The organism is Flavobacterium kayseriense (genome assembly GCF_014305095.1).
Classification (GTDB): Bacteria; Bacteroidota; Bacteroidia; order Flavobacteriales; family Flavobacteriaceae; genus Flavobacterium; species Flavobacterium kayseriense.
The window spans coordinates 370539-419598 of the sequence record NZ_JACRUI010000001.1; the positions used below are offsets into that span (position 1 = coordinate 370539).

At 35.5% G+C, this 49060-nt stretch carries 43 protein-coding genes and 1 tRNA gene (1 of these 44 running past the window's edge); 19 read left to right on the forward strand and 25 right to left on the reverse strand.

Features of this window, described 5'->3' with window-relative positions; genetic code table 11:
* Positions 1-1812, forward strand: the 3' portion of a protein-coding gene (locus H8R22_RS01520; protein WP_187009281.1) for a CHAT domain-containing protein. Its footprint begins 795 nt before the window's first position; only the last 1812 of its 2607 coding nucleotides appear in the window; the start codon falls outside the window, past its left edge; its stop codon occupies positions 1810-1812.
* Positions 1809-2249, forward strand: coding sequence for a retropepsin-like aspartic protease (locus tag H8R22_RS01525; RefSeq protein ID WP_187009280.1), 441 nt, complete (start codon positions 1809-1811; stop codon positions 2247-2249). The genes H8R22_RS01520 and H8R22_RS01525 overlap by 4 nt, the downstream gene beginning before the upstream one ends.
* Before the next feature lie 50 nt (positions 2250-2299).
* On the opposite strand, the gene odhB is transcribed toward H8R22_RS01525, so the two are convergent.
* Together odhB and H8R22_RS01535 are read right to left on the reverse strand one after the other, a co-directional pair.
* Positions 2300-3526 (reverse strand): 2-oxoglutarate dehydrogenase complex dihydrolipoyllysine-residue succinyltransferase, encoded by a 1227-nt coding sequence (odhB, locus tag H8R22_RS01530; protein ID WP_187009279.1) that lies wholly within the window; start codon positions 3524-3526, stop codon positions 2300-2302.
* 163 nt (positions 3527-3689) lie between these two features.
* Positions 3690-6464 carry a 2-oxoglutarate dehydrogenase E1 component gene (locus tag H8R22_RS01535; RefSeq protein ID WP_187009278.1) on the reverse strand — a complete coding sequence of 925 codons (2775 nt, stop codon included), beginning with the start codon at positions 6462-6464 and terminating at the stop codon, positions 3690-3692.
* A gap of 117 nt (positions 6465-6581) precedes the next feature.
* Here H8R22_RS01535 and H8R22_RS01540 point away from each other — a divergent pair, with 117 nt between their 5' ends.
* Positions 6582-7127 carry a hypothetical protein gene (locus H8R22_RS01540; RefSeq protein WP_187009277.1) on the forward strand — a complete coding sequence of 182 codons (546 nt, stop codon included), beginning with the start codon at positions 6582-6584 and terminating at the stop codon, positions 7125-7127.
* A gap of 341 nt (positions 7128-7468) precedes the next feature.
* Positions 7469-8074 (forward strand): hypothetical protein, encoded by a 606-nt coding sequence (locus tag H8R22_RS01545; protein WP_187009276.1) that lies wholly within the window; start codon positions 7469-7471, stop codon positions 8072-8074.
* Positions 8075-8197: 123 nt separating this feature from the next.
* Here H8R22_RS01545 and H8R22_RS01550 read toward each other — a convergent pair whose 3' ends face one another.
* Both H8R22_RS01550 and H8R22_RS01555 read right to left on the reverse strand, forming a co-directional pair.
* Positions 8198-8551, reverse strand: coding sequence for a hypothetical protein (locus H8R22_RS01550; protein ID WP_187009275.1), 354 nt, complete (start codon positions 8549-8551; stop codon positions 8198-8200).
* Positions 8552-8584: 33 nt separating this feature from the next.
* On the reverse strand, positions 8585-9559 hold the full coding sequence (locus H8R22_RS01555) for a polyprenyl synthetase family protein (protein WP_187009274.1): 975 nt from the start codon (positions 9557-9559) through the stop codon (positions 8585-8587).
* Positions 9560-9765: 206 nt separating this feature from the next.
* Here H8R22_RS01555 and H8R22_RS01560 point away from each other — a divergent pair, with 206 nt between their 5' ends.
* From H8R22_RS01560 to H8R22_RS01585, 6 genes are all read left to right on the forward strand, one after another.
* On the forward strand, positions 9766-10287 hold the full coding sequence (locus H8R22_RS01560; protein ID WP_187009273.1) for a YceI family protein: 522 nt from the start codon (positions 9766-9768) through the stop codon (positions 10285-10287).
* A gap of 131 nt (positions 10288-10418) precedes the next feature.
* The gene (locus H8R22_RS01565) at positions 10419-11012 is read left to right on the forward strand and encodes a TetR/AcrR family transcriptional regulator (protein ID WP_187009272.1); all 594 of its coding nucleotides are present in this window, start codon (positions 10419-10421) and stop codon (positions 11010-11012) included.
* A gap of 1 nt (position 11013) precedes the next feature.
* Complete coding sequence (locus H8R22_RS01570; protein ID WP_187009271.1) at positions 11014-12354, forward strand: TolC family protein; 1341 nt, start codon at positions 11014-11016, stop codon at positions 12352-12354.
* Position 12355: 1 nt separating this feature from the next.
* The gene (locus tag H8R22_RS01575) at positions 12356-13423 is read left to right on the forward strand and encodes an efflux RND transporter periplasmic adaptor subunit (RefSeq protein WP_187009270.1); all 1068 of its coding nucleotides are present in this window, start codon (positions 12356-12358) and stop codon (positions 13421-13423) included.
* A 29-nt stretch (positions 13424-13452) separates the two neighbouring features.
* Positions 13453-16623, forward strand: a complete 3171-nt coding sequence (locus tag H8R22_RS01580; protein WP_187009269.1) for an efflux RND transporter permease subunit — start codon at positions 13453-13455, stop codon at positions 16621-16623.
* A gap of 571 nt (positions 16624-17194) precedes the next feature.
* Complete coding sequence (locus H8R22_RS01585; protein WP_187009268.1) at positions 17195-17863, forward strand: hypothetical protein; 669 nt, start codon at positions 17195-17197, stop codon at positions 17861-17863.
* A 217-nt stretch (positions 17864-18080) separates the two neighbouring features.
* On the opposite strand, the gene H8R22_RS01590 is transcribed toward H8R22_RS01585, so the two are convergent.
* From H8R22_RS01590 to aspS, 17 genes are all read right to left on the reverse strand, one after another.
* Positions 18081-18797, reverse strand: coding sequence for a DsbA family oxidoreductase (locus H8R22_RS01590; RefSeq protein ID WP_187009267.1), 717 nt, complete (start codon positions 18795-18797; stop codon positions 18081-18083).
* 252 nt (positions 18798-19049) lie between these two features.
* Positions 19050-20420: an NADH-quinone oxidoreductase subunit N gene (locus tag H8R22_RS01595; RefSeq protein WP_187009266.1), complete on the reverse strand. Its 1371-nt coding sequence runs from the start codon at positions 20418-20420 to the stop codon at positions 19050-19052.
* A 12-nt stretch (positions 20421-20432) separates the two neighbouring features.
* Positions 20433-21875 carry a complex I subunit 4 family protein gene (locus H8R22_RS01600; protein WP_187009265.1) on the reverse strand — a complete coding sequence of 481 codons (1443 nt, stop codon included), beginning with the start codon at positions 21873-21875 and terminating at the stop codon, positions 20433-20435.
* Between the two features lie 9 nt (positions 21876-21884).
* A complete protein-coding gene (gene nuoL / locus H8R22_RS01605; protein WP_187009264.1) occupies positions 21885-23768 on the reverse strand; it encodes an NADH-quinone oxidoreductase subunit L in 1884 nt (627 codons plus the stop codon).
* A 6-nt stretch (positions 23769-23774) separates the two neighbouring features.
* The gene (nuoK, locus tag H8R22_RS01610; protein WP_187009263.1) at positions 23775-24095 is read right to left on the reverse strand and encodes an NADH-quinone oxidoreductase subunit NuoK; all 321 of its coding nucleotides are present in this window, start codon (positions 24093-24095) and stop codon (positions 23775-23777) included.
* 1 nt (position 24096) lies between these two features.
* The gene (locus H8R22_RS01615; protein ID WP_187009262.1) at positions 24097-24609 is read right to left on the reverse strand and encodes an NADH-quinone oxidoreductase subunit J family protein; all 513 of its coding nucleotides are present in this window, start codon (positions 24607-24609) and stop codon (positions 24097-24099) included.
* A complete protein-coding gene (locus H8R22_RS01620; protein ID WP_187009261.1) occupies positions 24609-25154 on the reverse strand; it encodes a NuoI/complex I 23 kDa subunit family protein in 546 nt (181 codons plus the stop codon). Before H8R22_RS01620 ends, H8R22_RS01615 begins: the two co-directional genes overlap by 1 nt.
* A 135-nt stretch (positions 25155-25289) precedes the next feature.
* Positions 25290-26342, reverse strand: coding sequence for an NADH-quinone oxidoreductase subunit NuoH (gene nuoH / locus H8R22_RS01625; RefSeq protein ID WP_187009260.1), 1053 nt, complete (start codon positions 26340-26342; stop codon positions 25290-25292).
* A gap of 3 nt (positions 26343-26345) precedes the next feature.
* Positions 26346-27395: a 2Fe-2S iron-sulfur cluster-binding protein gene (locus tag H8R22_RS01630; protein ID WP_187009259.1), complete on the reverse strand. Its 1050-nt coding sequence runs from the start codon at positions 27393-27395 to the stop codon at positions 26346-26348.
* Positions 27396-27470: 75 nt separating this feature from the next.
* Positions 27471-28838, reverse strand: a complete 1368-nt coding sequence (nuoF, locus tag H8R22_RS01635) for an NADH-quinone oxidoreductase subunit NuoF (RefSeq protein WP_187009258.1) — start codon at positions 28836-28838, stop codon at positions 27471-27473.
* Between the two features lies 1 nt (position 28839).
* Positions 28840-29370, reverse strand: a complete 531-nt coding sequence (locus tag H8R22_RS01640) for a complex I 24 kDa subunit family protein (RefSeq protein WP_187009257.1) — start codon at positions 29368-29370, stop codon at positions 28840-28842.
* A gap of 28 nt (positions 29371-29398) precedes the next feature.
* Positions 29399-30637, reverse strand: a complete 1239-nt coding sequence (locus H8R22_RS01645; RefSeq protein ID WP_187009256.1) for an NADH-quinone oxidoreductase subunit D — start codon at positions 30635-30637, stop codon at positions 29399-29401.
* A gap of 34 nt (positions 30638-30671) precedes the next feature.
* On the reverse strand, positions 30672-31193 hold the full coding sequence (locus H8R22_RS01650; protein WP_187009255.1) for an NADH-quinone oxidoreductase subunit C: 522 nt from the start codon (positions 31191-31193) through the stop codon (positions 30672-30674).
* 1 nt (position 31194) lies between these two features.
* A complete protein-coding gene (locus tag H8R22_RS01655) occupies positions 31195-31743 on the reverse strand; it encodes an NADH-quinone oxidoreductase subunit B (protein WP_187009610.1) in 549 nt (182 codons plus the stop codon).
* Positions 31744-31832: 89 nt separating this feature from the next.
* Positions 31833-32198: an NADH-quinone oxidoreductase subunit A gene (locus H8R22_RS01660; RefSeq protein ID WP_187009254.1), complete on the reverse strand. Its 366-nt coding sequence runs from the start codon at positions 32196-32198 to the stop codon at positions 31833-31835.
* A gap of 230 nt (positions 32199-32428) precedes the next feature.
* Positions 32429-32623 (reverse strand): cold-shock protein, encoded by a 195-nt coding sequence (locus H8R22_RS01665; protein WP_007137066.1) that lies wholly within the window; start codon positions 32621-32623, stop codon positions 32429-32431.
* 108 nt (positions 32624-32731) lie between these two features.
* Positions 32732-34486: an aspartate--tRNA ligase gene (gene aspS / locus H8R22_RS01670; protein WP_187009253.1), complete on the reverse strand. Its 1755-nt coding sequence runs from the start codon at positions 34484-34486 to the stop codon at positions 32732-32734.
* A 190-nt stretch (positions 34487-34676) separates the two neighbouring features.
* On the opposite strand from aspS, the gene H8R22_RS01675 reads away from it, so the two are divergent.
* Positions 34677-35684: a TlpA family protein disulfide reductase gene (locus tag H8R22_RS01675; protein ID WP_187009252.1), complete on the forward strand. Its 1008-nt coding sequence runs from the start codon at positions 34677-34679 to the stop codon at positions 35682-35684.
* A gap of 189 nt (positions 35685-35873) precedes the next feature.
* Positions 35874-36221, forward strand: coding sequence for a toxin-antitoxin system YwqK family antitoxin (locus H8R22_RS01680; protein WP_187009251.1), 348 nt, complete (start codon positions 35874-35876; stop codon positions 36219-36221).
* Positions 36222-36290: 69 nt separating this feature from the next.
* Here H8R22_RS01680 and H8R22_RS01685 read toward each other — a convergent pair whose 3' ends face one another.
* Positions 36291-36881, reverse strand: coding sequence for a hypothetical protein (locus H8R22_RS01685; RefSeq protein WP_187009250.1), 591 nt, complete (start codon positions 36879-36881; stop codon positions 36291-36293).
* A gap of 146 nt (positions 36882-37027) precedes the next feature.
* Between H8R22_RS01685 and H8R22_RS01690 the strand changes: the two genes are divergently transcribed.
* Positions 37028-37939, forward strand: a complete 912-nt coding sequence (locus tag H8R22_RS01690) for an AraC family transcriptional regulator (RefSeq protein WP_225875985.1) — start codon at positions 37028-37030, stop codon at positions 37937-37939.
* A gap of 153 nt (positions 37940-38092) precedes the next feature.
* Here the strand turns inward: H8R22_RS01690 and H8R22_RS01695 are convergent.
* Positions 38093-38172 (reverse strand) — tRNA-Leu (locus H8R22_RS01695).
* Between the two features lie 288 nt (positions 38173-38460).
* Here H8R22_RS01695 and H8R22_RS01700 point away from each other — a divergent pair.
* The 3 genes from H8R22_RS01700 (at position 38461) to pth (ending at position 41228) form a co-directional block, all read left to right on the forward strand.
* Positions 38461-39402: a ribose-phosphate pyrophosphokinase gene (locus tag H8R22_RS01700; protein ID WP_187009249.1), complete on the forward strand. Its 942-nt coding sequence runs from the start codon at positions 38461-38463 to the stop codon at positions 39400-39402.
* Between the two features lie 183 nt (positions 39403-39585).
* The gene (locus H8R22_RS01705; protein WP_187009248.1) at positions 39586-40197 is read left to right on the forward strand and encodes a 50S ribosomal protein L25/general stress protein Ctc; all 612 of its coding nucleotides are present in this window, start codon (positions 39586-39588) and stop codon (positions 40195-40197) included.
* Between the two features lie 356 nt (positions 40198-40553).
* On the forward strand, positions 40554-41228 hold the full coding sequence (pth, locus tag H8R22_RS01710) for an aminoacyl-tRNA hydrolase (protein WP_187009247.1): 675 nt from the start codon (positions 40554-40556) through the stop codon (positions 41226-41228).
* Positions 41229-41286: 58 nt separating this feature from the next.
* Here the strand turns inward: pth and H8R22_RS01715 are convergent, their stop codons facing one another.
* Positions 41287-43980, reverse strand: coding sequence for a zinc-dependent metalloprotease (locus H8R22_RS01715; protein WP_187009246.1), 2694 nt, complete (start codon positions 43978-43980; stop codon positions 41287-41289).
* 215 nt (positions 43981-44195) lie between these two features.
* On the opposite strand from H8R22_RS01715, the gene H8R22_RS01720 reads away from it, so the two are divergent.
* The 3 genes from H8R22_RS01720 to bioB all read left to right on the forward strand — a co-directional run bounded on the left by H8R22_RS01720 (position 44196) and on the right by bioB (position 46852).
* Positions 44196-45125, forward strand: coding sequence for a bifunctional riboflavin kinase/FAD synthetase (locus H8R22_RS01720; protein ID WP_187009608.1), 930 nt, complete (start codon positions 44196-44198; stop codon positions 45123-45125).
* 101 nt (positions 45126-45226) lie between these two features.
* Positions 45227-45664 (forward strand): hypothetical protein, encoded by a 438-nt coding sequence (locus H8R22_RS01725; RefSeq protein ID WP_187009245.1) that lies wholly within the window; start codon positions 45227-45229, stop codon positions 45662-45664.
* A 102-nt stretch (positions 45665-45766) separates the two neighbouring features.
* Positions 45767-46852 (forward strand): biotin synthase BioB, encoded by a 1086-nt coding sequence (gene bioB, locus H8R22_RS01730; RefSeq protein WP_187009244.1) that lies wholly within the window; start codon positions 45767-45769, stop codon positions 46850-46852.
* A gap of 99 nt (positions 46853-46951) precedes the next feature.
* Here bioB and H8R22_RS01735 read toward each other — a convergent pair.
* Positions 46952-49060: T9SS sorting signal type C domain-containing protein (locus H8R22_RS01735; protein WP_187016526.1), on the reverse strand; the 2109-nt coding region annotated here is incomplete at its 5' end.

Below are 49060 nucleotides of genomic sequence, written 5' to 3' on the forward strand. Positions count from 1 at the left end.
ACTTTCGAAAAAATCAACAATCCTAATCCACGGAAAAAAGCACAATTGTATTGTGATGCAGCCAACATCTTTTTTAAACAAGGCAAAATAGCAGCAGCAAACGCGGCACTAAAAACAGTTTTCAAAATTTTAATTCCGTCCTATTCTGATGCAAATCAAAGCTTACCCAAAAAAACTTCGCTTTATGCCGAGACGATTCTCCTAGATGCATTAGACTTACAATCCGAATTGTTTTTGGCGCAAAGCCAGCCTAAAAAAGTATTAGAAAGTTACGCACTTGCCTTTCATATCGAAGATTTATTTCAATCGCTATTGGTCTATGAAAACTCCAAAATTATAATCCAAATGCGGAATCGAATACGAACCGAAAAGTGCATTGCTATTTACCAAACCCTATTCGAAAAAGAAAACAAGACATTGTACCTAGAAAGCGCTTTTGTACTAGCCGAAAAAACAAAATCGATCGTTCTCAAAAACAGTTTAACTAGCAAAGAATTGCAATCAGCAGAAGAGCAATCCATCGTAGAACAACTACAAAACTGCAATACAATAATCATAAAAGAACAACAAAAAGGAGCTACAGCAACTCTTGCTAAAATAAATGAAGCCGTAAAAAAACAAAATGAACTCATGTTGGTTTTAAAGGAAATCCAATCCAAAAGAGACAAGCAATCAACAGCGGATATTGACATAAAAAAATTATTTAGTAAGCTCGAAAACGACAAGGCCATTATGATCGAATATTTCTCTGGCTACCACAACACTTATTCGTTCACGCTTCAAGAACATCAGATCACGCTTCGCTTATTTAGCAACGACGCGCATACCGCGGTTAAAATTGTACAGTTTATAGACTATTTTAATGATGCCAACGCTATTTCTAATGATGTCTTGGGCTACAATCATTATGGTAATATAGCCTATCAATTATTACAACTTCCAGCAGGATCAACGTACAAAAACTTATTCATCATTCCCGATGGTGTTTTAAACTTTTTGCCATTTGAGGCTTTAATTACAAAGGAAACCGCAACGACTAATTTTGCCAAAATGCATTATTTAGTAAACGATTATGTCATTGGGTACAACAGTTCGGCTACTTTTTATTTGGAAGACCACAAGCCACAAAAGCACGATAAAAACATTTTGGGAGTCTTTCCTGTTTTTGCCAATAGCAATTATGAATTGAGCTTCTCCAAAAAAGAATTAGCGGCGATAAAAAAGAATTTTGAAGGGACTTACTTTGAAAACGCTGCTGCTACCTTTAACAACTTCAAGAAAAACGCAGCCAACTATTCCATTTTGCATTTATCCACTCACGCGTCCTCGGGTGATTTAGAAACTGCCGCGAGCATCAAGTTTAGCGATCAAGAAGTGTTGTATTCGGAATTATACAATATGAACATCAACCCAGATTTAGTGGTTTTGAGTGCTTGCGAAACAGGCATAGGCAAACTATTTAAAGCCGAAGGTGCCATGAGCGTCGCAAGAGGTTTTCAATTTGCAGGAGCTAAAAATTTGTTGTTTTCATTATGGCGCGTCAATGATTATACTACCGCTGCTTTTATGGAGCAATTTTACAACAATATAAAAAACGGACAGTCCTTTATGGAGGCCAACCATCAAGCAAAACTAGATTTCCTTACAGATACTACCATTCCAAATGCCAAAAAATCGCCTTACTACTGGAGTGCATTTGTGTACTATGGAAGTCTAGAAACGGATGCCAAATCAACAAATTACTGGTATTATGGTATTGGTTTTCTAATTCTAATTAGCTTATTTTTGATTTATATTCGAAAGAGAAAATGAAAAACCTACCTGATTTCCTTAAAAAGGAACTGTACACTAAAATAAAATTTAAGCTTTCAAAAACACAACATTTACTAATAAGCGCTAAGATTAATGGAGTAGTAGGTAATTTTATTCTTGACACAGGCGCTTCTAACAGCTGTGTTGGTTTCGAAAGCGTTTCTTTATTTCATCTAGATCCAAAAGAATCTATGACCAAAGCCTCAGGAGCAGGAGCAACAGGAATGCACACGCAAATTGCACCCAATACTGAACTGCAGTTAGGTCGATGGAAAAGCAGTATGATAGAGCTAGTCATTTTTGATTTAAGCCATGTAAACGAGGCCTTAGTTGCCCATAAGTCCAAAACAGTTCATGGCATCATAGGTGCAGATGTTTTACTAAAGGGGAAAGCCATTATAGATTACTACAATCATTACCTATACCTACAAAAATAAAAAAACCACCTATGGATTTAGGTGGTTTTTTTATTTATAACATGCGAATCTTACAATTCAAATGCTTTTTTAGGATTGTTGTCTAATAGCAATTCCATTGGGTTTTCTAAAGCTTCTTTAACAGCTACTAAGAAACCAACTGATTCACGACCATCAATGATACGGTGATCATAAGATAAAGCTACGTACATCATTGGGTGAATTTCTACTTTACCATTTACAGCAATAGGACGCTCGATAATGTTGTGCATTCCAAGGATTCCTGATTGTGGAGGATTGATAATTGGTGTAGACAACATAGAACCAAATACACCACCGTTAGTGATTGTAAACGTTCCACCAGTCATATCATCAACTGTAATTTGTCCATCACGTGCTCTAATAGCTAATCTTTTGATATCAGCTTCTACACCACGGAAAGTCAAATTCTCTGCATTACGAACAACAGGAACCATTAAACCTTTTGGTCCTGATACTGCGATAGAGATATCACAGAAATCGTAAGCGATTTTATAATCACCATCCATCATAGAGTTTACATCTGGATATAATTTTAATGCTCTTGTTACCGCTTTAGTAAAGAAAGACATGTATCCTAGACCTACACCACCGTGCTTCGCTTTGAACTCATCTTTATACTGATTACGGATAATGTTGATTGGCGTCATGTTTACTTCGTTAAAAGTAGTTAACATAGCCGTTTCGTTTTTGGCAGCTACTAAACGCTCTGCTACTTTACGACGCAACATTGATAATTTTGTACGCTCTTGCCCACGGCTTCCACCTGTAGGAGTTCCCATTGATGGTACTGCATTTACAGCATCATCTTTAGTAATTCTACCGTCTTTACCAGTTCCTGTTACAGCTGCTGGAGCGATATTTTTTTCGTCTAATATTTTTTTTGCTGCTGGAGACGGTGTTCCTGAAGCGTAAGTTGCTACTGGTGCCGCTGCTACTGGTGCTGGTGCTGCTTTTGGAGCTTCGGCAACTGGTGCTGCCGCAGGCGCTGCCGCTGCTGGAGCTGAACCTTCTGGTTTAGCTGCTGCTGTATCAATTAAACAAACCACTGCTCCTACTGCTACCGCATCTCCCTCTTCGGCTTTTAATGTGATTATTCCACTTGCTTCAGCAGGTAGTTCAAGAGTTGCTTTATCAGAATCAACCTCAGCGATCGCTTGGTCTTTTTCTACGTAATCTCCGTCTTTTACTAACCAAGTTGCAATTTCAACTTCTTTAATAGATTCCCCTGGTGATGGAACTTTCATTTCTAAAATCATGTCCTTATATTTTAAATTATGAATTTTAATTTTCTTTGTAATTATAAATCTTTATTCTGTGCCTATGGCCCTAGCCCTGATGGCAGCGGCATCCTTTTTTTCCTGAACTTTTTTCAGGATAAAAAAGATATAGCGAACAGCAGGAAATAGCTCCTAATTATTTTTATCTAAATAAATCTTTATCAAATACCATTTTAATAGCATCGGCATGACGGCGTTTTGCTCTTGTATAACTTCCTGATGCTGGTGCTGAATACGCTTTTAACGAAGCTAATCTCCATTTTACTAGATCGAAGTTCATTAACATAAAGCTGTATGCTCCCATATTTTTAGGCTCTTCCTGCGCCCAAACATAATCATCGGCATTTGGATACTGTGCAATAATAGCTTTTAACTGCTCTACTGGCAATGGAAATAATTGCTCGATTCGAACAACTGCTACATCTGTACGTCCATTGTTTTCGCGCTCTGCGGTGATATCATAATAGAATTTACCTGTAACGAAAACTAATGTTTTCACATCGGCTTTATTTACCGTGGTATCATCGATTGTTTCTTGGAAACTACCTGAAGTAAAATCTTCTATGGAAGACACACATCTAGGGTCACGCAATAAACTCTTAGGTGTAAATACAATTAAAGGCTTACGGAACGTAGTTTTCATTTGTCGTCTCAACAAGTGAAAAAAGTTAGCTGGAGTAGTGCAATCTGCTACATACATATTGTGTCTTGCACACAACTGTAAATAACGCTCCATACGTGCTGATGAGTGCTCTGCTCCTTGCCCTTCGTATCCGTGAGGTAGTAACATTACGATTCCGTTTTGATTGTTCCATTTGTCTTCTCCACAAGAGATGTATTGGTCAATCATAATTTGAGCTCCGTTTGAGAAATCTCCAAATTGTGCTTCCCAAATCGTTAGGGTATTTGGACTTGCTAACGCATATCCGTAATCAAAACCTAAAACACCATATTCTGATAGTAATGAATTGTAAATATTAAATTTACCTTTTGATCCTTCTAGACTATCAATCAAGGTTACTTCTTCCTCAGACTCTTCTACTTTCACTACAGCGTGACGGTGTGAAAAAGTCCCACGCTCTACGTCCTGCCCAGAAATACGTACATCGTATCCTTCTTGTAGTAAAGACCCATAAGCAAGGTGCTCACCCATGGCCCAGTCGAGTTTGTCTGTTTCAAAAAACATTGTTTTTCTGTCGTTGATCAGCTTTTGGATCTTGCTGATAAACTTTTTATCTTTTGGCAAATTACAAACCGCATTGGCTACTTGAGTCAATCCTTCTTTTGTATATGCTGTATCAACTTTTAGCAACATTTTATCGTTAGAAACTTGTTCAAAACCTTTCCATTCGTTTTGCATGAATGGAGTAATGATTGTCAAGTCTTTTTTACGAGAAGCCTCTAAATTTTGATCTAAATTATCTTTGTATTCTTTCTCTAATGACTTTACTAAACCTGCATCGATCACCCCTTCAGACAACAGCTTTTCAGCATAAATGTCTCTTGGGTTTTGATGTTTAGCAATAAGTTTATACAATACTGGCTGTGTAAAACGAGGCTCATCGCCTTCATTGTGTCCGTATTTTCTATATCCTAATAAATCGATGAATACGTCACGACCAAATTTCATTCTGAAATCTAAAGCAAATTGCATCGCATGAACCACAGATTCAGCATCATCAGCATTTACATGTAATACTGGAGACAAAGTTACTTTAGCAACATCCGTACAATAAGTAGAGGAACGAGCGTCTAGGTAGTTGGTTGTAAATCCTACTTGATTATTAATCACAATATGGATAGTACCGCCTGTTTTATAACCATCTAGTTGCGCCATTTGTACGATCTCGTACAAAATTCCTTGGCCTGCAATTGCTGCATCACCGTGAACTGCAATAGGCAATACCTTAGAGAAATCATCTCCAAAGTGCTTGTCTTGTTTTGCTCTTGTTATTCCTTCAATCACCGCTCCTACTGTCTCTAAGTGAGAGGGGTTAGGCGCTAAATTGATATTTATTTTTTTTCCTGTGCTTGTAATTTTATCAGCTGTAAGTCCTAAGTGGTATTTTACATCCCCATCAAAATATTCTTTGTCATAATCTTTACCATCAAACTCACCAAAAATATCTTGAGTAGACTTACCAAAAATATTAGCTAAAACGTTCAAACGGCCACGGTGTGCCATTCCCATCACAAATTGCTCTACTCCTTGCTCAGCAGCGCTTTCGATTAAAGTATGCAAAGCAGGTATGATCGATTCTCCACCTTCAAGAGAAAAACGTTTTTGACCCACATATTTAGTGTGCAAAAAGTTCTCAAAAGAAACTGCTTCGTTCAATTTTGAAAGAATCGTTTTTTTCTTCTCTACTGAAAAAGAAGGTTGGTTATCGTTAACTGTTAGTCTATCTTGAATCCATTGTACAATTTCAGGTTTTCTGATATACATGTATTCGATACCGATGTGTTGACAATAAATTGAATCTAAATGTTTAATTATATCTGATAGAGAACATGGTGCAATACCAATAACTCTAGCGGCATCAAATACAACCCCAAGATCTGCAGAAGAAAGTCCGAAATTTTCAATATCTAGCGTAGGAGAAAATCTTCTTCTATCTCTCACTGGATTTGTTTTTGTAAACAAATGTCCGCGAACGCGATATCCTTCAATTAATTTTAAAACATCAAATTCTTTCTGAAGTTTTTCTGAAACATTACTACTCTCCACTGTCCCTGATGCGACATTAGCGATATGACTAACGGCATCTTGCCCGCCGTAAGATTCTTGTCCAAAGTCAAAACCTTGGAAAAAACTCCTCCAACTTGCTTCTACGCTATCTGGATTCTCAGTGTATTGGTCGTATAATTGTGCGAAAAACTCGGTATGTGCTGCGTTTAAAAATGAAAACCTATCCATAATATTTAGTGAATATACTTTTTGTTAAAATAGTTTGGCAAAAGTACAATAATCCACTAAATTAGCCTTTATTTTAAGTTACTTTTATGTGTTAAAATGTTAAAAATCTATTAAGTTATGAGTAAAAACAACTTTACTAGCGTTTTAAAAGCAATTCTCATTGTTTTTATTTTATTTATTTCGAATAATTTAACAGCACAACAACAATCTTTTTCTTCCAATTCTAATACTGATTTCTGGAACAAAGTGCAATTTGGAGGGGGTCTAGGTCTTAGCCTTGGTTCAGGTTACACGGATATCAGCGTGGCACCTAGTGCCATTTACAACTTCAACGAATATGTAGCGATGGGTGTTGGGCTGCAGTACACCTACGCAAGTCAAAGAAATTTTTACACCTCTAATCTTTATGGAGGTAGTATTATCGCACTATTTAATCCAATACCTGAGATTCAGCTATCTGCAGAGCTAGAGCAATTACGCGTAAATTTGAGAGGTAGTGGTCAAAATAGCTTTACCAATGATTTCTGGAACACAGGTCTATTCTTAGGTGCTGGATACCGCACTGGGAATGTTACTTTGGGAGCAAGGTATAATGTTTTATTCAAGGAAGACAAAGGCGCCTACAGCGATGCTTTCATGCCTTTTGTACGTGTATATTTTTAATTCTTAGCAGCTATTCCCACTATTCCCTTCAAGCTTTAACCATCTTAAGCGGTTTTTGTAAGCAGCAACAGGAGCTTCTTTTAGTCGCTCTTTCGCAGCAACATAAACATCCTTTTTATGGTGAAAGGCTTTTTATTACTATTGGGGCTATTCTAACCCAATAATAGTATACTACCTGCCCCTGTTTTCTCCATACTGCATTCTATTAAGGAAGTCTTTACGTTGAAACAACTCTTTATCTTTATATCATCATCTACTTTGTTTGAAAAAAAAATCTATTAGTGGGGTAACAAAATCTATTACTTTCTTATCTACTTATATAACATTAAAAATCAAACAAGATGAAAACAATTAAAACTCTATCCCTAGCCTTTGTAGCTACAATTTTATTTGCATGTACCGCTACAGATCCATTCACTCCAATTGAAAATTCATTCGCCATCAATGGAACCGAGTACGAAACACCAAACGCCTATGTCATACTAGACGACGGACCACAATTTAAAGATGGTTTTATCATAGCACTAGCTAATGCCCCATTGATTCAAAACGGAACGAACGGAGCTGCAGCAGCAACTGCAATGACGCAAGCTGCCGTTTTATTTGTAAAAAATAGTCCCAACACTGTAGCAAATGAACAACTTGTTCTCATAAATCCTACCTCTCACACACTTAACACAGCTGACACTGAGATCTTAACAAATGTTTCCGTTTTTGGTAATACTTTTTTAAATAACGGAAACATGTACGGCGAACCAAGTCATGTTAATGCCAATGTTTATGAAATCTCAACAGCTGGCAACGGCACAGTTACAATTAATAATATTACAATCGATTATAGTGCACGAACTGGTACAATTGACTGTACCTACCAAATGACTGCTAGCACAGGAGAAACAATTACAGGGAATTACTCGGGTACTTTTGGGATACTTAGCGGATATTAAAAATAAATTAGTAAGCCTCTTACAAACGAAAAGCTTTCTTTATATTGTTAAAAAGAAAGCTTTTCGTTTGTCTATTTATTTGCAACCATTGTGAGCAATTCACGAGCATAGCAGCTAATTATTTTAACGGTATTTATTTCTAAACCACACTTTTTGCCATTCTCTTTTCAAGATCAAAAAGGAAACTTGCTCTGCTAAGACTACAAGGTCGGAACCGTCGAGCCTTTTAACCTCTTCTTCAGACACATCTACAATGTAGAGGAGATTCAAATATTCAGCGAACTTGTACTGAATTAGTCGATAAATTTTTTCGTGGAGTTGTATTTTAAGTTCCTCAGGCGACACACTCATAGGAAAATCTATTCCTTCGTTAGCAAGATTAAAGTCCTTGATTATTTGGGCAACGAGGTTTAAATAAAGAGACTCACTCTCGGCCTCAACAAGCAATAAATCGGCATTTAAGGGAGCTATAAACATAAGCAAAGGGCGTTTGTTAATACTATAGAATTATTATGCTATACGACCCATCAAATTTTCTCCAAAAGTCCTTAAGACTTCCTTCTTTGCGGTATCTAAATTCATTTTATCTAGCGTATCAAAAGCTTTAAAGGTAAATTCCTGAATCGCATCTTGAGTCGCTTGTGAACCACCTGATACATTAAATATTTCCTTCACTGCAGCAACTTTAGCCTCAATATCTGCGGCAGGTTCAGTAAACCATTTTTTTAACTCAGCTGCTTGTTCGGGTGTTGAAAACTCCATCGCCTTCAAGTACAAATAGGTCTTTTTATTCTCGATAATATCTCCACCAACTTGCTTTCCAAAAGTCTCAGGATCACCAAAAGCATCTAAATAATCGTCTTGTAACTGAAAAGCCAATCCTAAATTTAATCCAAAATCATAGATTAACTTCGCGTTGTCCTTTGAACTCTGTGCTATAATAGCACCCATTTTCATCGCAGCTGCTACTAATACAGCTGTCTTGTATTCGATCATTTTTAAATACTCGGGAATAGTAACATCGTCTCTAACCTCAAAATCGACATCCCATTGCTGACCTTCACAAACTTGCAAGGCCGTTTTACTAAATAATTTTGCCAATTTCCTAAAAATCTTAGGCTGGTAACTCTCGAAGTATTGATAGGCTAAAATAAGCATCGCATCACCAGACAATATTCCAGTATTTAAATCCCATTTCTCATGAACCGTAGTTTGACCACGACGCAATGGAGCATCATCCATAATATCATCATGAACTAACGAAAAATTATGGAACACCTCCACCGCAAGGGCAGCAGGTAATGCTTTCTTATAATCGGTTTCGAAAATTTCGGCAGTCATCAAAGTTAACACAGGACGAATCCTTTTTCCACCTAACCCAAGAATATAATGAATAGGCTCGTACAAATTTCTCGGCTCTTTCATTTTACATTCTGACTCTAGATATTCCGAAACATATTCTTGATACTGAAAAATGGTATGCATGTGATTATTTTTCGGCTAATTTAATGCATTCAAATTGCATTACAAACTACGAATTCCGTGTAAATGTTAAAAAAACCCTAAATCAAGTGGAAACTATTTTGGTATTCAGAGTTTCCATCTTACCTTTGCATCGTAATAAAAAGAGAGAAAACACTTAAGTAACACACTATCAGTGTTTAAAACCGCAATCAATAGCGTAACCAATTATGACAACAACTTGGACAGTAGATTCCAATCAATCTGATGTTCTTATCAAAATGAGACATTCGATCATAGCTTACATTGCTGGAACGGTTAATAAATTTTCGGGGAGTATCGATATAGATGATAATCAAATATTGAATGCAAAAATCGACTTTAATTTAGACGTCAATAACATCAACAACAAAGTTGAACTTATAGACACAAGTATGAAGTTAAATGACTTATTTGATATAAACGAATACCCTATAATTAGCTTTAAATCAATATCTTTTGAAAAAGTAAATAGTGACATTAACTTCTTGAAAGGTTATTTGACAATAAAAAACATAACAAAGGTAGTCGAATTAGACGCTGCGTTTTTAGGCATAACTAATTACGATGGCACAAACAAAGCAGCCTTTGAAGTGGTAGGTCAAATAAACCGAAAGGACTTTGGCTTAAGCTACAACACCTTCGCACAAACAGGCGGAATTGCAGTAGGACAATATATAAATCTAATTGCAAATTTAGAATTTACCTCCTAATTGCTCCTAGATTATTATTATGTTAAGTTTATAGCAAAACAACAAGAAACTTTTAGCGTACTCAGAGTTCCTTTTTACATTTGCAAAAATAATGATGCAATTACAACCACTAAAAAAGGTTTACAGACAAAATGAAAGAGAAAATAATATCAAAAGCAAAAGACATGTTCATAAGCCTAGGCTTTAAGAGCATTACGATGGACGATATTGCATGCGAAATGTGTATTTCAAAAAAAACGATTTACAAGTACTTTGCTAATAAAGAAATACTAGTAGAGGAAAGCACAAAATTAGTTCACGAACAAGTAGAAGAAACGATGCGAACTATTGCAAGAGAAAATTATAATGCAATTGAGCAAAATTTTCAATTGAAAAGAAACTTCAAGGAAGTATTTAAATCAGCTGAAAGTTCTCCTATTTACCAGTTAAAAAAGCATTATCCTGAAGTTTACGCAAAGGCAATAAACAATCAAATCGAAATTTGTCAGCATTTTTTTAGACAAAATATAGAAAAAGGTATAGCAGAAGGACTGTACAGAAAAGAAATCGAAATAGAAAATTACGTTACTTTTTATTACACCTTAATATTCAGCATTAATGAAACAGTAAGCTCAGAGAGAGAAGTATATAAGTTAGAGACAGAAGCTTTAGAATATCACACTAGAGCTATGGCAACCGCAACAGGAATAATCGAATTAGAAAAAAATTTATCAAATCTTAATTAAAATGAATAAATTAATAGTAGTAGCTATCCTCCTTTTTACTTTAGTAAGTAATGCACAGGATAAACAATCGCTAACCCTTAAGGATGCGATAAAGTATGCTTTAGAGAATAAAGCCGAAGCTAAAAAAGCAAAGCTGAAAATTGAAAATAGCGAATACCAAATTCAAGAGATTCGCTCAAGAGCTTTACCACAAATAGCAGCTAACGGAAGCTTAAATTACAATCCAATTATACAAACTACCGTTATAGACGGGGCCGGTTTTGGAGCTCCAGGCACTACTATTCAGGCTGCTTTTGGACAAACTTGGACTTCTACCGCAGGTGTTTCATTAACTCAAGCCTTGTTCGATCAATCAGTATTTACTGGTTTAAAGGCGGCTAAGACAACACGTGAATTTTATCAAATAAACGATCAATTAACCGAAGAGCAAGTTATTGAGAACGTAGCGAACAACTACTATCAAGTTTATGTCCTACGTCAAAAATTAGTATTAGCCGAAAGTAACTTAGGTACTACTACTAAAGTACGTGATATTGTAAAAGGACAATTCGACAACGGTCTTGCAAAAAGAATTGATCTAGACAGAATGAATGTTAATCTTTCTAATATCAATACGCAAAAGCAGCAAATAATTAACGCTGTACAACTACAAGAAAATGCATTGAAATTCTACATGGGAATGCCTATTGATACTCAAATCAATATTCCTCAATCTCAATTTGAAGTTACTCCTGCTGCCTTTACAGACGCTCCAACTATATCAAACCGTAGCGAATACTTATTGATCAAAAAACAAGAGGAGCTGCTTGTGTTGCAAAAAAAATCGATTGTTGCGGGATACTACCCTACACTTTCATTGGCTGCTAGTTACAATTACATAGGTCAAGGCCCTAATATGCCTTGGTTTGCAAAGCCTTCAGATGGTGTATATTGGTCTGACTTCGCAGCTATTGGTCTAAATCTTAGAGTTCCGATTTTTTCTGGATTTGGTACAAGAGCAAAAGTAAGACAAGCAGATGTAGCCCTACGTACTATTGAAGAAGATATAAAGGACACTACGTTAGCATTAGATCTTGACTTTAAAAATGCAACGACTCAAATTGAAAACAGTATGATTACGTTACAAAATCAAAAAGAGAACATGAAATTGGCTGATGAGATCCTAAAAAACATCAATAACAATTATTTACAAGGACTTGCTTCACTTACGGACTTACTAGATGCTGAAAATGCTTCGACTCAAGCTCAAAACAATTATACTGCTGCAATTTTAGATTACAAATTGGCAGAAATAAAACTAATCAAATCAAAAGGACAACTTAAAACTCTTATCAATAACTAAAATGAAAAAAAACTTAACTATCGGACTCGTAATTATTGCTGCATTAGCTCTAATCGCCTATATTCTAACAAAGAACAAAGAATCTAACGAAGAAAAGATTGCTATTGTTGCTGAAAAGAACGCTAGCGTTTCAGTAAAGGTTGCTAGTGTAAAAACAGAGGAGGTAACTTTAGATTTTGTTGCTAACGGAAATTTTGAACCAAAACAAGAACTTGCGTTTTCAGCAGAAAAATCTGGAAAAGTAATTACTGTTCTTGCAAAAGAGGGAGACCGTGTAAGTGTGGGACAAACCCTAGCTATTATGAGAGGTGATGCCATTAACATTAATGCACAAGCTGCAGAAGCAGGTTACTTGAATGCCAAATCAGATTACAATCGTTTTGAAAATGCCTATAAAACGGGTGGCGTTACAAAACAACAATTAGACCAAGCAAAAGTGGCTTTAACTAATGCTGATGCTAATTACAAGCAAGCCAAATTGAACGTAGGTGATACAAGAATTAAAGCACCAATAAGCGGAATCATTAACAAACGTTTTATTGAGCCAGGATCAATGCTTACTGCTATGCCTGCTACTCAATTATTCGAAATAGTTAATGTAAGCACATTGAAACTTACTGTTAATGTAAACGAGTCACAAGTTGCTACTTTAAAAACAGGAACGGCTGTAACGGTAACTTCTAGCGTATATCCTAATCAAGAGTTTAAAGGAAAAATTTCGTTCATAGCAGCAAAATCAGACAGCAGCTTAAACTTTCCAGTAGAAATCGAAATTTCAAACAATGTAAACAACGACTTGAAAGCGGGTATGTATGGAACAGCTGTATTCAAATCTGCACAGCAAAAACAAAGCATGACAGTAATTCCAAGGAATGCATTTGTTGGAAGTGTTAGTAGTAATCAGGTATTTGTTGTCGAAAACGGAAAAGCAGTATTAAAAACAGTTACTGCAGGTAGAATCTTAGGAGATCAAGTAGAGATTTTAAGCGGATTATCTGATGGTGAAAAAGTTATTACTACAGGTCAAATCAACTTACAAAACGGTAATACAGTAGAAATCATTAAATAATTGATTGCTCTAATCAACAGATATACAATATGAAATTAGCAGAAATATCCATAAAACGTCCCTCGTTAGTTATTGTACTTTTTACAATACTAATTTTAGGTGGGATATTCAGTTATAGTCAGTTAGGCTATGAATTGATTCCTAAATTCGAAACGAACGTAATTACGGTGGCTACGGTTTATCCCGGTGCATCACCATCTGAGATCGAAAATACCGTTACAAAGAAAGTGGAAGATGCCATTTCCTCATTAGAAAACATAAAAAAAATCGACTCAAAGTCCTACGAAAGTCTTTCTATCGTATCGATTACATTGACCTCAGAAGCCAATGTAGACAATTCGATGAACGATGCACAGCGAAAAATAAATGCTGTATTGAGTGATTTACCTGATGATGCTGATCCGCCTTCATTAACTAAATTCTCTCTGAGTGATTTACCAATTATGACTATTGGTGCTAATGGTAAAATGGATGAAGTAGCTTTTTATGATTTAATTGATAAAAAAATCGCTCCCGTCTTATCCCGTGTGCAAGGAGTTGCTCAAGTTAATATTATTGGAGGACAAGAGCGTGAGATTCAAGTTAACCTAGATGCAACAAAACTGCAAGGATACGGATTATCAATCCCACAAGTACAGCAAATTATTTTAAGCTCAAATCTTGATTTCCCAACAGGAAACATCCAAACAAGAGAACAAAAAATATTAATTCGTTTGGCCGGTAAATATAAAAATGTCGACGAATTAAGAAACTTAATCGTATCGTCACAGAACGGAATCCAAATTCGATTGAAAGACGTAGCTGATGTACAAGATTCACAAAAAATAGCTGAAAAAATTGCGCGTGTAGATCAAAAAAGCGCTATCGTACTGCAAATAGTAAAGCAATCTGATGCAAATGCCGTAGCGGTTAGTGAGCAATTAGTAAAAACAATTGCAACGTTAGAGAGTGATTATAAAGCTAATGAAGTTAAACTTCAAATTGCAAAAGACAGTACTGTTTTTACACTTGAAGCGGCTGACTCTGTTTTACACGATTTATTGATAGCTGTAATATTAGTAGCACTAGTAATGCTATTTTTCTTGCACAGTATTAGAAACTCGTTGATTGTAATGGTTTCGATTCCTGCTTCTTTGATTGCCACTTTTATCGGAATCTATTTATTAGGCTACACCTTAAACTTAATGAGTTTATTAGGTCTATCTCTTGTGGTAGGTATTCTTGTAGATGATGCAATCGTGGTACTAGAAAATATCTACAGGCACATGGAAATGGGTAAAAGCCGAATTCGTGCTTCTTATGATGGAACAGCTGAAATTGGTGGTACTGTAACATCGATCACCTTAGTGATTGTGGTTGTATTCCTTCCTATTGCACTGAGTAGTGGTTTAGTATCTAACATTATTACGCAGTTTTGTATGACGGTAGTTATCTCTACCTTATTATCCTTATTAGCCTCGTTTACGATCATTCCTTGGTTATCGTCTCGTTTTGGAAAATTAGAGCATATCGAAGGAAACAACCTTTTTGGAAAAACCATTCTTGGTTTCGAAAGTATGTTAACTCGTTTCACAAATTGGGTTACTGAAATTCTAAATTGGTGCTTAGACCACTACATCAAAACTATTTTAGTTGTAGTCGTACTTTTCTTTTCTTCTACAATCGGATTAGTAGGTGGTGGTTTTATTGGGGGTGAGTTTTTTGCAGCGTCAGATAGTGGTGAGTTTTTAGTTCAAATCGAATTACCCAAAGATGCTTCGCTTGAGCAAACGAACTTTATGACCCAAAAAGCAGAAGCTTTCTTGAAAACACAAGAATATGTACTTAGCCAAATTACGACTGTAGGGCAAACATCCGAGGGTATGGGTGGTACACAAGCAACTGCCTACAAAGCAGAGATCGATGTAAAAATGATCGAGCAAGCAGAACGCACAGACGATGCCTCTGTTTATGCAGCTAAGATGAAACGTAAATTAGAAAAAGTTTTAGTCGGTGCCAAAGTAAAAACGGTTCCAGTAGGTATATTAGGAACGGCAGAAGACGCTAAACTTGGATTAATTGTTACTGGTCCTAATGTTGAAAGTGCTATGAAATTTGCAAAATTAGCTGAAGCCGAACTGCGCAAAATCCCTGGTACTACAGAGATTAAGTTGACTGTTGAAGATGGAAACCCCGAAGTAAACGTTCAAGTAGACCGTGATAAAATGGCTGCACTCGGTTTGACTTTACAAACGGTAGGGATGACGATGCAAACGGCATATAGCGGAAACACAGATGGTAAGTTTAGAGCTGGTGAATATGAGTATGACATCAACATTAAATACAATGCTTTTGACAGAAAAAATATTACTGATGTAAGTAATCTGATATTTACTAACAACATGGGGCAGCAAATTAAACTATCTCAGTTTGCTTCTATCACCGAAGGCTCAGGACCAAGTAAGCTAGAGCGTAGAGACAAAACTGCCTCTGTAACAGTGCAAGGACAAAATATTGGAGTTTCGGCAGGTGCTATTGTCACACAATGGCAAGAAAAACTAGATCAATTAGAGAAACCTATTGGTGTAAATTACATCTGGGGTGGTGATCAAGAGAATCAAAGTGAAGGTTTTGGTACGCTTGGAATTGCCTTACTTGCAGCCATCATATTAGTTTACCTTGTAATGGTAGGATTATATGACAGCTTCATTCACCCTTTTGTGGTATTATTTGCTATTCCGCTTTCGTTTATTGGAGCGATGTTAGCTTTAGCATTAACAAATAATTCATTGAATATCTTTACGATCTTAGGTATCATTATGCTTATTGGATTGGTGTGTAAAAATGCCATTATGCTAGTCGATTATACCAATCAACGACGTGCTGCCGGAGAAACGATTAGAACCGCCTTAATTCAAGCGAATCACGCTCGTTTACGTCCAATCTTGATGACTACCATTGCCATGGTATTTGGTATGTTCCCAATTGCATTGGCATCGGGAGCCGGAGCAGGTTGGAAAAACGGTTTGGCTTGGGTAATTATTGGAGGTTTAATTAGTTCTTTATTCCTTACTTTAATTATCGTGCCTGTGATCTATGAAATCATGGAGAAACTAGTGGCTAAATTCTCTAAGGGAGAAAAAATAGATTACGAAAAAGAAATGGTTGCTGATTATAACCACATCGAATTGAACGAGAATGACTTTACTACGAAGCATTAAAACTAAAATACATTTATATTAAAAAAAGGAAACCTGTTCATTTATTTGTGCAGGTTTCCTTTTTTTTTGTAATACTGATTAGATTTAAAAATTAACGTAGTAATCATTTACCTTATATGTTAAATCGAAAACCGAACTTAAAGTATACCTGTCAGGGTATTAAAATTAAAGTTAGTTGCCAACTGCAAATCAAAAAATAAAAGTTATAAGTAAATGTGCGCTCAAAATCTATTTGATACCCAAGCGACTTCCCCATAAAATCAAATACGATTTTTACATCCCCATCTTATCAACCATTATTTACATCTAGATTACATGGGCTTTAAAATACAGACGTAGATACCGACTCTTATTTTATTAAAAAAAACATAAGATTATCTTTAAACAAACATTTTTTCACATAACTAAATAATTGATCTACAGTTTATTAATGTAATTACAATCATTTTATTTTAATAGATGCTATAACTCATTTCAAATTTGTGGCACACTACTTGAATATCCCTAATCAAATAAGTAAAAGCGAAAGCCGAAAAGCTTAAGAGTAGGCGAAATCCAAAATAGATGTATCATGAAAAAAATTACCTTTTTAGCTGCTAGTATCTTCCTATTGGGAGGTAGTATAGCGAGCGCAACAGAAAAAATAGATTTTTCTGTACAAATAAAATCTCAAGCAGATTTTAGAACTGATGACCCAATTGTATTCCTTGAACGAGGAATTGAATTTTATGTATTTCCTGATGGACAATTGGATTTTAATACGCGCCCAACAACTAGCGGCACTATGTATTACAAATCAAAAGGGAACAATGGTCTAAACAAAACCTATGGCGCGCCTAATAATAGCCGACAAGGAAATTATGGGGTAAAAGTAGCCCATGATGATCAAGGTAGAGTTAGACAAGTAGGAAACGTGTTTATTAACTATGATGTTAACGACCGTGTAAAACGAATTGGTTCGGTATATATGACATACAACCGTTATGCTTTAGAGCGTGTAGGTGGTTTAGAAATTATATACAATCGTCGTGGTCAAATTGTAGATATTGTGGGATCTGTAAAAGGGGGTAGAGGCTACGCTTACAACCAAAACAGTAACCGAAACAATGACTATGGCTACAGCTACGGCAATAATCAAAACACAAATGATGATGACAGCTACTATTATCGAACTGCAGGCACAAAAACAAAATTAGAAGACAGCAGATTGTCTAGTGCCGTAGTTATTAACAATAGATAAAAAGTGACTCGAAAAACTGCTAACATAAAATCCCGCTATTACATTATTTGTAGTAGCGGGATTTTTCATTAAATTAAAAACTAACCGTTTTTTCATTAACTGCCAAAAGCACATCTGGTAATAATTGAAATCTTTTAAAACTATTTTAAACTTTCATATGCAATAAATGCCTTTCATCTACAGACTTATAGTTAAATTGAAATTATGATTTTCGACTTTAATTACATCCATCAACTCCACAACTATCCCCTTCGTTTGCATTCAAAACAGTTAACTGAGGACCAAAGCTACCTTCTTCCCATACTTTCTCTAAGGTTTTCACGAAGGTCTCCACATGCTGAGCACCTGATACTGCGTATTTGTTATCAAAAACAAAAAACGGAACACCTTGAACACCTATTTGCTGAGCCATGGCAATATCACTTTTTACCTCTTTTCCGTAAGCATCGCTATTCAAAACACCTTCAACAAGCTCTTTATTCATACCTACAGCTTCCCCTAAAGCTATCAATGTCTCATTATCGTCTACATTCTTACCTTCGGTCATATAAGCCTTAAAAAGTAACTCTTTTAGTTCATCAGCTAAACTATGTTTTTTTGCAAGATGCAACAGTCGATGCGCATTGTATGAATTGGCTAAAACCGCTTTACCTAACTGGAAATCTAAGCCCGAGTTTTTTGCGTTTTCTGTCATGTTATCGACCATCTCTACAGCCCAGTCTCTATCTTTACGATACTTCTCTGCTAGATGATCATAGATGTTATCATCTGGAGACGCCCTAAAACTAGCGTCCAGTTGAAAACTTTTCCATTCAATTTCAATTGCGTCTTTGTGACCAAACTGCTCTATAGCTCCTTCAATGCGTCTTTTCCCTATGTAGCAATACGGACACATCACGTCGGACCATATTTGTATCTTTAATGTATTATCCATGATTCAATTACTTTAAATATTATTTGTATATACAAATTTACAAAAACAAGAAAGAATATAAGTTCTTTTAATCTTTAATTAAGATTTAGCCACCTGCAACAACTACTGAAAAGATACAGGAGCAACTTCTGAGCTTTATAGAATAGTACAAGGTTTACTACTCTCTTTCAATCTACAAACCATAACATCACTAAAATAAAAAAACCATCAAAATAATTTTTGATGGTTTTATATAGTAAGAAAGCTAAATTTTTAAGCCAATAGATCTAATACAAAGGAAGGAAATAAACCTAAAGCAACATTTAAAACTAATGCTACAATCGCTACCGCATAAATGACAAATGGTGTGCCTGTGCGTTCCTCGTTAGAATCTTTATTGTACATCGCAACTATTAATTTAAAATAGTAACCTACACTTATGATGGAGTTGATAACGGCTACAATTACTAAAGTTATAAAACCAGACTGAATCATTTCGTCGAATAAAAACAACTTAGCAAAGAAACCAGCAAAGATTGGAATACCAGCCATAGACAATAACGATCCAGTTAAGATTGCGGCCAACAATGGATTAGTTTTTCCTAAACCATGAAAGTTAGTAATGTCCTCGTTTTCGTTATTTTTACAAACATATAATACAACGCTAAAAGCGGCCATACCGGCTAATGCATAAGCAGATGAATAATACAATAAAGTACCTGCAGCATTGGTAATACTCAAAATAGTCATCAACATAAAACCAGCATGCGATATACCAGAGAACGCAAGCATTCTTTTAACATTTACTTGTCGCAATGCCATTATATTACCAACTGTCATAGAAGCAATCGAAACAATTACAATAACAGTTTGGAACGATGGGGACAAATCAGCATTTACTACTGTCAACAATTTGAACAATGTTGCCATAGAAACTACTTTAGCAAGCGTACTCATCAAAGCAGTTGTCAAAGCTGGTGAACCTTCATAAACATCTGGAGCCCAAAAGTGAAAAGGGACAGCGGCTATTTTAAATAGCATACCTATTGTTAGTAGGGCAATACCTATTGGAAACCATACAGGTAACTCAGCAGAACGGGATAGATCACTAATATCTACAACATCAAAACTACCAATGGCTCCGTAAATCAAACAAATTCCGAAAAGAATAATTCCTGATGCAAATGATCCCATCAAAAAGTATTTTAATCCAGCCTCATTACTTTTTATGCTTGCTCTATCGCTAGAAGCCAACACGTACAGCGCAATAGAAAGTACTTCAAGACCTAAAAAAAACATCGCTAAATTCCCGAAAGAAACCATTGCTACAGCACCTGCTAGCAAGAATATCTTAATGGCAATAAAGTCAGAAATCTTGGTTTGGTGATTCTCATAAAACTTATGACTCAACGTAACAAGAAATATAGTTAAGATGATAAACAATGCTGAAAATGCAGATGAAAATTTACTAACAACAATCATGTTGTTATAATATGAGTCTGGAGAATTAAATTCAGATATATCCAAACCAAGAACGGCCAATAATCCAATTACAGTTACTGGAATAATTCCCTTTCTAAGGTTAAATATTTCAAATAAAAGGCATAAAACACCTAATCCTATTATAGCTATTAATGTATTCATTTTTTTATTTGACTAGTTAATTCTGTTAATTTGAGTTAAAATATTTTCTAAACTTGGCGTAATCAAGTCTGTTATTGGCTTTGGATACATCCCAAAAAAGAATAATACAGCAATAATACTAACCAAAGCTAAACCTTCCTTAAAACTTACGTCTGCAAAAACTCTTTCGTTGGTTTTTCCTAACATAACATGCTGATACATCTTAAGCATATAGTAAGCTCCCAAAATAATCGTTGTTCCACCTAAGACAGCGTACCAAACATTAATTAAAGACAAACTATATAAAACTGTAAATTCTCCGACAAAGTTAAAAGTAGTTGGCAATGCAACTGACGCTAATACTAAGATTAAAAATAATGAGGCGAACTTTGGAGCTTGTGTTCGTATACCTCCCATTTCATCAATAGCTCTAGTCTCATATCGTCTGTATATGATGTCTGCAATAAAAAATAATCCCACTACAACAAAACCGTGTGCGATCATTTGCAAAACAGCACCACGCAAACCATCAAGTGTTAACGTATAAGCACCCGCTGCAATCAAACCAACGTGAGCAAGTGACGAATAGGCTAATAATTTCTTCAAATCCTTTTGTCTTAAAGCTACAATCGAACCGTAAATCACTCCAGCAATACCCAATCCTAAAAGTATAGGCAAATAGGGTTTCGCTGCTAGTGGAGCAATTGGCAGCTGCCAACGGATCACACTGTACAATCCCATTTTTAACATAATCCCTGATAAAAGCATCGTCCCAACAGCTGGTGCTTTTTGGTACACTTTGGCTTGCCAAGTATGAAAAGGAATTAATGGAATTTTAATAGCATACGCTAAAAAGAAAGCCCAGAAAATCCAAAACTGTTCCGTTCTAGTTAAGTCTATTTCGTATAAATCGGAAATCAAGAAAGATCCTGCTTTCTGATATAAGTAAACAAAAGCAATTAACATAAATAATGAACCTGCTAATGTGTAAATAAAGAATTTAATTACAGCATTTTTACGCTCCTCTGCATCACCATTACCCCAAATCAAAGCGATAAAATAGATAGGAATTAGAGCTAACTCCCAAAAGATGTAATACAATAACCCATCAGTAGCTAAAAAAGTTCCAGCCATAGCGAATGCCATAAACAAGATCAGTGCATAAAACGCTTTTGCATTTTTGTATACATTCTCAAACGAAGTAAAAATTATTACCGCAGTCAATGCTGTTGTTAATAATAACATGGCTAGTGACAATCCATCTGCAGTAAGCGCTATTGAAACTTGTGGTTTATTGATCCACTGATTAAATACGCTAATGTTTTCACCAGCGTTAAAATTGTTTAATAATACAATGGTAGTTGCTAATGCACCAAGGCCAAAAAATAATGCTACTTTTGAAGCGAGTTTATCACCAGCAAAATAAGTTGCAAATGCGCCAACTAAAAGTATAATTAATATTAGAGATACGTTCATAGTATAAAATTATTGAGCGATAAATAAATAGGTTAAAATGGCACAAAGTCCTAAAACAAATACAAAAAGATAAAAACCGATACTTCCTGTTTGTATTTTTTTTCCTTGATAACCTATTTCGTTGGTTACTTTTCCAAATCCAAAAACTATAGATGATAATGCCGTTTCGACATAATCTCTAAAGAACAATGATATGTTATTGGTTGTTTTAACGAAAATAGCATCGTACACTTCGTCAACATAATATTTGTTGTAAAGTACCTTTGCAAAACCATCAATTTCAGCATCAGCTGTTGGAACTTGATTCTGTTTAATGTATTTATTAAAGGCAATACCTATACCTACTAAACCACCTATAACAGCTATTGCCATAAGCATGTATTCTTGTGTTCCAAAATGATGTTCCTCTGTAGCTACTACTGAAAACAATGGCGCTAAATAACCACTTAACCAACTGTTCGTTGGAAAACTAATCAAACCACCAATCGCCGCTAATATTGCTAAAACAATTAAAGGAAATGTAATAAGTGCAGGACTTTCATGTAAGTGACTTTTTTGTTCTGCTGTACCACGAAACTCATTAAAGAACGTTAGGTATAACAAACGGAACATATAAAAAGCAGTCATTAAAGAAGCTAAAGATGCGATAACCCATAAAACGATGTTATGCTCAAAAGCGACCATCAAAATTTCATCTTTGGAGAAAAATCCAGAAAATGGAGGTATTCCAGAAATAGCAAGTGATGATATTAAAAAGGTAATAAAGGTAATACCCATTACTTTTTTCAAACCACCCATGTTACGCATATCTTGCTCTCCATGCAAGGCATGAATTACAGACCCTGATCCTAAGAACAAACAAGCTTTAAAGAACGCGTGTGTAATTACATGAAATACAGCAACCTCATAAGCTCCCAATCCTAATGCTAAGAACATTAATCCTAATTGAGATACTGTCGAATAAGCCAATACTTTTTTTATATCTGTTTGTACTAGCGCTATAGTCGCAGCTACTAATGAAGTAACAGCACCCACTATGGCAATAATGTTTTGAACATCTGGCGCTAGGTCGAAAATAAAATTCAATCTAGTAATCATAAAGATACCCGCAGTTACCATTGTCGCAGCATGTATTAACGCTGATACAGGTGTTGGTCCAGCCATCGCATCAGGCAGCCAAGTGTACAAAGGAATTTGTGCTGATTTACCACAAGCTCCAATAAACAAACAAAAAGCAGCTAATGATAACAAACCTAAGTCTAAATCAGCAGTACCAGCTATAGCGGTTTTTAAAGTAGCATAGTCTAAAGTAGAGAACATCGAGCCCAGAATGAAGATACCTATTAGCAATCCTAAATCTCCAATTCTGTTCATGATAAAAGCCTTCTTAGCTGCATCATTAAAATCTTGATTTTTATGCCAAAAACCAATTAGTAAGTAAGAACATAGTCCTACACCTTCCCAACCAATGAATAATACTAACAAGTTACTACCTATTACTAGTGTTATCATAAAAAAGATAAACAAGTTTAAGTAAGCAAAAAACTTATGCATGTTCTCATCATCATGCATATAACTAATAGAGTATAAATGAATCAAAGAACCAATTCCTGTTACAAATAGCAACCAAAGAATAGAAAGCTGGTCCAAAAGAAAACCAAAATCGACTTTGAAACCATTAATTTGTATCCAATCAAACAACTGAATTTGAATTGGTGTCTTGGCAACATTTATTTGTCCAAAAAAATAAAGAGTAACAGCAAACGAAACAGCAACCATTAAAGTTCCTAGAACTCCAGAAGCTGTTTTTCCCATACTTTTTCCGAAGAAAATATTAAATAAAAATCCTAAAAAAGGAGCCAATAATAAGAGTAAAGCTAAATTTGTATTCATTATAGTTTATCCTTTTAAGTTTTTTAATTTATTAATGTCAATAGACCCTAAATTTCTAAAGATCGAAACTAGTATAGCCAATCCAACAGCTACTTCAGCAGCCGCAACAGCCATAGAGAAAAATACAAAAATTTGTCCCTGGGCATCCTGATGATAGGTTGAAAAAGCAACAAACAATAAGTTAACTGCGTTCAACATAATTTCGATTGACATAAATACGATGATAGCATTCCTGCGGTACAGCACTCCAAAAACTCCAATACAAAAAAGTATTACAGAAAGGAAGATATAGTTCTCAATGCCTATTTCATTTAAAATATTATTCATTTTATTTCTCTAGTTTTTCTTTTTTAGACATAAGTACAACTCCTATCATTGCAACCAAAAGCAAAATCGATGCAAACTCAAACGGAACCATGAATTCGTTCAACAACACGTTTCCTAAAACTTTTATAGATTGATAATCCTCACCGGTTCCAATATATTCACCTTCAATAGGTTTAGAATTAATAAAGATAAAGATCAGAACTACTGATATCAAACAAAAAGAAACAACAGCACCTAAACGAGTAATCCTCGGCTTGTGTACCTCGTTCTCCTTATTCAAATTCATTAACATGATCGTGAACAAAAACAAAATCATTATCGCTCCAGAGTAAACAATAATATGTACAATGGCCAAAAATTGAGAATTCAATAATAAGTAGTGACCCGCAATAGAGAAGAAACAAATCACAAGGTACAATGCACTGTGAATAGGATTTCTGCTAAAAATTGTCAAAAATGCAGTTGCCAATGTAATAGCTGATAAAAAACAAAAAATTATAAGTATCGTAGACATTAGTTAGCGTTTTTAAGTTGAGCATTTTTCATTGCGATATCTAAAGGCATCACTAATCTATCCTTTCCAAAAATAAAATCTTCTCTTTCATAACTTGAAGGAACTAATACTTTTGAAGTAGTCAAATAAATAGCGTCCTTAGGACAAGCTTCTTCGCATAATCCACAAAAAATACAGCGCAACATATTGATCTCATATATCGAAGCATATTTTTCCTCTCTATATAAATGTTTCTCATCTGCTTTTCTCTCTTCCGCTTTCATGGTGATTGCTTCAGCTGGACAAGATAAAGCACAAAGCCCACAAGCAGTACAGTTTTCTCTACCTTCTTCATCACGTTTCAACATGTGTTGTCCACGATAAACTGGGCTCATCACACGTACTTGCTCCGGATACTGAATAGTAACTTTCCTAGTAAATAAATGCTTGATGGTAATAATCAAACCTTTTACAATCGCAACAATGTATAAACGCTCTAAAAAGGTCATCTCTTTATTAGAGACTTGCTTTTTTCTTCCCGATAAGGATATGGTTTCTAATGACATCTTAATATTTTTTATTTGAAGCTAATCCTGCTATCCGCTTTATCTTTTATCCTGAAAAAAATCAGGCTAAAAGGATGCCGCTGCTATCAGGGCTAGTGTCTTCTAAATCAATTTAACTATTTCTACTTCTCGATTTTAAAATCCTAAATAAGCAAAAATCTCTGCTCTTAAAATAACAATACCTGTGATTATGATATTTAGTATAGACAATGGAATCAAAACTCTCCATCCTAAATGCATCAACTGATCGTATCTGAATCTCGGAATAGTCCACCTTACCCACATATAGAAAAAGATGAAAAAACATAATTTGGCAAACAAAGCGGCGATACCTATAACGTTAGCAATATTTACTCCCCAGTTTTCTACAGCCCATGCCATTCCAGGATAATTGTAGGCTCCAAAGAAAAGAACCGCTAAAATAGTAGACGAAATAAACATATTAGCATATTCTGCAAATAGGTAGAATCCCATTTTCATCGAAGAATATTCCGTATGATATCCCCCAATTAATTCACTTTCGCACTCCGCTAAGTCAAATGGTGTTCTATTTGTTTCTGCAAACGCACAAATTAAAAAGATAAAAAAAGAAAGCGGTTGGTAAAAAACATTCCAATGCATTCCGGGTTGTTGCGCAGCAATTTCTCTTAAACTCAGTGTTCCAGTCATCATCAACAGAGCAATAATAGATAATCCCATTGCAACTTCATAGGAGACCATTTGAGACGCAGCACGCACAGCACCCATTAATGAGAATTTATTATTAGATGCCCATCCACCAATCATGATTCCGTAAATGCCAATTGATAGAATAGCAAAAATGTACAATAAAGCATTATCAATATCTGATACTTGTAAAATAATGTCCTTGCCAAATAAATGAAATTTATCTCCCCAAGGAATCACCGCACTAGTCATCAATGCCGTACTCATGGCAATTGCTGGTCCAGTATAAAACAAAAATTTATTTGGCGTATTTGGTTCAAATTCTTCTTTAGAAAACAATTTTAAACCATCAGCAAGTGGCTGTAAAATTCCACCTTTACCGGCTCTATTGGGTCCAATACGATCTTGAAGCCATGCCGCAATTTTCCTTTCAGCAAGCGTAGAATACATAGCCATAAGCATCGTAACCGCAAAAACGACTAAAATGATTATACTCTTTTCTATTATAATTGTACTATCCATTGATTAAATATTACCTTGTTTAAAATTTTCCTCTTGTTCCTTACTTAAAGGGAACGCAGGCATACTAATTTTTTTTCGGTCTTGTTCTCTACCTTTCAAAATTCCTTCTTCGGTAGCTATGTGAACAGTATCTAATTCTCTAGTATAATTATTTTGATTGATAACAGAGTCTTTATCAAATTTTCTTGGTCCTTCAATAACCCAGTCAGTAACTTCTTTGTGGTCAAAACGACAAGAATTACAAATAAATTCTTCTACTTCATGATACACGTCTTTTCTTCCTGTTACACGCTGAATCTCATTTCCAAACATCCATACCGTTGTTTTTCCACAACATCCTGGTGTTGTACATTCTCTGTGGGCATTAAATGGCTTGTTAAACCAAACTCTTGATTTAAAACGGAATGTTTTATCAGTCAAAGCCCCTACAGGACATACATCGATCATATTTCCTGAAAACTCATTATCAATTGCTTTAGAAATACAAGTCGAAATGTTAGAGTGATCACCACGATCTAACACACCGTGAACTCTATTATCAGTCAATTGATCAGCTACTTGCACACAACGCTGACATAATATACAACGGTTCATGTGTAGTTGAATATTAGGACCAATATCCTCTGGTTCAAATGTTCTTTTCTCTTCTATAAAACGGGTTTTAGATTTCCCGTGTTCAAAGCTTAAATCTTGTAAATCACATTCTCCAGCTTGGTCACAAATAGGACAATCTAAAGGGTGGTTAATCAATAAAAACTCTGTTACTGATTGTCTAGCTTCTCTTACTCTATCAGAATCCTTACTATTCACTTCCATTCCATCCATGCATCCTGTCACACATGAAGCCATTAATTTTGGCATTGGTCTAGGATCTGCTTCACTACCTTTTGCAACTTCAACTAAACAACAACGGCATTTACCACCGCTCCCTTTTAGTTTAGAATAATAGCACATTGCTGGCGGAACTGATTCACCACCAATCATACGCGCCGCTTGTAGAATCGTTGTTCCTGGCTTTACCTCAATTGCTTGACCGTCTATTGTTACTTTCATTTTAATTGTTGTTTGAATGCTTCAGGTTTAAAGTCTAATATTTTTAGAACCTCAAACTTTAAACCTTAAACATTTTTAAACTATTTCTTTTTTTACTAGATGCTTTACATTTTCAAAAGGCTCAGCAACAAAGTGATCTCTATTTTTTATTCTCTCAGGAAAACGAACGTGGTATTCAAATTCTTCTCTAAAGTGACGTATCGCTGCTGCTACTGGCCATGAAGCCGCGTCTCCTAACGGACAAATCGTGTTTCCTTCGATTTTTGATTGGATACTCCAAAGCAAATCAATATCTTCTTCACGACCAAAACCAGTTTCGATTCTGTGCAATACTTTCTCTAACCATCCTGTCCCCTCGCGACATGGTGTACATTGTCCGCAAGACTCATGGTGGTAAAAACGAGAGAAATTCCAAGTGTTTCTAACAATACAAGCTGTATCATCATATACAATAAATCCTCCCGAACCTAACATCGATCCGGTAGCAAAACCACCATCACTTAAAGATTCATATGTCATTAAACGATCTTCTCCATTAGCCGTTTTAAAAATTAAATCAGCTGGTAAAATGGGTACTGAAGATCCTCCTGGCACTAAAGCCTTTAAAGGTCTAGAAGTACTCATTCCTCCTAAATATTCATCAGAATTAATGAATTCGTCTACACTTAATCCAAGTTCAATTTCGTAAACACCTGGATTTTTTATGTTTCCAGAAGCTGAAATTAACTTTGTACCTGTAGATCGACCAATTCCGATTTTTGCATAATCATCACCTGAATTATTTACAATCCATGGCACCGATGCGATAGTTTCAACATTATTCACCACTGTTGGGTTAGACCACAATCCTGAAACTGCAGGAAATGGTGGTTTGATACGAGGGTTCCCTCTTTTACCCTCCAAAGATTCGATCAAAGCAGTTTCCTCTCCACAAATGTAAGCACCCGCCCCAATGTGAACGTAAAGCTCTAGATCGAAACCAGAACCTAATATATTTTTCCCTAAGAAACCTGCTGCTTTTGCTTCAGCAATTGCTCTCTCTAATATTTTGTAAACCCACATATATTCTCCACGAATGTAGATATAGGAAAGGTTTGCACCCAAGGCAAAACTAGAAGTAATCATTCCTTCGATCAATAAGTGAGGAATAAACTCCATCAAATACCTATCCTTAAAAGTTCCTGGCTCAGATTCATCTGCATTGCAAACTAAATGACGTGGTTTTCCTGATTTTTTATCAATAAAACTCCATTTCATTCCAGCAGGGAAACCAGCACCACCACGACCGCGAAGTCCTGATTTTTTTACTTCCTCCACCACTTCATCAGGAGACATTGCTTTCAAAGCTTTCTCTACAGATGCATAACCACCATTTTTGCGGTATACTTCGTAGGTTTTAATCCCTGGCACATTAATTTTATCTAATAATATTTTTTTTGACATCTTATTTATCGTGTAATATTATTTTATTATCTCTACAATCAGTGATTAATTGATCAATTTTATCTTTAGTAAGGTGCTCTTTATAAAAATCACCCAACTGCATCATAGGAGCATAACCACAAGCACCTAAACACTCCACACCTCTAACTTCAAAAAGTCCGTCAGCTGTAGTTTCACCTACCTTAACACCTAATTTATCACAAGTATAATCCATTAAATCTTCGACTCCGTTTAAGCAACAAGGCGAAGTTTGGCAAAACTCAAACATGAATTTACCAACCGGTTTTAAATTATACATCGTATAAAATGTAGCTACTTCGTAAACTTCAATAGGTAATATGTGTAGAATTTCAGCCACTTTATCCATCAGTTCAACACTCAACCAATTGTCATGTGCATCTTGAACTTCGTGTAATACGGGTAGCAAAGCTGATTTTCTTTTATCTTCAGGATAATGACTAATCAATTCATTGATGCGATTCATCAATGTTTCGCTCATATTTATTTCTTGTTTGTGCTGTGTTCTTTCCATTTTCTTTTAAATCTAAAATCTAAAATTTTTAAGCGTCTAATTCTCCTGCAATAACATTTAAACTTGATAAAATAACAATAGCATCAGACAACAATGCTCCTTTTATCATTTCAGGATATGCTTGGTAATAAATAAAACAAGGTCTTCTAAAGTGTAGTCTGTACGGTGTTCTACTTCCGTCTGTAACCAAATAAAAGCCTAATTCTCCGTTACCTCCTTCAACAGGATGGTAAATTTCAGCCACTGGAACTGGAACCTCTCCCATAACAATTTTGAAATGATAGATTAATGACTCCATATTATTGTACACATCTTCTTTTGGAGGAAGGTAATAATCTGGAACGTTAGCATGGTATTCATTTCCTTCTGGCATCTTAGCCAAAGCTTGACGGATAATGCTTAAACTTTCCCAAACCTCAGCATTACGAACGCAAAAACGATCATAGGTATCGCCTGATTTCCCTACAGGAATAATAAAATCAAAGTCTTCATATGAACTATACGGTTGCGCTACACGCACATCGTAATCGACACCCGCAGCACGTAAGTTAGGACCAGTAAAACCATAAGCCATCGCCTGGTCTGCAGTAATTGCTCCTACATTAACCGTTCTATCTATAAAAATTCTATTTCTTTCAAATAAGTTTTCAAATTCTTTCCAAGCCACTGGAAACTCTTCTAAGAACGTATCTAATAATTCAAATGCTTTTGGAGACCAGTCTCTTTCAAAACCACCAATTCGACCCATGTTTGTTGTTAAACGAGCGCCACAAATTTCTTCGTAGATTTCGTAAACTTTCTCTCTAAATTGAAAGACATAAAGAAATCCTGTATAGGCACCTGTATCAACTCCTAAAATCGAGTTACAGATTAAGTGATCGGTGATACGCGCTAATTCCATTATGATAACTCTCAAATACTGAGCACGCTTAGGTACTTCAATATTTAACAATTTTTCTAATGTCATCCACCATCCCATATTGTTTATAGGAGACGAACAGTAGTTCATACGGTCTGTAAGCGGCGTAATTTGGTAAAAAGGACGGTTTTCTGCGATTTTTTCAAATGCACGGTGGATGTATCCAATTGTTGGCTCGGCTTCTAGAATTCGCTCCCCATCCATCAACAAAATATTTTGAAAAATACCGTGAGTAGCGGGGTGAGTAGGACCTAAATTTAAGATTGAAAGCTCGCTTCCATCTTCATTAAGTCTCTCCTTCATTATTTTAGCATAGCGATGCTCTGGTGGTAATAATAGTTCTGACATTTATAGAATGTGAAAAATTATATATTGTTTTTTTTTAGCAATTGTCTATTGTTCTTCCAAAGAAACGGTCATCCTTATCTGTACGACCTCCATCTTCCATTGGGAACTCCTTACGCATTGGATGAGAGATCATTTCATCCATGTTTAAGATACGCTTTAACTGTGGGTGACCAATAAAATCAACACCATAAAAGTCAAATGTTTCTCTTTCCATCCAATTTGAACTTAGGAATATATTTGAAATGGTTTTAATCTCTGGTTTTTCGCCATTTAAAAAAGCTTTTATTTTGATTCTCTTATTCTCGTACCAATTGTGCATATGATAAACCACCGCAAATTGCTCATCAACATCACTATCTGGATAATGTATCCCACATAAATCAGTTAAAAAATGAAAACGCAATTCTGGATCATTTTTCAGAAATAAGATCACGGCAGTATTTTGCTCTGGCTTAACCTCAAAAGAAAAAATATCTCTTTCTTGCTGAAAATTATGCACTGCATCACCAAAAGTGGCTACTAATTTATCTTGTATAGCTGTATTTTCTAATGCCATTTTATTTGATATTATAAGAAGCTAATAATTCTTTGTATTCAGGAGAACTTCTTCTTCTTACTGATTCCGTTTTCACAAGTTCTTGTAGTTTCATCACTCCATCTACAATTTGCTCTGGTCTAGGAGGGCATCCAGGAACATAAACATCTACTGGAATTACTTTATCAATTCCTTGCAGCACAGAGTACGTATCAAAAATACCACCTGAAGAAGCACAAGCTCCTACTGCAATAACCCATTTAGGCTCTGCCATTTGCTCGTAAACCTGACGCAAGATAGGCGCCATTTTTTTTGAGATAGTTCCCATTACTAGCAACATATCTGCTTGACGAGGAGAAAAACTTACTCGCTCAGAACCAAATCGTGCTAAATCATAATGGGACGCCATTGTAGCCATAAATTCAATTCCGCAACAAGAGGTCGCAAAAGGCAATGGCCAAAGTGAATTAGCACGTGCCAATCCAACAACATCATTTAGCTTGGTAGCAAAAAACCCTTCACCAACAACACCATCGGGGGCTGCAACCATATTTACACTTGAATCACTCATCATTTCTATTATTTTGAATTGTAAATTTTGAATTTGTATAAACTAAGATTCAAATCTTAAATTCTAACTTTCAATATTTAAAACATATTTTATTCCCACTCTAAAGCCTTCTTTTTTATAATATAGAAAAAACCTACCAACAATAAAGACATAAAAATGACCATTTTAACCATCCCTTCCATACCTAATTCTTTAAAATTAATAGCCCAAGGGTACAGAAAGATAACCTCTATATCAAAAAGAACAAAAAGGATCGCAACTAGAAAATATTTTACTGAAAAAGGAATTCTAGCGTTTCCGATAGACTCGATACCAGATTCAAAATTTTTGTCTTTATTTTCTGAAGATCTTTTTGGACCTAATTTACCAGAGACTAATATAGTTCCAACCACAAACCCAACCGCCAGGATGAGCTGCATTAAAATAGGGATATAATTTAATTGATCAGATTGCATAATAATTGTTTTTATAAACTAAATAAGCAACAAAGATAGGTTTCAAGGATTTAAAACACAAGTCTAAAACAGAATTTAGTACCACCAGATCCAGTACAAGGTTCTAATTTTTATTCATTATAAATAAGTGGATTTTAAAGCATTTTACGCGATAATAATTTCGATTTAGAACAAAAAAAAACGTCCCGAAAAAATTCGAAACGTTTAAACATTCTTAAGTAAAAAAAATATTAGATAACTGCTACTTTCGCTGCAACTTTTCCTTTTCTTCCTTCTTCTTCTTCGTAACTTACTCTGTCACCTTCGCGTAATTCTTCTGCGTTGATTCCTGAAGCGTGAACAAAAATGTCTTTTCCTGTTTCTTCGTCTGTAATGAATCCGTAACCTTTTGACTCATTGAAAAATTTAACTGTACCTGTACGCATTGTAATTGTAATAATAATTTATAATAAGGCAAATGTAATATTTAATATCATACGAACGATATTATTCTGCATTTTTTTAATAAAATAATTGATTTCCAGCGTTTTCGCCTAATTTTTTAGATTTAAATCAATATGAAGTTCCTTTAATTGTAATGCATCAATTGCTGATGGTGCATCGATCATTACATCTCTTCCAGAGTTATTCTTTGGGAAAGCGATGAAATCACGAATCGTTTCTTGACCACCCAAAATAGCAACTAAACGGTCTAACCCAAAGGCCAATCCTCCATGTGGAGGTGCACCAAATTGAAAAGCATCCATTAAGAAACCAAATTGTGCTTTAGCCTCTTCCTCAGAAAAACCTAGGTATTTAAACATTAATTGTTGTGTGGCTTTATCGTGAATACGGATCGAACCTCCACCAATTTCATTTCCGTTTAATACCATATCATAAGCATTAGCACGAACTTTTCCTGGAGCACTCTCCAGCAAATGCATGTCCTCTGGCTTAGGAGACGTAAAGGGATGGTGCATTGCGTGGTAGCGCCCACTTTCTTCATCAAATTCTAATAAAGGAAAATCAACAACCCATAACGGCGCAAATTCAGCTGGATTTCTAAGACCTAATCTTGTAGCTACTTCCATTCTTAGAGCTGAAAGTTGCGCTCTTGTTTTATCAGCTGGACCTGAAAGCACAAAAATCATATCTCCTGTTTTTGCACCAGTTGCTTTGGCCCAGTTCGCCAAATCATTTTGATCGTAAAACTTATCAACCGATGATTTAAAGGTCCCATCTTCATTGCATTTTGCATACACCATTCCTGATGCGCCTACTTGCGGACGTTTTACCCAATCAATTAAAGCATCTATTTCTTTACGAGTGTAATTTCCAGCACCAGGAACAGCAATTCCTACCACTAGCTCCGCAGTATTAAATACAGAGAATTCTTTGTGTTGTGCAAACTCGTTTAATTCTCCAAACTCCATTCCAAAACGGATATCTGGCTTGTCATTTCCGTAGGTTTTCATGGCATGCTCATACGTCATACGTGGAAATTTATCTACTTCAATTCCTTTTATTTCTTTTAATAAATGACGAGTCAAACCTTCAAAGACATTTAATATATCTTCCTGCTCAACAAATGCCATTTCGCAATCTATTTGCGTAAACTCCGGTTGCCTGTCTGCACGTAAATCCTCATCACGGAAACATTTCACAATTTGGAAATATTTATCCATACCACCCACCATTAACAATTGTTTGAAAGTTTGTGGAGATTGAGGTAACGCATAAAACTGACCTGCATTCATCCTCGAAGGAACGACAAAATCTCTAGCCCCTTCTGGGGTCGATTTAATAAGGTATGGTGTCTCTACTTCACAAAAATCTAAATCCGAAAGATACTTGCGCACTTCCATCGCAACTTTGTGACGAAAAAGCAAACTATTTTTCACAGGGTTTCTTCTAATATCAAGGTAACGGTATTTCATACGAATATCTTCTCCGCCATCTGTTTCATCTTCGATTGTAAAAGGAGGTGTTAAAGCAGCATTTAAAATAGTTAATTCTTTTACAAAGATTTCTATTTCACCGGTTGCAATATTTTTATTCTTAGCCTCGCGTTCAATTACCGTTCCTGTAACTTGAACTACAAATTCTCTACCTAATGTTTTAGCTAATTCAAAAACTGCTTTATCGGTGCGTCCTTCATCAAAAACTAATTGAGTAATTCCGTAGCGATCTCTTAAATCAACCCAATTCATAAATCCTTTATCTCTAGATTTTTGTACCCAACCCGCTAGCGTAACTTCAGTATTTACGAATGAGGCGTTTAATTCACCACAGTTATGACTTCTATACATTATCAATATTTTAGATTATAACGTCTTTTTACACTTTTAGACTTGAGTGCAAAAGTAAACACAAAATTCATATTATAATAATAAACTGCAGTACTAGATTGCCATAAAATCCATTTATTTTGTTAATCAACCAGTATTATACGGTAAATTTATTTAGATTTGATTCGACGAAACAAGCATAACACATATTATGAAAAAAGTATTTTATAGTAGTCTACTACTATTAACCAACCTAACCCTATTAGCTCAAGCACCAAAAAAAATAAAATTTAAAGCAGTTATAGAGAATAGAAAAAGTGACACCTTAATTATTAGAGGTGAAAATGCATTTAATCAAATAATCCCAATCAACTCGTCAAAACAGTTTGAAGCCACATTTGCTGCACCTAAAGGATTCTATCAGTTTTTTGATGGACAAAGTGCTTCTACCATGTATCTAAAACCAGAAACGGACATTGTTCTAATGTTTGATGCTGATCGAATTGATAAATCTATAACCTACAGCGGGAAAGGATCTGACGAAAGTAATTTCTTAGCAAAATTCGGAATAAGAGAAGAGGTTTTCACCGAAGAGGCTTTTGCAAAAGAACCGGATGAGTTTCAAAGACTTTTTGAAATAAAGAAAACACAAGACCGTGAAAGCATAGAAAACGGGAATTACGATCCTGAATTTAAAACAATTATCTTATCTTCTTTTACAAATAATGACCGCTACATTCTGCAAGCCTACCAAGGTATCTCCAAAGAAAGAAAACTAGTAGGAAAAGCTTCGCCTGAATTTACATTTGAAAATCATAAAGGAGGGACAACAAAGCTAACCGATTTGAAAGGGAAATACGTTTATATAGATATTTGGGCAACATGGTGCGCTCCATGTCGCCAGGAAATACCCTATCTACAAAAAATAGAGAAAAAATATGATGGGAAGAAAATTACTTTTGTGAGCATCTCAATCGACCAAAAAAAGGACTATGAAAAGTGGAAGTCGTTTGTTTCCGAGAAAAACTTAGGCGGTATTCAATTACTTGCTGATAATGATTGGAACTCTGACTTTATTTTAAAATATGAGGTAAGAGGAATACCTAGATTCATATTACTAGATCCTAATGGAAATATAGTAAGCGCTGATGCACAAAGACCATCAGACCCTAAACTACAAGATAAATTAGATGTACTATTACAAGAGGCAAATAAATAACTACTTACTAGTACATACTCGATATTGCAAAAATATACAGCCTCTAAAAAAGCCCGAATTAAAATAAGCAGAGTTTTTAAAATTCCAATGTTAAGTTTTACTCAATGTTACCAAATTGTTACCAAATTGTTTTTTTAATGTAAAAAACATCTATATATTTGTAAAACAAACCTAGTAAAACTTTACATCATGAAAAAATATATAATGATTGCCGCAGTATTATTCACTGGAATTCTTTTTGCACAAAACACAAAACCACAACTAGAAGTGGTAGGGAATCAAGTAAAAGCAACGTTCCACCATGAAAATGGTCAAATACAACAACAAGGACACTACCTAGACGGGAAACTACAAGGTGAATGGACTTCATATGACACAAATGGTAACAAAGTGGCCATTGGATCATACAGTAAAGGCCAGAAAGTAGGCAAATGGTTCTTCTGGAATAACGCAGGACTTAGCGAAGTTGACTATTCTGACAATAGAATTGCCTCAGTTAAAAACTGGAAAAAAGACGCCGTTGTCAATATAGACTAAAGAAAATATAGATTACAAACAATAAAAGCTCCTTCACGGAGCTTTTATTATTTATAGTAACTACTATAATTACCTCACCGCAACAGTATTATAGAAAACAGTATCGTTGTACTTAATTACAAAAGTGTACTCTTCTTTCCCCTTACCCTTAAAATCAAAGTATTTGATTACATTTTGATTCAAACTTAGAGATTCATGAACGGTTTCTCCCTCAGTATTTAGCACTGCTATACTTACTACATTTTTACTCCTGTTATCAATACTTACTGAAGTAATACCGTTTTTAGCTTGAAAAACAGGCTTGTATATTTCAGAAACTGCATCAGGACACAAAATTGCTGATTTCCCACTAACTGAAATCGTATATCTAGAAATTTTTGAAGATGTTTCAGCTTCTAAAAAATAGTCCCCGTCAGGCAAAGCTTCTAAATCGTATGTTCTTGACACAAGACCATTCGCTGTGATGCGCTCTACATTTACTAGCGCATTAGTACCATCATAAACAGAAAGTTTAATCTTACTAACTTCCCTTACCGCAAAACTCACTACTTTACCTTGCTTATATTTTACTGCTAAAGAAAAATCAATACTGGATGCATTACTTTTTATAGTTGATAATATAGCTACTACTACCAAACTAAATTTTAGAATCTTTTTCATAATTACTGTTTTTAGATTTTTAAACCATTTAACTTTTACAAATCTACGACCTACATCTCATTGAATTTAATCCAAACTTTTCACATTTATACGCTATTTTACCTTTAACGAAAACGATAAAGGTTAAAAAAGATGAATAATTCGCAATGATCACTACATTTACACTAAATAAAAATAACGGAATCATGAGACCTGTAATACCCAACTTAAAAATTATAGCGCCGTCTTTTGGAAGTTCATTTACGATTTCAAACCACAAAAAAATAAACAACAGCCACAACGACCAATGGCATTATCACCCAGAAATCGAATTAGTTTATATTAGTGAAGGAAAGGGCAAGCGACAAGTAGGAAACCATATCTCCTATTTTAACGACGGAGACCTTATATTGATAGGTAGCAATTTACCACACTGCGGTTTTAACACCGAAGAGACGAATACTAAAAGAGAAACTGTTATTCAAATGAAACCCGACTTTTTGGGTGAACAATTCTTTGATACAATTGAAATGTTACCTATCAAAAATATGTTTCAGAAGGCAAATCAGGGCATATTGTTTGGTAGCGAAACTAAAAAAAACATAGGACCTCGTATTGAAAACTTAGCCAAACAAAAACCTCTGGAACGACTAACAAGTATTCTTGCCGTCTTGAACGACTTAGCACAAGCAGATGACAATATCATACTGCATGCCCAAAAAGCAACCATTGAAACACCGAGGCAAGATAACGAGCGAATGAGTGTCGTGTATAACTACGTTAAAGATCATTTTAAAGATACCATTTCGCTTGAAGAAGTAGCAGACTTAGTTTCTATGACAGCACCCTCTTTTTGTAGGTATTTTAAAAAAACAAGCAACAAAACATTTACCAAGTTCGTAAATGATTATCGCTTAGTATATGCATCTAAGTTACTTGCAGACGAGCCCATCAGCATATCTGACATCGCATACGAAAGTGGTTTCAATAATTTTGGCCATTTTAACAAATCCTTCAAAGAATTTACAGGAAAAAGCGCCTCACAATATAGACAGGAATTAAGATCTTACTTAGGATAATGCTTAAAGTCAAGTATAAGAATCTTGAAAAATACAATTAGTTCAATTCTATTGAATATTGAACATCGGGATTGAAAACAAAGCACAATTACAATCAACAGAACGTCTAAAAAGAAAAAAACCTCTTAATCAATTGATTAAGAGGCTTTTAAGTACCCGGAGCCGGAGTCGAACCGGCACGGTTTCCCACAGGTGTTTGAGACCAGCGCGTCTACCAATTCCGCCATCCGGGCTTAGCAGACATGAAATAGCGACAGCTATTACAACGCAATAAAGAGATTATTAGTGGTAGCTAATAATCTTTTCCTTTAACACGGTGCAAATGTAGAAAATAAAATTAAATCTTCAACAAAAAATACTTAAATTTTTCCTTTCAGAGTTGAATAAATTTTATAAATTTGCAGCTCGGTAAAACGAGACACACTAACTAACTACATCCTAGATAAATACATTAAATTAGCTATAGTTAAACGACTTAGCCTATTCATTATAAATATTAAGGAACAAAAACAACAAATTAAATGTCACACCTAGAACCCGAAGCAAAAATATTTGCTTGTTCACAAAGTGTCTATCTAGCTGAAAAAATATCCGCTGAATACGGAATTCCACTAGGTAAAGTTACAATGTCGCATTACAGTGACGGCGAGTTTCAGCCTTCTTATGAAGAATCAATCAGAGGCTTACGCGTATTTATTGTTTGTTCTACTTTCCCAAATTCTGATAATTTGATGGAATTATTGCTTATGATTGATGCTGCAAAACGCGCCTCAGCAAGGCATATTACTGCTGTAATACCTTACTTTGGATGGGCTAGACAAGATAGAAAAGACAAACCTCGAGTGCCGATAGGAGCGAAACTAACAGCAAAACTGTTAGAAACCGCTGGAGCAACACGAGTAATGACCATGGATTTGCATGCTGACCAAATTCAAGGATTTTTTGAAAAACCAGTAGATCACCTTTTTGCTTCTACTATCTTTCTACCCTACGTGAAAAGCTTAGGATTAGACAACTTGACTATTGCTTCTCCAGATATGGGAGGCTCAAAAAGAGCTTACGCCTACTCTAAGTTTTTAGAATCAGATGTAGTAATCTGTTATAAACAAAGAAAAGCAGCAAACATAATTGGCACTATGGAGCTAATAGGTGAAGTAAAAGGCAAGAATGTAATCTTAGTAGATGACATGATTGACACCGGAGGCACTTTGGCGAAAGCCGCAGACCTAATGATGGAAAAAGGAGCATTAAGCGTACGAGCAATTTGCACACACGCCATTTTATCCGGAGACGCCTATGAAAAAATAGAAAAGTCTCAATTGTTAGAATTGATCGTTACTGATTCGATTCCATTAAAGAAAGAATCAAAAAAAATAAGAGTGTTGAGTTGTGCCCCACTTTTTGCAGATGTTATGCACATGGTACATCATAATAATTCCATTAGTGGGAAGTTTATCATGTAATTGAGAAATAAATGGTGAATGGTGAGAAGTGAATAGTAAAATCTTAATACTATACATTTATAGCATTCTATTTCAAAAGATAGAAGTAATGAGCATTTAATAACAGACGATTAGCAAATGCTAATTACTAAAAGCGCATCACTTAGAAGAAGAGTTTAATTAATAACTATATAAATATTTACAATGAAATCGATTACAATTAAAGGATCAGAAAGAGAAAGCGTGGGAAAAGTTGCGACTAAAGCCTTACGTAATGCTGGAGCGGTTCCTTGCGTTTTATACGGAGGAGATCAACCAGTGCACTTTTCAGCAGAAGAAAAAGCATTTAAATCTTTGGTTTACACTCCAAACGCACATACAGTTGTGATTGAGTTGGGTAACGGAAAGTCATTTAACGCTATCATGCAAGACATCCAAGTTCACCCAGTTTCTGACAGAATTCTACACCTTGACTTCTTCCAAATCTTTGACGAGAAAGAAATCACTATTGAAGTACCTGTTAAAATCGTTGGTAACTCTAAAGGAGTTATGGCAGGTGGAGATTTACGTTTAAACAACCGTAAACTTAAAGTAAAAGCATTACCAGCAAATCTTCCTGATTTTGTTGAGGCTGACATTACTCCACTTAACATGGGTAACAAATTATACGTTACTCAAGTTCCTACTCCAGACTTTAAAATCATGCACCCAGACAACACTGTTATCTGTCAAGTGAAGATTTCTCGTGCTGCTATGAAAGCGGCTCAAGAGGCTGCAAAAGCTGCAAAAGCACCTGCAAAAGGAAAGAAAAAATAATATTTTTCTACACCATATCAAAAGCATCAGTTTCAACACTGGTGCTTTTTTTTACGTGCATATTTTTTAATTATCTATTTCTAAAAAAATAGAATATCTTCTTTAGGAGCACAACAATTTCTAATCCTTTCAACATCTTTCCCGCTATCCATTACAATCTTTTTATCGCCAAAAAGCGATTAAAAAGGATTTTCATTTCTATCGGGGCTATTCAAAAACGTTTGTTATTTCTAAGACACTTTCAAAAACACTACCCTACAGTAAATCTAGCAGTAAGCCTCACGAAATAAATTAAACAGTGAAACTTTATTAATGATCTCATTGACAATTTATCTAATTAAGTTTACTTTTGCCTTATGATACAATGGATCAAAGCACTGCTTTCAACAACCGAAACAGTAAAAAACATAGATGATATAGAACCAGAAGGTCACCAACACCAAAAAAATAATATAGAAAACGTGAGTAATAAGTTTTTAATAGTAGGACTAGGTAACATAGGAGCTGAATACGTAAACACTAGACACAATATAGGCTTTAAAGTACTGGATTATTTTGCAAAAAAAGAGTCGGTTACTTTTGAAACTGTCAAACTAGGAGCCCTTGCACAGTATAAATTCAAAGGCAGAACTTTTTTCCTTTTAAAACCTAATACCTACATGAACCTCAGTGGTAAAGCGGTACATTATTGGATGGATAAGGAAAACATCCCTTTAGAAAACATACTCATAATCACAGACGATTTAAACCTGTCTTTTGGAACCATACGCATTAAACCAAAAGGAAGTGATGGCGGACACAATGGCCTAAAAAATATCAATTTAGTCCTAAACACCAATCAATATACTCGATTTAGATTTGGCATCAGTGACGAGTTCAAAAAAGGAAAACAAGTAGATTATGTTTTAGGAGACTGGGACGACGCAGAGAAAACTGCACTCCCAGAGCGATTAGAAATAAGCTCAGAGATCATAAAATCATTTGGTACAGCAGGACTTGAGCTCACTATGACAAGTTTTAATGGAAAATAAAAAAAGGAGGAAACACATTGTGTTTCCTCCTTTTTTTACATCTAAAAACCAGCTGTATTTAATTAACAACTAACTTCTTGACCTGCTTTGATTCACCATCATAAATAGACACTAAGTACAACCCAGCCTGTAGGTCTTTCAATTGTATATTTTGATTAAAAGCACCTGTATTATCATACGCTTTTTCAAATAACTTGCGACCTAATAAATCATGCACTACTATCTTTATTTCGTTTCCAGACTGACTAGAAAATTGAACAGTAAAATTACCTTTATTAGGGTTAGGATAAAGCGAGAAATCATTAGCATCAAAATCTTTTGTACCTAAAGTAAACGTTTTGGTACATATTTGAATTGATGCAGAATTTAATGTTCCCGAGTCATTTGCAAAAGCATCTCGTATTCTAAATGTCCATACCCCTTGCGCTAAATCACCATTAAAAGCTGCCAAAGGCTCGAATGGAGCCACTGTTTGCAATGTTGCAACGTTACATCCAAGCGTTCCTCCGTCGTCATCAAGATTTAGTAAAACACTCCCTCTACTATTCTCACAACTTCTTTCCAATAGTCGTACAGTTTTCCCAGTTGGACTAATGACTTCTATTTGTAAATCAGAAAAATAGGTATGTGTAAAAGCTAAATTGAAATTGACATCACTAACAATGGCTGAAGAATTAGGAACCGTAATTGTTCTAATCGTATAAGTCGATTGCTCCGGTATTGCAAAAGGAGCATCAAATTCATAAGTATTGCAAGCAGAGACAGATGAGTAGCCAATCGTAAAAGCTTTAGAATTTATGGCGTAATATATGTTTCCCGTAGGAGCAATCATGATTCGACAATTTTGACTTACCAAATTAGGAACGACAATTGATTGCAAACCATCATTAGGTGTGTTAGCTGCTAATATTATAGGAAAAGTTAACCCCCCGTCCGTGGATAATTTTATATCGACGTTTGCTGAACCAGTTAATGTATTGGCACCATTCACATTCCAAGTTATTGTTTGAGACTCTCCTTGATACCATGCTACAGCATCCGTGTTTTGAGAGCTAACTACAAATGGACCTACGACACCGCTTACAGTTACCACAGCTATATCCGTATTTGTTTGAGCCGTTCCTTGCGCGGCATTATCCCTTACTGTTAAAGCAAAATTAAGTGTTCGCGGCACAGTCGAAACTGACTCCCAACTACTTGTTAGTTTATTAGCAAGGACATTACTATAACTAGGCATGTATCTAATAGGACTAGAACTAGGATACAGCGATCGAAATAAAGGACCATCTGGTTTTGAAGATACAGCAAAACTATTACTTAGATCCGTTGTTATAGCAGAATCGTTTTGTTCCCAAGTATATGTTAATCTATCACCATTACTATCTGAACCCGTTCCGGTTAAAACAAAAGCTGTTCCAAAGGGAATGGTATAATCTAAACCAGCATTAACAACTGGCGTTGCATTACTAGGAAATGTATTAATAGGACAAGACTTAGTAGCAAGATTATTCTGGATTTGCAAAATACTATAGTAGGTAAAATAATCATCCGAAAATTCTTGGACATCATAATCATCTGTAATCCCTGCATAGGCCATAATAGTTGTGCCACTTCCTGGCTCTACATTAGCACCCGTGCCTTCAATATCATACGAAAAAGTATGGTTAGCACCTAACTGATGTCCCATCTCGTGTGCCACAAAATCGATATCAAATCGATCGCCTTGCGGCACATTATCCGCAGGAGACGTATATGCGCTTCCTTTTCCTCTAGGAACAGATGTAGTAGGATTCACGCATACACAACCAATACATCCAGCGTTTCCGCCACCGCCGCTTCTACCAAACAAATGACCAATATCATATCCATCATTTCCAATCACTGAGGTTAAATTTCTTTGCAACTGTAAACTCCAGTTATCAGTACTACCAGTATCCGTACCAACACTAGCATCAGCGTAGGGATCCGTAACGGAATTAGTATAGATAATTGAACTATTAGTAGCGATAATCTCGAGTTTAATCGCTAAGTCCTTATTAAAAATAGCATTAATACGAGACATAGTAGCATTCATTCCACCAAGGGCACCAGCTGTTGTACCACCGTAGTACTGCGCATACTCACCCGTGCACGATAGCGCCAATCGAAGCGTTTTAAAAACACCGTTATTGGCTTTAGTTTTTGCTGTTTTACTCAACAAATTGTTGTTCAAAGCAATATCATCTGTTTTACAATTTAGTGCTAAAGCACCCTTAGATCTATTAGTACCTTTGTACGCAACATACGTAGCCTTGTCATTATTCTCTTTTTCAATAAACTCTGATCCAAGATCACTCCTTAAAACCATTGTTTGGATTCCCTCAGGAGAAATACTTAAACTTAAAGTAGCTTTAGGGTCAGATAATCCCATTCCGCTGTAGGATCGAATTTCCGGATATTTCTTTTGTAAATCAGGCGCAAAATTAGAATACTCCACAACCCAAAAATCCTCTAACTCTCCTTTACTATTAGGAACTGCAATAGTAACACCTGCTTTGGTTTCAGTATCGGAGTTTGCCTTTGCTAAAGACAATTTAAATTGTAATTCGTCTAAAACATAATAAACATTATCATCGACCTTCTCGATAGCACCGCTATTTTTATCAGAAACTGACCTTGAAGTAGAACTAATTTTTTTCCATGGAGAGGCTACTTGAGCTTGCACAAATGAGGTGAAAATTAAAACAAAAAGTAGCAGGGTATTTTTTTTCATAAGCTAGGGACTTTACAACAAAAATAAAGCAATTAATCTACAATTATAAACACAACCTTATTAATTAGGCGATTGTCCCGTGTTAAAAAAGCCATTTAGCAAAAAATGTAAAATAAATTACACAAAATTCGTCTTAAAAGTGAATGAAAACAGCCCTAATATACCACTACATTAAAATACTTACCATAAATTTGCAGTATTATAAAACAGGTACTTTGAAGATTTTTCACTCCATTAACGATTTTAGCTCTACTAAAAAAACAATTCTCACTCTTGGTACATTTGATGGGGTACATATTGGTCACAAAAAAATTCTAGACAAAGTCATCAACTCAACAGAGAACGGTGAATATGAGAGCTTAGTTTTGACTTTTTTTCCGCACCCTCGAATGGTTTTACAAGAAAACTCAGAGATAAAATTATTAAACACCATCACTGAGAAAATAGAGTTACTAGAAAATATGGGGATTCACAACTTAGTAATTCATCCCTTTGACGAAACTTTTTCTAGACTTACTGCCGAAGATTTTGTTCAAACTGTTTTGGTCGAAAAATTCAACATACAAAAAATTATTATTGGCTATGATCACCGCTTTGGTCGCAACCGTACAGCAAATATTGATGACTTGATCGAATATGGCATAAAATACGGTTTTGAGGTAGAACAAATATCTGTCAAAGAAATTGATGATATATCTGTGAGTAGTACTAAAATTCGAACCGCACTTTCTGAAGGAGACATGGCAAAAGCCAATAGCTATTTAGATTATAATTACACTTTAAGCGGAACAGTTTTTCAAGGCAAACAATTAGGTCGAACTATTGGTTTTCCGACAGCAAATATTAAGATTGAAGAGAATTATAAGCTAATTCCAAAAAAAGGAGCTTACATCGTTACAAGCACAATCAACAATAGTTTAGTAAAAGGCATTATGAATATTGGTCTGAACCCAACTGTACAAGGAGAAAACTTATCGATAGAAATTCACTTCCTTGATTTTGACCAAGATTTATACGGAAAAAAAATAACGGTGAATTTGCTGCAATACCTTAGAGAGGAGCAAAAATTTAATTCTTTAGAAGAATTAACCAACCAACTACAGCTGGACAAAACGACAGCACTGGAATACTTCAACAAACGTTAATATTAGAAGACGTTGTGTAATTTATCTTAATAATTTTCTTAAATTTGGTAATGAACCTCTTATTTTCAAAGAGTTAATTATAACAATTTAAAATTAGAAGCATGAAACTACCAAAAGAAATTTATAACGGAATTATTATTTGGATTGGAATAAGTATACTATTTCTATTGATGAAGGCACTCGATTTAGCCGATGTATTTTATCTCAGAGCACTAAACATTCTATTCATTTATTATGGAGTCAATAGAACCCTAAAGAGCAATTTCAATGAAGGGAAAAATGGTTTGCCTGAAAACGCATTATCTGGTCTAAAAACAGGACTAATAGGTGTTTTTATAAGTATCGCTGGATTAATATCTTACAGCTACATTCAAGGTGGCGACAAATATGTCGAATCCCTTTCTGCTTCCTTTTTATTTGGTGGAGAACCAACAGTGATGACTTATGGTATATCCTTGTTATTCGAAGGAATCGTATCTGCAGTTATTGTAACTTTTACTTTAATGTTAATTTGGAAAAAAAGATATCCTACTGATTAACAACCATTCTAGATAATTAAGTTAAACATAGTTTTTCAACTCATTCACATTGCTTCATTAGAACAATTTGACTACTTTTGAAGCATCAAAAAAAAGCTTACAATGAGTATTACAAAACATAATTGGACGAAAGACGAAATTATCGCTATATATAATAAACCTATGATGGATTTGCTGTATGAAGCAGCATCTATTCATAGAGAACATCACGACCCTAATGTGGTTCAGGTATCCACATTGCTGTCTATTAAAACAGGTGGATGCCCAGAAGACTGTGGTTACTGCCCACAGGCGGCGCGCTATCATACTTCAGTAGAAGGTAATGACTTGATGACGGTTAGCCAAGTTAAGGCACAAGCCTTACGCGCAAAATCAGGAGGATCCTCTAGAGTATGTATGGGTGCAGCTTGGAGAAACGTGAAAGACGGTCCTGAATTTGATCAAGTTCTAGAGATGGTTCGTACCATCAACAAACTAGACATGGAAGTGTGTTGTACACTTGGAATGATCACAGAAAATCAAGCACAACGTTTAGCCGAAGCCGGTTTGTATGCATACAACCACAATTTAGACACATCTGAAGAATACTATAAAGAAGTAATTTCAACTAGAGGATTTGAAGACCGCCTACAAACTATCGAGAATGTTCGTAAAACAAACGTTACTGTATGTAGTGGTGGTATTATAGGAATGGGAGAAAGTATTGAGGACAGAGCAGGAATGCTAGTGGCACTCTCTACACTTAACCCACAACCGGAATCGGTTCCAATTAATGCATTAGTGGCCGTTGAAGGAACTCCAATGGAAGAAGAAAAACCAGTTGAAATTTGGGAAATGATTCGAATGGTTGCGACCACTCGTATCATCATGCCAGAAACGCAAGTTCGTTTATCAGCAGGTCGCATGAACATGAGTAGAGAAGGACAAGCGATGTGCTTTTTCGCAGGTGCTAATTCAATATTTGCAGGAGACAAATTATTGACTACTCCAAATCCAGATGTGAATGAGGACATGAAAATGTTTGAAATGCTAGGATTGAATCCGCAAAAACCATTTACTAAAGTTTCGCAACCGGCAACGGTAGAGGCAGCAGACTCACAGTTTGTGCCTTTGGGAGAAAAACCAAAGTGGTCACGTCCAGAACACAAAATTGAAAGAAACCTTGAAGCATCTGCTAAAAGAAAATAAAAAAAATCCCATCTTGAAAATTCAAGATGGGATTTTTTTTGTGCCAATAATTAATATATTAAAAAACGTTGCTTCAACAACGCTGTAAGTAACGAGACCTTAGTACACTATTTTTTTTGTTACGACTGATCCATTGTTCAACACAACTTTTACAATTAACACCACATTTGCAGCGCTTAGGCTACTAATAGACATTTGATTAGAATCTACTGCATTTTTAGCAAACAATTGTTTTCCCGCTAGATCATAAACATAAGCAGCAACAATGGTTTCAGTACCTACTTGAACCGTAATTACCTTGTTTTTTGTCGAAATATACACCCCTTCCGCAACAAGATCAACAACCTCGACACCAAGTGTTTTATTGGTGTAGCGTATAGCGAAGCGGTCGTTAAAAACACCTATTTCTGTCGTAAATTTATATGTCCCTTCACTTAAATCGATCACAATACCTAAGAGTTTGTCCTCTAAATATACTTTTTGAGTTTCAAATAGACCATCTTTATCTCTGATACTGATACTAAATTGCCCTCCAATATTCGCTTTATATCCTAGTGGTATGATCTCAGCATCATTAAATGGTAGTGCACGACCTTGAATTGTTAAGTTCTTGTCCTTGTTGATACTATAAAAATCAACAAAAGCATTACCATCAAAAGTTTCTCCATCAAAGGCAGTTTCAAAATCATTGGTAGCATCAGTAATATAACCTAATAGCGTTTCTTTAAAAGCCCCTTCTGTATTGATTAGATCAAGCCAAATTCTATTCATTTCCACTACTGAACTTGACTTTTTAGTCGACGCCATTTTAAAAAAATCAGCATTGCTGTTCGCCACTATTGCACTAAAACCCGCACGCATATTATTCGTAAAATTTGCATTTCCTGCTGCGACACTAGTTCCAAAAAATGCTTGACCCGAAGCAATTTTACCAGTAGGAGCGTTTGATTTTACTGGACCAGGACCAGAGGTTGTAGAGGTTGAACTTGGTGCCGGACCAGTAGGAGCCGTAGCAACTCCACCCGTTCTGTTATAAGCAGCATAATCATCAGAGGTATAAGCTAACACTCCCGATCCAGCTGTTCCAGATGGCAGAGTAGAAGCTAACCGAATGGATGTATTATGGGTCCAAAAATAGATGGTTCCTTCCAATACACCACTATTGGCGGCTAAGAACAAATTAGCATCTAATGCAGATGGATAAGGGTTTCCTATTAAAACAGAATTACCCGCTGCTCCTATGGGTAAAGATACCGGCCCATTATTAGGAGCACCCGTGAATCGATACAACTGAGTGGACGGCGGTTGTCCTGATTTGGTTTGTGGTCCTCTGATGATATAACCAACACCTTTACCCATCAAGTTATTATAAGCGTCTTCATAATTCCAACTATTACTAAAAGAATTAAAAGATAAAAACTTATCTCCAAGTGTATTAGGCGAAAAATCTATAAGTTTTTGACCCGCAACCGGTGAGGACCAATACGTATAATCAAAATTAGTAATTGGTGTGGTCTCTCGTTCGTAAAAGATGGAACCACTATTTGCAGCAGTAGCGTTAATTTGAACTAGACTCGTGCCACTAAGGAAAGTCATTGCACTACCTACTTCAACGTCTAACTTGTCTTGAAGTCTCAACATGGTATCTGTAAAAGGATTGTATTCATCACCTACGACAATTATAGTTCCTGCTTTAACAGTACAAGAACACAAGTCTGTACTTGTCACTAAAGTAATTGGCGCAGCATTTGGAGCAGCAATAATTCCAACTTTATCTTGACCTATTCCATTGCTCCAAGTTGTTCCATTATAAGAAGTAGTAACTAGTGCATTGATAGGAACAATAGCAGTAGCAGCGGAAGTACAAGATGCCAAAGATACTGAAAAAGTGTACGAACCGGCCGCAAGCCCTGCTATAGTGGTACTTGTACCCGTTCCTGTAAAGCTACCTGTAGAATTACCGTTTATTGATACTGTCCAGGTTCCAGACGATGGCAAACCATTTAAAACAACACTCCCTGTTGGAGTGATACAATTAGGTTGAGTTATTGTGCCGGGTACAGGAGCCGTTAACACATCTTCTACTGTTATAGTAATCTGATTACTATTTGTTGTACCGCAACCGTTCATTGCATAATATCTTATCTTTTTACCATTATCCGCAAAGGCAACTACATAAGGCACTGTTAAATTGGCAAATGTCCCACT

Bases quoted from the DNA above. Each gene is read 5' to 3' on its own strand.
- H8R22_RS01525 (WP_187009280.1), top strand. From the start codon at position 1,809: ATGAAAAACCTACCTGATTTCCTTAAAAAGGAACTGTACACTAAAATA.
- odhB (WP_187009279.1), bottom strand. From the start codon at position 3,526: ATGATTTTAGAAATGAAAGTTCCATCACCAGGGGAATCTATTAAAGAA.
- H8R22_RS01535 (WP_187009278.1), bottom strand. From the start codon at position 6,464: ATGGATAGGTTTTCATTTTTAAACGCAGCACATACCGAGTTTTTCGCA.
- H8R22_RS01540 (WP_187009277.1), top strand. From the start codon at position 6,582: ATGAGTAAAAACAACTTTACTAGCGTTTTAAAAGCAATTCTCATTGTT.
- H8R22_RS01545 (WP_187009276.1), top strand. From the start codon at position 7,469: ATGAAAACAATTAAAACTCTATCCCTAGCCTTTGTAGCTACAATTTTA.
- H8R22_RS01550 (WP_187009275.1), bottom strand. From the start codon at position 8,551: ATGTTTATAGCTCCCTTAAATGCCGATTTATTGCTTGTTGAGGCCGAG.
- H8R22_RS01555 (WP_187009274.1), bottom strand. From the start codon at position 9,559: ATGCATACCATTTTTCAGTATCAAGAATATGTTTCGGAATATCTAGAG.
- H8R22_RS01560 (WP_187009273.1), top strand. From the start codon at position 9,766: ATGACAACAACTTGGACAGTAGATTCCAATCAATCTGATGTTCTTATC.
- H8R22_RS01565 (WP_187009272.1), top strand. From the start codon at position 10,419: ATGAAAGAGAAAATAATATCAAAAGCAAAAGACATGTTCATAAGCCTA.
- H8R22_RS01570 (WP_187009271.1), top strand. From the start codon at position 11,014: ATGAATAAATTAATAGTAGTAGCTATCCTCCTTTTTACTTTAGTAAGT.
- H8R22_RS01575 (WP_187009270.1), top strand. From the start codon at position 12,356: ATGAAAAAAAACTTAACTATCGGACTCGTAATTATTGCTGCATTAGCT.
- H8R22_RS01580 (WP_187009269.1), top strand. From the start codon at position 13,453: ATGAAATTAGCAGAAATATCCATAAAACGTCCCTCGTTAGTTATTGTA.
- H8R22_RS01585 (WP_187009268.1), top strand. From the start codon at position 17,195: ATGAAAAAAATTACCTTTTTAGCTGCTAGTATCTTCCTATTGGGAGGT.
- H8R22_RS01590 (WP_187009267.1), bottom strand. From the start codon at position 18,797: ATGGATAATACATTAAAGATACAAATATGGTCCGACGTGATGTGTCCG.
- H8R22_RS01595 (WP_187009266.1), bottom strand. From the start codon at position 20,420: ATGAATACATTAATAGCTATAATAGGATTAGGTGTTTTATGCCTTTTA.
- H8R22_RS01600 (WP_187009265.1), bottom strand. From the start codon at position 21,875: ATGAACGTATCTCTAATATTAATTATACTTTTAGTTGGCGCATTTGCA.
- nuoL (WP_187009264.1), bottom strand. From the start codon at position 23,768: ATGAATACAAATTTAGCTTTACTCTTATTATTGGCTCCTTTTTTAGGA.
- nuoK (WP_187009263.1), bottom strand. From the start codon at position 24,095: ATGAATAATATTTTAAATGAAATAGGCATTGAGAACTATATCTTCCTT.
- H8R22_RS01615 (WP_187009262.1), bottom strand. From the start codon at position 24,609: ATGTCTACGATACTTATAATTTTTTGTTTTTTATCAGCTATTACATTG.
- H8R22_RS01620 (WP_187009261.1), bottom strand. From the start codon at position 25,154: ATGTCATTAGAAACCATATCCTTATCGGGAAGAAAAAAGCAAGTCTCT.
- nuoH (WP_187009260.1), bottom strand. From the start codon at position 26,342: ATGGATAGTACAATTATAATAGAAAAGAGTATAATCATTTTAGTCGTT.
- H8R22_RS01630 (WP_187009259.1), bottom strand. From the start codon at position 27,395: ATGAAAGTAACAATAGACGGTCAAGCAATTGAGGTAAAGCCAGGAACA.
- nuoF (WP_187009258.1), bottom strand. From the start codon at position 28,838: ATGTCAAAAAAAATATTATTAGATAAAATTAATGTGCCAGGGATTAAA.
- H8R22_RS01640 (WP_187009257.1), bottom strand. From the start codon at position 29,370: ATGGAAAGAACACAGCACAAACAAGAAATAAATATGAGCGAAACATTG.
- H8R22_RS01645 (WP_187009256.1), bottom strand. From the start codon at position 30,637: ATGTCAGAACTATTATTACCACCAGAGCATCGCTATGCTAAAATAATG.
- H8R22_RS01650 (WP_187009255.1), bottom strand. From the start codon at position 31,193: ATGGCATTAGAAAATACAGCTATACAAGATAAATTAGTAGCCACTTTT.
- H8R22_RS01655 (WP_187009610.1), bottom strand. From the start codon at position 31,743: ATGAGTGATTCAAGTGTAAATATGGTTGCAGCCCCCGATGGTGTTGTT.
- H8R22_RS01660 (WP_187009254.1), bottom strand. From the start codon at position 32,198: ATGCAATCTGATCAATTAAATTATATCCCTATTTTAATGCAGCTCATC.
- H8R22_RS01665 (WP_007137066.1), bottom strand. From the start codon at position 32,623: ATGCGTACAGGTACAGTTAAATTTTTCAATGAGTCAAAAGGTTACGGA.
- aspS (WP_187009253.1), bottom strand. From the start codon at position 34,486: ATGTATAGAAGTCATAACTGTGGTGAATTAAACGCCTCATTCGTAAAT.
- H8R22_RS01675 (WP_187009252.1), top strand. From the start codon at position 34,677: ATGAAAAAAGTATTTTATAGTAGTCTACTACTATTAACCAACCTAACC.
- H8R22_RS01680 (WP_187009251.1), top strand. From the start codon at position 35,874: ATGAAAAAATATATAATGATTGCCGCAGTATTATTCACTGGAATTCTT.
- H8R22_RS01685 (WP_187009250.1), bottom strand. From the start codon at position 36,881: ATGAAAAAGATTCTAAAATTTAGTTTGGTAGTAGTAGCTATATTATCA.
- H8R22_RS01690 (WP_225875985.1), top strand. From the start codon at position 37,028: ATGATCACTACATTTACACTAAATAAAAATAACGGAATCATGAGACCT.
- H8R22_RS01700 (WP_187009249.1), top strand. From the start codon at position 38,461: ATGTCACACCTAGAACCCGAAGCAAAAATATTTGCTTGTTCACAAAGT.
- H8R22_RS01705 (WP_187009248.1), top strand. From the start codon at position 39,586: ATGAAATCGATTACAATTAAAGGATCAGAAAGAGAAAGCGTGGGAAAA.
- pth (WP_187009247.1), top strand. From the start codon at position 40,554: ATGATACAATGGATCAAAGCACTGCTTTCAACAACCGAAACAGTAAAA.
- H8R22_RS01715 (WP_187009246.1), bottom strand. From the start codon at position 43,980: ATGAAAAAAAATACCCTGCTACTTTTTGTTTTAATTTTCACCTCATTT.
- H8R22_RS01725 (WP_187009245.1), top strand. From the start codon at position 45,227: ATGAAACTACCAAAAGAAATTTATAACGGAATTATTATTTGGATTGGA.
- bioB (WP_187009244.1), top strand. From the start codon at position 45,767: ATGAGTATTACAAAACATAATTGGACGAAAGACGAAATTATCGCTATA.